Below are 57,671 nucleotides of genomic sequence, written 5' to 3' on the forward strand. Positions count from 1 at the left end.
TCTACCTTGAATAGTAGTTTTACACTGAGAGGTTATATGGTTGGACAGCAAAGTATGAGCAAAAGATATATTTTAAACGGGGCATATAAAAACAGAAGGATCACTTTTGTAAATAGCTCTGCCGAATCCATGTACCGGGCTGTTTATGGTATTGTTGCACAAAAACAGATAGCTTACGAAGTTCCGGAAAAAGAAGTATCGGATTTTGATAATAAACAAAGTTTGTATTGTTTGGATTTGCTGGTCAAAGCCGAAGAAAAAGATAGTTTGTACAACATTTTACAGCAACGATTGCAACAGTTTATGCCAGTAAAGGCCAGGATAGAATATAGGGAAATGCCAGTTTATGCTTTAGTGAATAAAAATTTTAACCAAAAGGAGTCTGCCAAAGAAAACCTGAGCTATGGTTTTAGTGGAAGAGGCTATGACGGTGTGGGAGCAACATTGGCTAACTTTGCCAACGACTATTTAAGTAATGAACTGGGATTGCCCGTTGTTGATGAAACGGGTTTGACCCAAAAGTATGACATTAAAACAAATGTGGAGGTTAGAACTAAAGAAGGTATTGTGAAATCACTGACAGATATTGGATTAGAATTGTTTAAAAAAGAAAAAAAAATGAAGGTTTTGGTTTTTTACAAATAGAAAAGGCACGGATTTATTCGTGCCTTTTCATAATGATTTTAAGGTCAATTTAGCAAAACAACTCCTGTTCATCTCTATTTTCCGTTGGGATTTTTTTAAGGAAATCATCAAATCCAGAACCAATATTATCAGAATAAATACCATAAGCATCTAATATATATCCAATATTTTTATCCTGATCCTCAACCAGGTATAGAACGGAATTATCTGCGGGGTCGGAGTCTCCTTCAAAACGATAAGTTTTTACAATTGTCAAATCCTCTGGTTTATAAATTTTACCCAGTGATTTGCTTTGCATCTTACCGTGGTCGGTCATTTTTAATTCGTTATCTCTTCCTTTCAGCCTCAATTTCTCTAAAATTTGACTCAAAGTGTTCATTGCAATTGGCTGTTCCATAGTTATATGATTTTTAGTACTCATTAAACAAGTGGTAGTGCAAATGGTTTTTAGTATCATCTATTTTAAATCAAACCAAATGATTGTCAATCTGTTTCATACTAAACTAAATTTTAAATGACATGAAAAAATATCTTCTAAGCCTGGCCATTGCTGGCGTTGCACTTGTAAGTGCCTGTTCTAAAACAGATAAAGAAATTGCTCAGGCAACATTGACAGAAACTGCCGATAATTCCAAAACCATTGGCACGGCAAAATTTTACGAATTAAATAACGGTAAGATTAAAATGGATATAGAAATTGATTTTGCTTCGAGAGCTGATAGCACGGTGGCGGTCCATTTTCATGAACATGGAGATTGTGGTAATATGGGCGAAAACACACATGGCCACTGGAATCCTACCAATGAGGCTCATGGTCAGTGGGGTTCTCCGGCATATCACAGTGGTGATATCGGGAATATTGTGTTAGATCCAAACGGTAAAGGGAAAATCTCAGTTACCACAGATCGTTGGAGTGTTAAAGATGGCGAAGTGACTAATATCATTGGAAGAGGAATCATTGTTCATGGAGGAACAGATGATTACAAAACGCAACCAACTGGGAATTCCGGGCCAAGGGTGGGTTGTGGTGTAATTGAAGCAGTTAAATAGTAATCATATCACAATTAAAAAAAGCGATTAAAATTATTTTAATCGCTTTTTTTATGTAATCTGATATCCGTTGTCATCATGATAAAAAAAACTTAAAACTTATGGCAACTCTAAACGAATCTCAAAGCGGCAAGGCCGTAAAAGGAAGAACCAGAAAAACAGCTCCTAGAGTGGATCTCACTGCAATGGTCGATCTTATGTTTTTACTCACCACTTTTTTCATGCTGACCACTTCACTGGGCACATTAAATGCTGCAGATATTGCCAAGCCAGATCAATGTGATCAGTGTGAAATGGATTATCCTGCTTCCAGAACAATGACAGTTTTACTCGGTAAAAACGACGAGACTGTGAGTTATATCGGAACGGCAGAAAATGCAGATATGAAAGTTACTCCGGTTAAAAATATTCAGGATGAAATCAACTCAAACAAATTATTGGTTGCCAAAGCTCATCACAATAACCCCGTAAAGTATATGATTGTGATCATTAAACCTACAAAAACGGCTAAATTTCAAAATTTTGTAGATCTGGTTGATGAAATGAAAATTGCAGATATTAAATCGTATAGTATTGATGATAAAAATATATCAGCTAAAGAAACCGATTTTATGAAAGCGAAAGGATTGTAGAGTATCGTTTGAATAAGAAAGTCAGCAGTAAACCAAGCGTAATGCCTGCAGATCGGGGATTTACTTCGTAGCTGCTTCGCGGTCTTCACTGCGTTCAGAATGACAATTATTTTTTGTTTTCTGCCCATTCCGGATGTGTTCACATAATAACTGAAAATGGGGATCTTATGGCAGTATAGTATCGCTTTAAGATCCCCAATCATTTAGGAATGATGGCCGGCAAGTTTTTTGAGCGGCCTCTTCAAATATTTATGAAAATTAAATTCCGAAAGCAGTTTTAACCTGATCCACGTAATCCAGCTTCTCCCAGGTAAACAATTCAACTGTTACCGTTTTTTCTTCACCATAAGGTGTTTTGAAGGTTTTGCTCACGGTTTCAGGAGTTCTGCCCATGTGGCCATAAGCAGCAGTTTCACTATAAATCGGGTTCCTCAACTTCAAACGTTGTTCTATGAAGTAAGGGCGCATATCAAAAATGGATTCAACTATCTTAGCGATTTCGCCATCAGTTTTGTCCACTTTTCCTGTTCCGTAGGTGTTGATATAAATGCCCATTGGTTTTGCCACGCCGATGGCGTAAGAAACCTGAACTAAAATCTCATCAGCAATGCCAGCGGCCACTAAGTTTTTAGCGATGTGGCGGGTGGCATAAGCAGCACTCCTATCCACTTTGCTCGGATCTTTTCCAGAAAATGCACCACCACCATGAGCGCCTTTACCACCGTAAGTATCCACAATGATTTTTCTACCGGTTAAACCTGTGTCGCCATGCGGACCACCGATAACGAACTTGCCTGTTGGATTGATGTGGTATTCAATTTTATCATTGAACAAGTGTGCGTATTGCGGATTGCTTTTGATGATTCTTGGAATCAGAATGTTGATCAAATCTGTTTTGATTTTAGCCAGCATGGCTGCTTCCTCATCAAAATCATCATGTTGTGTGGAAATCACAATCGCATCAATACGTACTGGTTTATTGTTATCATTGTACTCTAAGGTTACCTGGCTTTTGGCATCAGGGCGTAAATATGTTATTTCGTTGTTCTCACGCCTTAACACAGCAAGTTCCTGCAATAATTTATGAGAAAGGTTTAAAGCCAGTGGCATGTAATCTTCCGTTTCATTGGTGGCGTAACCAAACATCATGCCTTGGTCGCCGGCACCTTGCTCTTCTTTGTTGCTTCTGTCAACCCCCTGGTTAATATCCTGCGACTGTTCATGTATTGCAGATAAAATACCGCAAGAGTTGGCCTCAAACATATACTCGCTTTTGGTATAACCAATTTTTTTGATCACATCACGAGCGATTTGCTGAACATCTAAATAAGTTTTTGACTTAACCTCTCCGGCCAAAATAACCTGGCCGGTAGTTACCAAAGTTTCACAAGCTACTTTGGATTCAGAATCGAATGCTAAAAAGTTATCAATTAAAGCATCCGAGATTTGATCGGCGATTTTATCCGGGTGGCCCTCAGAAACAGATTCTGATGTAAATAAATACGACATCTATTAAAAATTTAATAATAAATAAACAGTTTGTTAAGCGCCAACGACCCCTGGAAACAGGTTGTACATGATTGAAGGAGGTATTAGCACTTTTTTTTAAGTGGTTGCAATCCGGTTCTGCATGACAGAACATAGCAAATCAGTCCACTTTTAACGCGACAAAATTAGCATATTTTCTTTATATCAAAAATTATAGATTATTTTGTGCTCTCATTCTTTACGCTTTGCACACAAAGACCAATATCCTTTTCATTATCAACCCCATCTCAGGAGGGAGGGGGAAGCTACGTATACCAGATTTTATCGATAAATATTTAGATAAGGACAGGTTCAGCGCTAATTTTGTTTTTACTGAATATATTGGCCATGCCAGCGAATTGGCTGATGAGGCTGCGATCAAAAATTTTGATGTGATTGTTGCTGCGGGCGGTGACGGTACTATTAACGAAGTGGCAACCAAAGTTTTAAAGCATAATATAATATTGGGTGTTTTGCCACTCGGTTCAGGAAATGGATTGGCCAGGTTTCTTACTATTCCTAAAAACTTGAGGCAGGCAATTCTTGCAATCAACGCTTTTAAGATTGATAAAATTGATACCGCGGTATTTAACAACAAATGCTTTTTTAATCTGGCAGGAATGGGTTTTGATGCTCATTTAAGTTCTGTATTTTCAGGTGATAAAAAACGAGGATTAACGGGTTATATAAAACTTGGTTTGCAGGAGGTTTTCAGTTATAAAGCAGAGGAGTATCTGATCAATATTGATGGAAAGGATTATAAGAGAAAAGCCTTTGCAATAAGTATTGCCAATTCGTCTCAATATGGAAACGATGTTTATATATCGCCCAATGCATCTGTACAGGATGGTTTACTCGATGTTTGCATTATAAAACCTTTCCCGATTTGGAAATTACCGGTTTTAAGCTACATCATGCTGAAAGGTACAGCAGAAACTTCAGATATGATAGAAATTATCAGGGGCAAAAACATCAAAATTACCCGTAAAAATCCAGGACCTGTTCATGTTGATGGTGAACCGCTGCAAATGGATGCTGAAATTGAAATAAGCATTAACCCGTTATCATTAAAGGTAATCATACCATAAGCTTTTTCAATTTCCATTTTCTATTATACATTTGCTTTATGAACCTTTCATGATCAACAATCTTTAATCACATACCGGAATGATAATTTGATCAGGATAAGCTCCATCTGATCACTAAAACAAAAGATAAAACAGATGAAACCGAAAAAAAATAGCCTAAGCGATCTCGGAGGTATTATGTACTCCACTAATCCAGCGTTCGAATTTCAGGAAGAAGTTGATGATACAGTAACCCCATCAAATAACCAGCAAGATTTACGTGTCATGCTTGATAAGAAAAACAGAGGTGGAAAAGCTGTCACATTAGTAACTGGCTTTAGAGGCAAAACAGAAGATTTGGAGGTATTAGGGAAAATGCTTAAAACAAAATGTGGTGTTGGTGGATCGGTTAAAGATGGGGAAATCATGATTCAGGGCGATGTGCGGGATAAAATAATGGCCATTCTTCAAAAGGATGGTTACAAAGTAAAGAAGGCCGGAGGTTAATACATTTCGCAATCAAAGCCATTGTGCTTATTGTTTATGCTTTTTACAGGTGTCTTAGTGTATTTTTTTAATTTTTTTGACGCCGTAAAAAACTGTCATAATAATCTGTAAATAAGTGTGTTAGGTAATAGTGTATTTGCTACAATATGTAAATATTTACGTTAAAACACTAGTTTTTCTCATAGAGAACTCATTACCTTTGTCTCACTAACTAACTTATTGTTATGAGCAAAAAGAAACTGCAGGCACCAGATTTAGGCTATTTAAATCTGGGAGAAAACATTGCCGTAAAGTACCAATTATCTCCAACGGAATTAATTGATGAAGCGTTACTGAATAAAGAAGGCACATTGGCATCTTCAGGCGCTTTAGCCGTGGATACGGGTAAATTTACAGGACGTTCCCCAAAGGATAGGTTCATCGTAAATGACGAAGTAACCGAGAACATGGTTTGGTGGGGTGATGTAAATATTAAAATTAGTTCTGCGCATTTCGATCAGTTGTTTAATAAAATAACAAGCTATCTTCACGATAAAAAAATTTATGTTCGTGATGCCGTTGCTTGTGCAGATCCGGATTATGCCATTTCCATCAGGGTAATTACAGAAACAGCTTATCAAAATCTTTTTGCCAATAACCTGTTTATTCGTCCGGAGGCGGACAAACTAGATAACACTCCGGAATGGACAATTATTGCAGCGCCAGGTTTTCTGGCAAATCCTCTGGTTGATGGAACGCGACAGGAAAACTTTTCCATCATCAACTTTACCAAAAAAATGATCTTAATTGGTGGAACCGGTTACACGGGAGAAATTAAAAAGGGTATATTCTCTGTTTTAAATTTCATTCTTCCGGTTTACAGGAATACACTTTCCATGCATTGTTCAGCCAACGTTGGTAAAGATGGTGATACTGCCATATTCTTTGGATTATCAGGAACCGGGAAAACGACCTTATCTGCCGATCCGGAAAGAGGATTAATAGGAGACGATGAACATGGTTGGGGAAAGAATTCAGTTTTTAACTTTGAAGGTGGTTGTTATGCTAAATGTGTCGATTTAACTCCGGAGAAAGAACCTCAGATCTATAATGCAATTAAATTCGGATCGTTACTTGAAAATATAAACTTCCATAATAATACTAAGGATGTGGATTATTCAAACATCGAAAAAACGGAAAATACCAGGGTTGCTTACCCGATAGAATATATTGATAATGCCGTTTTACCATCCATTGCATCTGTTCCAAAAAATATTTTCTTTTTAACTGCTGATGCTTTTGGAGTATTGCCTCCTATTTCAAAGTTAAATGTAGAACAGGCCATGTTTCATTTTATGAGTGGTTATACGGCCAAGGTGGCTGGAACGGAGACAGGCGTTACTGAACCACAGTTAACCTTTTCAGCCTGCTTCGGAAAAGCATTCCTTCCACTGCACCCTTCAATATATGCTGAGCTTTTAGGAGAAAAGATGAAAGCGCATAAAGTAAATGTATGGTTAGTTAATACAGGTTGGAGCGGTGGTCCTTACGGTGTAGGCAAAAGAATGAAATTAAGTTATACAAGGGCAATGATTTCTGCTGCCCTGAACGGAGGTCTGGATCATCAGCATTACAAAAAACACCATGTATTTAAATTAATGATTCCTTTACATTGCCCTAACGTACCGGATGAAATTTTAGATCCATCTAAAACATGGGATAACCAGGAAGAGTATTTTATAAAAGCCTATGAGCTGGCCGATGCCTTTACACAAAATTTTAAGCAATTTGAGCAACCAAAAGTGTCAAAAGCACAGCAAGAAGAGTTAAAATTGTGTTAAATGCAGTTTAAAATGCATTTTTTGAGCGAAAAATTTGCAATTAGATTTTTTTTTAGTTTTTATTGTGCAAGAATTGCCTCCGGCTGAGGCAATTTTTTTGTTATACACCCTTTGTGGTTATTATAAACTAAACGTTAAGTAACGATTTAATTGTTTATTGATTTATTAATTTGTAATTTAAAATCAATTTATAAATTTGTTTTTCGCAACAAAATCAGATAACATTCGTTGTGTGTAATACAAAAGAAAAAACAGCTAAAAATTAAAAACAAGAACTAAAACTAAAAATTAAAAAAAAATGGCAAACGCACCAAAACCAACAACTGTTAAAAAAGAGAGCTCTTCAAGTGCATCTAATGTTTTCGCAACATTGGTAATTCCTATTTGTATTGTAATTGGCTTTATCATTTGGAGATATGTATTAGGAGATCCTTCAAACTTTATCGACAACAATAATGAGAATTTACCATTGCCAAACAACTATCCTGGTACAGCTTACAAAGGAGGTCCAATTGTAGCGGTTTTAATCGGATTGCTATTAACAACAATTGTTTTCTCTATTGAGCGTTTAATCGTAATTGGTAAAGCAAGTGGTAAAGCTAGCTTAGATACGTTTATCATTAAAGTAAAAGGTTTATTAAATGCTGGCAACATCGAAGCTGCTAAAGCAGAGTGCGATAAACAACAAGGATCAGTTGCTAACGTAATCAAATCAGGTTTAAAAAAATACAGCGAAGTTGAGGCTGATACTAATCTTGATGTAGAGCAATCAATCGTTGCCATTCAAAAAGAAGTTGAAGAAGCAACAGCTTTAGAAATGCCAATGTTAGAGCAGAACTTAACAATCATTGCTACTTTGGTATCAATCGGTACTTTGATCGGTTTATTGGGTACAGTAACAGGTATGATTCGTGCATTCGCTGGTTTGGCGAACTCTGGTGCTCCAGATCAGGCTGCATTAGCGGTAGGTATCTCTGAGGCCCTGATCAACACGATGACAGGTATCGCGGTTTCTACTTTAGCAATTATTATGTACAACATCCTTACTTCTAAAATTGATAAGTTAACTTATGCAATTGATGAAGCTGGATTTAGCATCGTTCAAACTTACGCTAGTTCGCATAAATAATAAATTTTGAAAAAATTTTTACCGGCTTTATGGAAAACCGGGAAAAAGATCATCATTATTAAAAAGTAACTAATATTATGCCTAGAATTAAAGTTAAAAGAACCAGTACAGTAACAGATATGACCGCCATGTGCGACGTAGCTGCACTGTTGCTTACGTTCTTCATATTAACTGCTACGGCAAGACAACCAGAACCATTAGCGGTATCAACACCTTCATCTACGTATGAATTTAAGGTGCCTGCAGAGAACAATGCAATATTAACCATTGGTCAGGGTAAGGTTTTCTTTGAAGTAGCAGGACAAAAAGTTAGGGCTAGAACCTTAGAGTTAATTGGACAGCAGTATAACATCAGTTTTACGCCTGAGGAAATCAAAAAATTCTCAGTTGTTTCAACTTTTGGTGTTCCAATTTCAGATCTCAAAAAGTTTTTAGCGATGTCTGGTGCAGATCGTATGAAACCTGGTGTTCAAACCGGTATTCCTGCAGATTCTACAGACAATCAGTTAAATTCTTGGGTTTTGCAAGCTCGTACCGCAACCGCTGAAGTTAATCAGCAACCAATGCGTGTGAGTATAAAAGGAGATTCTAAAGAAGAATACCCTACAATTAAAAAAATCATAGATGTATTGCAAAAGCAGAAAGTGAACAAGTTTTTGTTGGTAACTAACGCTGAAGCTAGAAAAAAATAAGAAATGGCAGAATTAAACACAGGTGGGAAGAAAGCCACGCCAAGAGTCGATATGACGCCGATGGTTGATTTGATGTTCCTATTGGTAACATTCTTTATTTTAACTACTTCAATATCTACACCACAAGCAATGGATATTGTTAAGCCAGATAAAGACGATAACAATAAGGATAACAGGTTGGAACTGAAAGCTTCTAAAACCATGACTATTTTATTGGGTAAAAACGATAAAGTAGCCTGGTATATGGGAGAAGCTGGTGCAACAGCTCCAACTTTTGAAAATTTATCTCAAGTTGAAAAGTCGATCATCGAAAACAGAAAAGTTGCAGATGCATCTGGAGTGAAGGGTGAATTCGTGGTGTTGGTTAAGCCAACCAGCGCATCAAACTTCAAAAACTTTGTTGATATAATGGATGAGTTGGAAATATTAAAGGTAAAAGTTCGTCAGATTGATGATGACAATATCCTTGATAATGAAAAAGAAGCCATGAGAGCTCAAGGTATTTTATAATTTGTAAAATCAATAGTCATGTCAAAATTAGATATATTAAGAAAGGAGTGGATTGAAGTAGTTTTTGCTGATAAGAACAAAAGCTATGGAGCCTACCAATTGCGTAAAAGCAATGGTGCCAATACCACCCGGGCATTAATTATTGGTTCAATAGTATTTTTAGCGCTTTTCTTTGCCCCAAAAATCTATGGTCTTATTAAAGGTTCTATAGATGATCAGGAGCAGGTAGAAAAGGCACAAGAAGTAATTATTGCACCTCCGCCACCCGTAAATCCAGAAACCCCACCTCCACCTCCGGTAGAGCCACCCCCACCAAAAGTGGATCAGGTAAAAATGCCACCTCCAATTGTAAAACCGGATAATCTGGTACGCGATGAAGAGCCACCAACCGTAGAAAAGTTGAAAGAGGCAGATCCAGGTCAACGTGATATTAAAGGTGATCCAACTGCAGATATCGTTATTGCTGAGCCAGTAGGCGAAGGCCCGAAAAGAGAAGCTGCCGTTGCAGTTGATGATAATAAAGTTTATGACTTTGTTAGTATCGAGAAACAACCAGAATATCCAGGTGGTATCGCTAAGTTTTATCAGTATTTAGGTAAAGCAATCAAATACCCGCCAATGGCACAGGAAAATAACGTACAGGGTAAAGTGTTTTTATCTTTCGTTGTTGAAAAAGATGGTAAATTAACAGATATCCAGGTTACCCGCGGTTTGGGTAGCGGTACTGATGAAGAAGCTGTCCGTGTATTGAAAGCCAGTCCACGTTGGAACCCAGGTATCCAAAATGGTAAGCCGGTAAGGGTAAAATACAACATCAATGTTAACTTTACATTGAACTAATCGTAAATGTTAAATTTTGATATTTTTAAGCAAAAATCGCCTAAACAGCGGTTTTTGCTCATTTTAGGACTTGCCACGTTTCTTTTATACCTGATAATGGGGCTTGCATTTATCTTTTGGGCACCACTTGCGTTGCGATTTAACTTCATCCCAACCTGGGGCCGTATAGCAATCGGGATTTTTTTAATTTTTTATGCTTTTGTAAGATTGTTAAGTCTAGGGAGGCGAGACTAAATCCAGCCATGAAAAACTTTCTTTATATATTTTTTATACTTGCGTTCGTATCTTGTAAAAGAAAAGATAAGCCCGCAAATGTTAAGGAAACCAGAACAAGTGGTACATTGAAAATCCTGATCGATGAAAGTGTAAGCCCGATTGTTCAGGAACAAATTGACATTTTTAGCCTGGATTATCCTGCTGCAAAATTCGAAACCACCATTAAGCCCGAAGAAAAGATTATTCCCGCTTTTTTAAACGATAGCGTTCGTGTTATTGTAATGCCCAGGTTGCTCACCAAAGAAGAAGAGAAATATTATAACCAGCGTGGCATAAGAATTAATTCTACCCGGTTTGCAGTAGATGGAATCGCATTAATTACAAATAAAGACAATATTGACAGCACAATCACCGTTAAAGAAGTTGTTGATATATTACAGGGGAAAAGTTCAGGTAAGAAATTGGTCTTTGATAACGCTTATTCAAGTACCTTCCAATATTTTAAGCAACTGGCAAATATTAGCCAGTTTCCGGCTCAAGGTGTTTATTCAAAAAATTCCAGCACAGAAGTTATTAAACTTATTGCAAATGATAAAAATTTTATTGGTATTTTAGGCGTGAATTGGATTTTTGACCGAAATACAAAACTAGCTGAATACCTGTCAAAAGTGAAAACACTTGGGGTTAAAAACTTAAAAGGCAGAAAAGGTGATGACCAGTTTTATAAACCAACACAAGATAATCTTATTAACGGAATCTATCCTTTTTTAAGAAACGTAAATATAATAGATTGCGAAGGCAGAGATGGTTTAGGCACAGGATTTGCAACATGGTTAAGGAGCCAGCGAGGACAGTTAATTGTACTTAAATCCGGACTTGGGCCACATAAATTAATGCCTAGAGAAATAAATTTAACGAAAGAATAGTAAATTAAAATTATAAATTGAACCATGGGCGAAAGCCCCATTATTAAAGAACAGAATATCCAATGAAGCCTGGGTGAATGATTAAAAGTAAACACGATTCACACAAACTTCATTACCATTAAAAAAACAATAAAGAACTATGAAAATTTTAAAGAAAGCAATAACCTTAAATGTAGGTTTGGTGTTGATGGGTTCTGCAGTTTTTGCTCAAAATTTAAACGACGCGAAAAAAGCCATTGACGCTGAACAGTATCAGAAAGCATCATCAATGCTTAAATCATTGGTAAGCTCACAAGCTTCAAATGGCGAAAATTATTATAATCTTGGTTTGGTTTATTTAAAAACTGGTTATATTGATTCAGCCCGTGCTGTATTTACCAGAGGTGTAACAGCTGATGCTAAAAATAATTTAAACCTGATTGGTTTAGGAGAAGCTGATATGTTATCTGATAACCCTACTTCAGCTAAAACTAATTTTGATAAGGCGGTAGCTTTAGCACCAAAAGATTATAAAACATATCTGAATATTGGTAAAGCTTATTTAGCACAGGATAAACCAAGCGATGACGTTTCGAAACCAGATTTTACAAATGCTTTGGCAAATATTAACAAAGCTGATGAGCTGGATTCAAAAGACAAGGACGCAGAAGTTTTCTTAGCACAAGGTGATGCATATGCTTTGCAGAAAAAAAATTCTGAGGCATTAGGTCCGTATATGCGTGTTAATGATATCGACCCTAATAACCGTAGAGCCAAAACGCAAATCGGTAAAATGTATAAAGAATCCAGAGCATTTCCGGAAGGTGAAAAAGAATTACAGGATGTAATTGCTGCTGATCCGAATTATGGTCCTGCTTACCGTGAATTAGGCGAGCTTTATTTGCAATGGAGTAGCTTTGGTACCGATCAGGAGAAAGCTAAACAAGGTATTGAGAATTATAAAAAATATATGGATTTGACTGACAAATCTTTAGAATCTCAATTACGTTATGCTCAATTCTTGTTCTATGCTAAAGATTTCCAAACTTTAGAACAAGTTGCTTCAAGTATGCAGGTTCCAGCTAACGATCCTAAAGGCATTGTTGTGGCAAGATTAAAAGGATGGTCAGCTTACGAAAACAAAAACTACCCACAAGCTTTATCTTATTTGACTGATTTCTTTGCAAAAGAAAAAGATAAATCTAAAATTTTGGGTAACGATTACTTGTATTTAGGTAAATCTCAGTTAAAAGCTGGTCAGGATAGTTTAGCTGTTTTAAATATTATTGAGGCTGCTAAAATTGATTCTAACAATGCTGATGCATTAGCTGAAGCTGGTTTGGCTTTGATGAAAGCAAAAAAATATGCTAAATCTGCGGAGATTTATAACTTGGCTATTAAATATAATCCTAATGGTAAAGGTTCATTAACAAACTATTACTATTTAGGTCAAACCAGGTTCTATGAGTCTTATTTCTTGCAAAGAGATAAAAAACCTATTAATACAGCTGGTTTAATTGAAGCAGATTCTGCTTTAAGCCACTTAAATCAGGTTTCTCCTGATTTTGCTTTAGGTTATTTCACGAGAGCGAGAATTGCAAATTTATTGGATGATAAAACCAATCCTAAATATGCTTCAATACCGTTTTTTGAAAAATATATTAGCTTAGTAAAACCAGAAGAACAAGCTAGCAATAAAACTAACTTAGTAGAATCTTATGATTACTTAGGCGCTTATTATGCTGATAAGGATAAAGCAAAAGCAATTGACTTTTTAAATAAAAGTATTGCACTAGATCCTGCAGGTCCGTTTGCTTCAGCAAAATTAAAGGAACTTCAAGCTCCAGCAGCCAAAGGAAAAGGTAAATAACAATTTAATTAAATAATTTAGAAAAGGCAGAGTTTGGTTACTCTGCCTTTTTCTTTTACTTTTGCATCAGAAAATAAAGATTATGCAAGCGCAAAGTACCTCAATAGATTTTTTACCAATTATATTTCAAGTGATTGTTGCCTTAGGTTTCGTAGTAACTACCTTAGTTGCCACTCACTTTTTAGGTCCAAAACGTAAAACAAGTGATAAGCTTGAAACTTTTGAGGCGGGTGTGAAAGTGGTAGGTAATGCCCGTCAGCCTTTCTCTATTAAATATTTTGTGGTAGCTATTCTTTTCGTTTTGTTTGATATTGAGGTTATCTTCATGTATCCATGGGCAGTAAACTTTCGTGCACTTAAAATGGATGGCATGATTGAAATGTTCATTTTCATGGGCACTTTATTACTAGGCTTTATCTATGTAATTAAGAAAAAAGTATTAGACTGGAACTGATTCAGTTTGCGGTTAAAGTTATTGGTTATCCGTTTGCGGTTCACAACTGAAAACTGCCAATTGCCAACTGAAAACTGAATGTGTATGAACTACACTTACTCAAGTTTGTTTTAATTATTTAGAAAGGTTCTAAATCAAGACTGGCTAGTTTAATTGCCTTTAAAATATTGTAAATTTGTTGCTCATTCTGCAAAGGGATGAGCATTTTTTGTTTATAAACATGAGTGAAATTAATATAGTTGATGCGCCGCCGGGAACTGAGGGACCAGGCTATTTTGCCACTTCTCTTGATAAAGTGATCGGTTTGGCTCGCTCCAATTCATTATGGCCATTACCTTTCGCAACATCTTGTTGTGGAATTGAATTTATGGCTACCATGGGTTCTCACTACGATTTAGGTCGTTTTGGTGCAGAACGTTTGAGTTTTTCTCCCCGTCAGGCAGATGTTTTAATGGTAATGGGTACCATCGCTAAAAAAATGGCCCCGGTGTTAAAACAGGTTTATATCCAAATGGCCGAACCACGTTGGGTAATGGCGGTTGGTGCCTGCGCAAGTAGCGGAGGCATTTTTGATACTTATTCCGTTTTGCAGGGTATTGATGAGGTTATTCCGGTGGACGTGTATGTTCCGGGTTGCCCGCCAAGACCAGAAGCGATTTTAGACGGTTTCCAACGTATTCAGGATTTGGTTAAAAACGAATCAGGAAGAAGAAGAAACTCTGATTATTATAAAGAACTTTTAGGTCAATACGGTATTAAATAATGGAAGAAACGACGCTAAATAACGACATCCACGTTAAGCTGACTGAAAAGTTTGGCGAAAAAGTTACAGCCATTTCCGAACCTTATGGCCTATTAACTTTCGTAACATATAAAGATGTTATCGTAAATGTGCTTTCACATCTTAAAAATGAATTAAAATTTAACTTTCTTACTGATATTACTGCCGTTCACTATCCGGGCAAAGACCATGGCATTGCAGTGGTTTATCATCTGCATAATATGGTGGAAAAAGTTAGAATCAGGATTAAGGTTTTTATTTCAGAACAAAATCCAACCATCCCTACAGCAACAACGATCTGGAAGGGTGCAAATTGGATGGAACGTGAAACTTACGATTTGTTCGGGGTTAAATTTGAAGGACACCCCGATTTACGCCGCATTTTAAACATGGATGATTTAGGTGTTTTCCCGATGTTGAAACAATACCCTTTGGAAGACCCGAACAGAGTAGATAAAAAAGACGAATTTTTTGGAAGGTAATATATGAATCACAACCATCCGGTATTTACAGATAACGACCCGCAAAGTGAGCTGGTAACCTTAAACTTAGGGCCAACGCACCCTGCAACCCATGGCGTTTTTCAAAACGTTTTGCAATTAGATGGCGAGCGTATTGTAAGCGGAGTTTCTACAATTGGCTACATTCATCGTGCTTTTGAAAAAATAGCTGAGCATCGCCCGTTTTATCAAATTACACCACTTACCGACCGTTTAAATTATTGTTCATCGCCCATTAACAACATGGGATGGCACATGACGGTGGAGAAGTTGTTGAATATCCAGATGCCAAAGCGTGTAGATTATCTTCGCGTGATCGTGATGGAGCTTTCCCGTATAGCTGATCATATCATCTGCAATACCATTATTGGCCAGGATACTGGTGCAACAACAACTTTCTTATATCTTTTTCAGTTCCGTGAACATATTTACGAAATCTTCGAGGAGGTTTGCGGTGCCCGCTTAACTACCAATATTGGCCGTATAGGCGGTTTCGAAAGAGATTTCAATGATATCGCTTTTGCGAAAATCGACAAATTTTTAAAAGAGTTTCCAAAAGCCTTAAAAGAGTTCGAAAATCTTTTAACACGTAACCGTATTTTCATTGACAGAACAGCCGGCGTTGCGGAGGTTTCACAGGAAAAAGCTTTGGAGTACAGCTGGACTGGTCCACTTTTGCGTGCAACTGGTGTGGATTATGACGTTCGCGTAAGCGACCCGTATTCTTCTTATCAGGATTTCGATTTTGAAGTTCCGGTTGGAACCAGCGGCGATATTTACGATCGGTATCTGGTTCGTAACGAAGAAATGTGGCAAAGTGTCCGCATTATCGAACAAGCTCTTGTAAAGTTAAAAACAGAACCAAAAGGCATTTTTCATGCTGATGTGCCTGAGTTTTATCTTCCTCCTAAACAAGAGGTTTATAATAATATGGAAGCATTAATTTATCACTTTAAAATTGTGATGGGTGAAATTGATGCGCCAAAAGCAGAAGTTTATCACGCCGTAGAAGGCGGAAATGGGGAATTAGGTTTCTATCTGATTAATGATGGCGGCCGTACACCTTATCGTTTACACTTCCGCAGACCAAGTTTTGTAAATTACCAAATGTTTGCACCAATGAGTGAAGGTATGTTATTATCCGATGCCATTATCAACATGAGTAGTATGAACATTATTGCAGGAGAATTAGATGCTTAAAGTAGAAGAACAAACACCTGTAGAATTTTCATCAGAATTGCTTGCCAAATTTGATGAAATAAAAAGCCGTTATCCAGAAGGAAAGCATAAATCAGCTTTGCTGCCATTATTACATTTAGTACAGGCAGAATATCTTTGGGTAAGCACTCCGGCAATGGATAAGGTTGCTGAATATTTAAATATTCAACCCATTGAAGTGTATGAGGTAGCAACATTTTATACCATGTACTTTTTAAAACCACAAGGTAAATATGCTTTGGAGGTTTGCCGTACAGGCCCTTGCTGTTTGGTAGGCGCAGAAAAAATATTAAAACACCTGGAGGAAAAACTAGGTGTTAAAGAAGGCGAAGTTACAGCCGATGGCTTATTCAGCTTTAGAGGAGTTGAATGTTTAGCGGCCTGCGGTTTTGGTCCGGTATTACAAATTAGCCCGGAATATACTTTCTACGAAAACTTAACTACCGAAAGTGTAGATAAACTGATTGAAGATTTAAAGAACAAGTCCTAACTCGGAAGTCTTAAGTCGGGAGTCCGTTTTGACCCAAGACTAAGAACCATAGACTAAGGACTATAGACTAATTAAAATGTCTCGAAAACTGTTACTTGAGCATATAAACGTACCAGGCATCAATACACTTGAAGTCTATCGCCAAAAAGGTGGGTATCGTGCCGTGGAAAAAGCCCTTAAAACTTTAACACCTGAAGAGATTGTTGAAGAAGTTAAGAAATCAGGCTTACGCGGTCGTGGTGGTGCGGGTTTCCCAACGGGGATGAAATGGAGCTTTTTGGCTAAACCAGAAGGTGTTGCACGTTATCTGGTTTGCAATGCTGATGAATCGGAGCCGGGAACTTTCAAAGACCGTTATCTGATGACTCACATTCCTCATGCTTTAATTGAAGGAATGATTGTTTCCAGCTTTGCTTTAGGCGCAAAGGTTTCATACATCTATGTTCGTGGAGAAATGATGCCTCAAATCAGGATTCTGGAAAAAGCAATTGCTGAGGCGAAAGCAGCCGGATGGTTAGGTAAAAATATTTTAGGAACGGGTTACGATTTAGAATTATATGTTCAGCCAGGTGGCGGTGCTTATATCTGTGGTGAAGAAACCGCGTTGTTAGAATCGCTTGAAGGCAAAAGAGGTAATCCAAGAATTAAACCACCATTTCCGGCGATTGCGGGTTTGTATGGTTGTCCAACAGTGGTAAACAACGTAGAATCGATTGCTGCTGTGGTGCCCATTATTAATGATGGTGGCGAAGAATATGCAAAAATAGGTATCGGCAGAAGTACTGGTACAAAATTAATATCAGCATCAGGTAACCTGGTAAAGCCTGGTGTTTATGAAATCGAACTGGGCTTACCTGTAGAGGAGTTTATCTATTCTGATGAATATTGTGGCGGCATTGCCAATGGAAAGCGTTTAAAAGCAACGGTTGCAGGTGGTTCATCTGTACCGGTTTTACCAGCTAATTTAACTTTAAAGTTAGCAAATGGCGAACCTCGTTTAATGAGTTACGAATCTTTATCAGAAGGAGGCTTTGCAACGGGAACAATGTTAGGTTCAGGTGGTTTCATTGCTTTTGATGAAGACCAGTGTATTGTTCGCAATACGTGGAATTTCTCCCGTTTTTATCATCACGAAAGTTGCGGGCAATGTTCGCCTTGCCGTGAAGGTACCGGATGGATGGAAAAAGTATTGCACAAAATAGAGTACGGTCACGGCACTATGGATGATGTGGATTTACTTTGGGATATTCAACGTAAAATTGAAGGAAATACCATTTGTCCACTGGGAGACGCCGCTGCATGGCCGGTTGCAAGTGCGATTCGTCATTTCAGGGATGAATTTGAATGGCATATTAAAGAGCCGGTTAAAAGTCAGCAACAAAATTATGGTATTGCAAATTATGCTGTACCGATTGAAAAGGCTCCGGTAACGGAAGAAAAATAATTTGCACTTCGTTTCGTGGAGACACGAAACGAAAATAAAATGATAGATTGGTTTGTGAAGGCACAAACCAAAGCGAGATAAGGTATCGCAGTTTGTAATGCCAATATCTTAAGGTCGTATTTGCGGCCTTAAGAAGTTTAATTTAACACAACGAATATATGTAAATGAAAGAAGAAATATCGCCAGCAATCATCCCCAATGAAGTAATAGTTAATAAAATATATCTTTTTAGAGGAGTTAAGGTGATGTTAGATTCTGATTTGGCAGAACTCTTTGGTGTTGAGACTAAACATCTTAAACAACAAGTTAGAAGAAATATAGAGCGTTTTCCAGAGCACTTTATGTTCGAACTGACAAAAGAAGAAAATGAAGTTCTAAGGTCACAATTTGTGACCTTAGAACAAGGGAAATATTCAAAGTACCTTCCGTTTGCATTTAGTGAACATGGTATTTTGCAACTGTCGAACGTTTTAAAAAGCAATCGTGCAGTAGAAGTGAGTATTAAGATTATTGATGTATTTGTACAGCTTAGAACAATGGTTTTAAGCAATACAGAAATAAGATTAGAAGTAGAGAAAATAAAAAAGAAAGTAGATAATCAAGATAAAAATATTGAAGTTATATTCAGGTATTTTGATGAATTACTGGAACAGAAAGCACAACCAAGAAAGCAAATTGGTTACAAAATCTCGAAAGAGAAAAAATAATATAGAACTGGTTCGTAGAGAGACACGAACCAGGGCGAGATAAAGAAATAAAAGATTATCATTAACCATGAGTGAAAAAGTTAAGGTTACGATAGATGGAATAACAGTAGAGGTTGATAACGGAACCACTATCCTGAATGCTGCAAGGCAAATTGGAGGTGATATCGTTCCGCCGGCAATGTGCTATTATTCTAAGTTAGAAGGCAGTGGTGGTAAATGCCGTACCTGTATTGTTAAGGTAACAAAAGGTTCGGAAAAAGACCCGCGGCCAATGCCAAAATTGGTTGCATCTTGCCGTACAACAGTAATGGATGGCATGGAAGTGTTAAATATCACTTCGCCGGAAGTTTTAGAAGCACGCGCAGGTGTAGTGGAGATCTTATTGATTAACCACCCATTGGATTGCCCTGTGTGTGACCAGGCCGGAGAATGTGATTTACAGAATCTAGGTTATGAGCACGGTTTGCAAAAAACACGATATGAATTTGAGCGTCGTACTTTCGAACGTATAGATATTGGCGACAAAATCCAGTTGCACATGAACCGTTGTATTTTGTGCTATCGTTGCGTTTTCACTGCCGATCAAATCACAAATAAACGTGTTCATGGGATCTTAAACCGTGGCGATCACTCAGAAATTTCTACTTATATCCAACAGGCAGTTGATAATGATTTCTCAGGAAACGTAATAGATGTTTGTCCGGTTGGTGCCTTAACGGATAAAACTTTCCGTTTTAAAAATCGTGTTTGGTTTACTAAACCAGTAGATGCACATCGCAATTGCGATCATGAAAAGTGTAACGGTAAAGTAACGCTTTGGTATAAGGGCGAGGATGTATTACGTGTTACCGCCCGTAAAGATCAATTTGGTGAAGTGGAAGAATTTATCTGCAATACTTGCCGCTTTGATAAAAAAGCAACTTCAGATTGGACAATTGAGCACCCAACACACATTGATGATACCTCGGTTATTGCATCTAACCACTACGAAACATTAAAGCCACTTCCTGTAATTAAGCCTAATCCGGCATTACAGGCAGCGAATGAAATTGAGTTACATAAAACAGTTAAATACTAATGGATACAGGTTTTATCATAGAAAAATTTATTCTGGTAGCGGTAATTTTCGGTATCAGCCTGGTAATTGCCATGTATTCTACTTATGCAGAGCGTAAGGTTGCGGCCTATCTTCAAGACCGTTTAGGTCCGGACAGAGCAGGACCTTTTGGTATTTTACAGCCTCTGGCAGACGGTATTAAAATGTTTATGAAAGAGGAAATTATTCCTACTACATCAAACAGATGGTTATTCATTGTTGGTCCTGGTTTAGCATTACTTTGTGCTTGTATTGGTACGGCGGTTATTCCATGGGGTAGTCCGATGGAAATAGGGGGCAAAATAGTTCCGCTACAGGTTGCAGATATCAATGTGGGTGTTTTGTATATTTTTGGCGTTGTTTCTTTAGGCGTTTACGGCGTAATGATTGGCGGTTGGGCATCAAACAATAAATATTCTTTATTAAGTGCTATTCGTGCAGCATCGCAAAACATCAGTTATGAAATTGCAATGGGTTTATCCATCATCGCCTTGCTTTTAATGACGAATACATTAAGCTTAAAAGAAATTGTAGATCAGCAGCATGGATGGAGATGGAATGTTTTATATCAGCCGCTGGGATTTTTAATCTTCATGGTATGTTCTTTCGCCGAAACCAACCGTGCGCCTTTTGATTTGCCAGAGTGTGAAACCGAGTTAATTGGTGGTTACCATACAGAGTATTCATCAATGAAATTAGGGTTTTACCTGTTTGCCGAATACATTAATATGTTCGTATCATCAGCAGTAATGGCAACATTATATTTTGGTGGCTATAATTATCCAGGCATGGATTATATGGCAACATTATTAGGGCCAACATGGGCACCATTATTTGGAACAGCTGTATTATTTGCAAAAATATTTTTCTTTATCTTTTTCTTCATGTGGGTACGTTGGACAATCCCCCGTTTCCGTTATGATCAATTGATGAATTTAGGTTGGAAAGGTTTAATACCTTTGGCAATTGCCAATATTATAATAACAGGAGTTGTGATTGCGATTCTTGAGAATTTTTAGCCTCCCGACCCCCTAAAGGGGGAGGGCAAAGCGGAAAAACAAAGTTAAAAACCTTTGAGGTTTATATATAGATTTACACATGCATTTAGAAGCCCCTTTAGGGGTTTGGGGTTATGGAATCATTAAGTAATAAGAAAAAAGTACTGGAGCAAAAGCCGCTAAGCTTTATGGAAAAAATGTACCTTCCGGCAATTGCTAAGGGAATGGGCATAACCATTAGCCACTTATTTAAAAAAGAGGCTACTGTAAGATATCCGGAAGTGGAACGCGAATTCTCCACAAACTTTAGGGGCATGCACTCGCTCAAACGTGATGAAAACGGAAAAGAGCGTTGTACCGCTTGTGGTTTATGTGCATTATCTTGCCCGGCCGAAGCGATTACCATGATTGCGGCAGAACGTAAGCCAGAAGAAAAACATTTATATCGTGAGGAGAAATATGCGGCAACTTATGAAATTAATATGTTGCGCTGTATCTTCTGTGGTTTATGTGAAGAGGCTTGCCCAAAGGAGGCAATTTATTTAGACGGGCCAATCGTACCTGCTGATTATTTGCGTAAAGATTTCATTTACGGGAAAGACAAATTGGTAGAGGCACCATTGGAAATGAAAAAATAAAATATGGTTCGTGAGGACACGAATCATGGCATTAAGCCACAGTTCTTATCCTCGCGAAACGAAACAAATTAATAATTTTACAAGTCCGTCATTGCGGGGAACGAAGCAATCCTAATGCGATAGACGTAAAACCAATAAGATTGCTTCGTGCCTCGCAATGACGAGGAGTATAAAACAACAAATTAATGAGTACACAAGTATTCTATTTCGTAGCCACATTAAGTATCATCTTTTCGCTGATGGTGATTTTTGCAAAAAATCCTATCCACAGCGTTTTGTACCTGATTCTTACTTTTTTCACATTCACGGTACATTATGTGCTTTTGAATGCTCAATTTCTGGCGGTTGTAAACTTCATTGTTTATATGGGCGCCATCATGGTTTTATTCCTGTTTGTACTGATGTTACTTAACCTGAACAAGGAAACCGAGCCTTCAAAATCGCCATTAATTAAAATCGTTGGTGTAATTGCCGGTGGTTGTTTAATTGTAACCTTATTTGGTTCATTAAAAGCAGCAACCATTACCAGTCCGTTGATTTTAAAAAATCCGGGATTAGGTTTGGTAGAAAACTTAGGTAAAGAGCTTTTCGGGCCATTCTTATTACCATTCGAATTATCATCCCTATTGCTATTGGCAGCAATGGTTGGAGCAGTTTTATTATCTAAAAAGGATGAGGTAGAGGCATAATGGAAAATTTAACTACACAAATGGCAGGCGTTCCGCTAAATCACTACATCTATTTATGTGCAATTATTTTCACTATTGGTGTAATTGGCGTATTAACGCGTAGAAATGCAATCGTGATTTTTATGTCGGTTGAGTTGATGTTAAATGCAGTGAATTTGCTTTTAACTGCTTTTTCGGTTCACAGTAACGATCCGTCAGGACAAGTTTTCGTATTCTTCATTATGGCGCTTGCCGCTGCAGAAGTTGCAGTAGGTTTAGCCATTATCGTAATGGTTTACAGAAATACAAAATCGATAGATATTAATGTTTTAAATCGCCTTAAGTGGTAAATATATAGTATAAATGAAAATAGAACAATTGATTTGGTTGGTTCCATTACTTCCTTTTTTAGGATTTGTAATTAACGGACTGGGCAGAAAATCTTTATCTAAAGGACTTGTTGGTATCATCGGGAGTGGAGTGATCCTGGCCTCGTTTATAATCAGCGTGGTTATTTTCTTTAGCTTACAAGGCGATACACAAAAATCTCATGAAGTATTTTTATTTGACTGGATTAGTGCAGGCACATTGCACATTCCTTTATCATTTCTGGTTGATCCGCTAAGCTCAATCATGCTTCTTATTATTACAGGAATAGGTTTCTTGATCCATTTATACTCTACCAGTTACATGCACGATGACGAAGGATTCGGTAAGTTTTTCTCTTACCTCAACCTGTTTGTATTCTTCATGCTTTTATTGGTATTGGGTTCAAACTACATTGTCATGTTTATCGGTTGGGAAGGCGTAGGTTTATGCTCGTACCTGTTAATTGGTTTCTGGTACACCAATAGTGCTTATGCCTCGGCAGCAAAAAAGGCTTTCGTAATGAACCGTATTGGTGATTTGGGATTCTTACTTGGTGTATTCTTAATGTTTAACTTCTTCGGAAGTGTAGAGTTTTCGAAAATATTTCCACAGGCCATGAATATGTTACCAGGAAATAATACGTTGGTTTTAATTACCATCTTATTGTTCATTGGTGCCTGCGGTAAATCAGCACAACTGCCATTATTTACCTGGTTGCCTGATGCCATGGCCGGACCAACACCTGTTTCTGCATTAATTCACGCGGCAACAATGGTAACGGCCGGTATTTATATGATTGCCCGTTCAAGCGTATTATTTGATTTGGCACCGCTAACACAACACATTATTGCAATTGTAGGTATTGCAACTGCGCTGATTGCCGCGATCATCGCTTTAACACAAACCGATATCAAAAAAGTATTGGCTTATTCAACCGTATCTCAATTAGGATATATGTTTTTAGGCTTAGGTGTTGGCGCTTATACAGGCTCATTCTTCCACGTATTAACCCACGCATTCTTCAAAGCATTATTATTTTTGGGCGCTGGTTCGGTTATTCATGCCATGCATCACGAACAGGATATGCGTCATATGGGTGGATTAAGAAAAAAACTTCCGGTAACTTTCTTAACCATGATGATTGGCACTATTGCCATTGCAGGTTTGCCACCATTCTCAGGTTTTTTCTCAAAGGATGAAATTTTAGCAAATGCATATCAATATAGTCCAATTCTTTGGGGTGTGGGCGTTTTAACCGCATTCTTAACCGCGTTCTATATGTTCAGGATGATGTTCCTTACTTTCTCCGGAAAATACAGGGGAACACATCACGAGGAAAATCATGTTCATGAGTCGCCAAAAGCAATGACTATTCCATTAATCATTTTAGCCGTTTTAGCGGCAATAGGTGGAGCAATCAATATTCCTCATGTTTTTGGTGGTAATGAGTGGTTGGCCCATTGGTTATCCGGAGCTGGTGTTGCACAACATGAATTAGATTTAAGTCATTCAACAGAATTTGCATTAATGGGTGTTTCAGTTTTAGCGGCGGTTATTGCTACAATTTATGCTTACGGTAAATATGTAAAAGGAGCTCACGTTCCTGTTGCTGATGAAGCTCCACGTTCTGCGCTGGCAAAACTATCCTACAATAAATTCTATTTGGATGAAATTTATGATTTCATGATCACTAAGCCGCTTGATGCACTTTCTAAATTCTTTTATAGAATTATTGATACTAAACTTATTGATGGAATTGTGAACGGATTGGGATGGAGCACGAATGAAGCAAGTAAAGGCATCCGTTTATTACAAAGTGGAAACGTAGGTTTCTATATATTTATGATGGTATTCGGTATCGTCGCATTGCTGTTATATACATTTTATTATATCTAAAAAGGGTTCAAAATTAAATAATGGAACAACTTTTACTACTTATATTTCTTCCGCTTGCAGGTGCTGTTATTTCAGCATTTGCTGGTAAATCGGCTAAAATAGTTTCTACCGTTATTTCGGTGGTTTCTTTAGGCCTGGCTTTATTTATTGCTTGTAACTTCATTCCGAATGCCAGCACCCAGTTTGAGGCAAATCTGCCTTGGATTGCTGATTTAGGGATTCGTTTCCATGCAGGTATTGATGGCATTAGTATGCTATTGGTGTTACTAACCAATTTGTTGGTGCCACTCATCATATTATCGAGTTATAAACACGATTATAAAAACCCGGCTGCCTTTTATGCATTGATTTTATTTATGCAAAGTGGATTGTTGTTGGTGTTTACAGCAATGGATGCTTTCTTATTCTATATCGGTTGGGAAGCCGCCCTGATTCCTATTTATTTCATTTGTGCATTCTGGGGAGGGAAAGACCGCATTCGTATTAACATGAAGTTTTTTGTTTACACCATTGCCGGTTCATTATTCATGTTGATGGGGATTATTTATTTGTACCTTCAAAATCCGGCTGATAATTTTGATATCCAGGCATTTTATGCTTTAAATTTAGATAGTGCACAACAGGGCTGGATTTTCTGGGCTTTCTTCATTGCCTTCGCGATCAAGATGCCGGTTTTCCCTTTTCATACCTGGCAGCCTGATACCTATACAGCCGCGCCAACTCAAGGAACAATGTTATTATCAGGTATCATGTTAAAAATGGGGATTTATGGTGTAATCAGATGGTTATTGCCGATTGTGCCAACTGGCGTTCAGGATTGGGGGCAACTGGCCATTGTTTTATCCATCATTGGAATTGTTTATGCTTCATTAATTGCTTTTACACAAAAAGATGCAAAACGATTGGTGGCTTACTCTTCCATTGCTCACGTTGGATTAATTTCGGCCGGTCTGTTCACATCGTTTAATCTAGCCAATCTTGGGCTACAGGGCATGCAGGGGGCAATGATTCAAATGTTTAGCCATGGTATTAATGTGGTTGGTCTGTTTTTTGTTTTGGATATTATCTTCTCCCGTGTAAAAACCAATAAAATTGGAGAGCTTGGCGGCATAGCTAAAGTTGCACCTCAATTGGCCATTACTTTCCTGATTATTGTTTTAGGTACAGTGGCTTTACCGGGAACAAACGGATTTATTGGAGAATTCCTATTGTTGATGGGTGTTTACCATTATGATATCTGGGCTGCAGCCATTGCTGGATTAACCATTATTTTCGGAGCGGTTTATATGTTGCGCATGTACCAGAATGTAATGCTTGGAAAAACCAACGAACTAACCATCACTTTCACAGATATTAAAGGAACTGAAAAATTGGTTCTGTATATCATTTGTGCTTTGATAATTGTTTTAGGCGTTTATCCGAAACCATTATTGCACTTAACAGAGGCATCTGTACAACATTTATTAGAACAGGTAAATCAAAAATTAACATCAGTAAAATAAGCAATGAATATTATCATAACCATTAGTATAACAGCTTTTATCGTACTTTATGCAGGTTTGTTTAAAGCAAATAGAGCATTATTGCCGCTTACTGTTGTTGGCTTACTTACTGCATTAGGATTTACTTTCTGCGCATGGAATGGCAATGCTGTTCATTTCGGAATGATGCAAACAGATAATTTTGCTCTGGCATTTTCTGGTGTTTGCATCGTTGGAACACTTCTGATTTTCTTGTTAACACAAAATTATTTTGCTGCTAAAAGCAGCAATATTGCTGAATATTATACCCTCATCCTTTTTGCACTTGCCGGGATGATCATGATGGTATCATATAAAAATATGGCGATGCTATTTGTCGGACTGGAAATCATGTCAGTGAGTTTATATATTCTTGCCGGCATTCGTAAGCAAGATTTTGCGTCAAATGAGGCATCGTTAAAATACTTTTTAATGGGCGCCTTTTCTACAGGCTTCCTGTTATTTGGGATCACTTTAATTTACGGAGCTACAGGTTCATTTGATTTAGATAAAATTCAAGCGTACTTAGTGGATAACAGCAAATCGATTTCTCCAATATTTTATCCCGGAGTAATCCTGATGATGATTGGTTTATGCTTTAAAGTTGGTGCCGCACCATTTCATTTCTGGACACCGGATGTTTACGAAGGCTCACCTTCTTTGATCACCACTTTTATGAGTACAGTCGTTAAAACTGCTGGTTTTGCTGCATTTTTAAGATTGTTTGCAAGTTCATTTGCTCCGCTTCACGATTTTTGGGTAGTACCTTTAACGGTTATTGTTTGCTTAACCTTATTCATCGGAAACGTAACCGCACTATTTCAAAAGAACTTTAAAAGGATGTTGGCCTACTCCAGTATCTCTCATGCCGGTTATCTGTTATTCTCGTTAATTGTTTTAAGCAAAAACTCTGAAAACAATGTTTTGGTTTATGCTGCAGCTTATACTTTTGCATCGATCATTGCTTTTGCAGTTTTAATTTTGGTTAAACAAAAAACAGGAAGCGATAGCTTTGAAAGTTTTAATGGCCTGGGCAAGAAAAATCCTTTAGTGGCATTATCATTAACCGTTGCCATGTTATCATTGGCAGGTATTCCTTTAACGGCTGGCTTTATTGGAAAATATTTAATGTTTTTGAATGTGATGGGAGAGTATAAAACACTACTGGTAGCATTTGCGATTTTAAATGCACTGGTTGGTTTTTACTATTATTTTAAGGTTATTGTGGCCGTATGGTTTAAAGATGGCGCTGAAACAGAACTTTCTACCCCTGGACAATACAAAGTTGTTTTACTGGTTTCGGTAGCAATTACGTTAATTTTAGGTATCTATCCCGCTATCATTTTAAACCTGATATAAGGTATGCACTTCTTTAATAATTATTTGTAGTTTTACGAATAATTGAAATATGCACGATTTTTGGACTAACCTGCAACATCTAATTGACCCCGAAAAATTATTGAGGGAAGGTGGTTTCTATCTGGTCGTGTTTGTTATTTATGCTGAAACTGGTCTGTTTTTTGGATTCTTTCTCCCCGGAGATTATTTGCTGTTTCTGGCTGGAATGTTTGTAGCTACCGGCAAGCTTGATGTTAACATAGCAGTTCTTTTAGCAGGCTTATGTATTGCCGCGATTTCAGGAAACTTTACCGGATATTGGTTCGGACGAAGAACAGGGCCATTATTGTACACTAGAAAAGACAGTTTTTTCTTCAAAAAAAGATATTTAAAAGCCGCGGAGGAATATTATAACAAACAAGGAGCCTTTGCTTTAATAATGGGCAGGTTTGTTCCAATTGTTAGAACTTTTGCACCGATTTTTGCTGGCGTTGTTAAATTAGATTTTAAAAAATTTGCACTGTACAATGTTGTAGGAGGCATCCTATGGATCTGTTCACTAACTTTATTGGGCTATTTTTTAGGAAAAAGATTTGAGAAAGAAATAAACGATTATTTATTATATATTATTATTGGCTTTATCGTTATCACAACTATACCTTTATTGATTACCTTTGTAAAAAGTAAAGTTAAAACTCCGGAAGAGGAAAAGACAGATTTAAATTAAAAATGGCAAAAGACGATCATCACGCATGGCATAGCGTATCTCCAGGAAAAAACGTTCCTGAAATTGTAAACGCAATCATTGAAATTCCAAAAGGCTCAAAAGCCAAATATGAGATAGATAAAGAATCAGGGCTAATTAAATTAGACAGGGTTCTTTTTTCATCAGTAATGTATCCTGCAAATTATGGATTTATTCCGCAAACTTATTGCGATGATAAGGACCCGTTAGATATTTTAGTTCTTTGTTCGGTGGATGTTTATCCAATGACCGTTATTGAAGCTAAGGTAGTTGGGGTAATGCATATGGTTGATAATGGTGAGCAGGATGATAAGATCATCGCGGTAGCTAAAAACGATATGTCGGTAAATTATATCAATGATTTGGATGAATTACCTCCGCATACCATGAAAGAAATTGTTCGTTTCTTTCAAGATTATAAAGCATTAGAAGAAAAAAATGTAACTATTGAACATTTACTCGGCGTTCGTTACGCACACAAGGTAATTAAAGAAAGTATAGAACTTTATAATACAACTTTTAGAGAATTAGCATAATGGATTTACCCACGGTCTGCTTATTTTTAAATTCAGAGTTAAGTGCAATATTGCCTGCTAATCTAATTTTGGTTGCGCTACAGGAACCAGATACGACATCAGTTGGTTGGCGATTGTTTCTAGCATTGTTTTTAGTGCTATTAAACGGATTCTTTGTTGCGGCAGAATTTGCCATTGTAAAGGTTCGTGCATCTCAAATTGAAATTAAAGCAAAATCTGGCAGCCGGGTTGGTAAAATGGCTAAAACCATTATCCATAATCTGGATGGTTATTTAGCCGCCACACAGCTAGGTATAACACTCGCATCACTTGGTTTAGGTTGGGTGGGTGAAGGCGTTATGCATACGATTTTCAAAAATCTTTTTGATAGCCTTGAATGGGGACTAAGCGATGCATTCATTCATTCGGCATCAACTATAGTAGCCTTCTCACTTATTACAGTTATGCATATTGTATTTGGTGAGTTGGCTCCTAAATCTTTTGCTATTCAAAGGCCAGTGGCTACAACATTATTTGTTTCTGTTCCATTACAGGTGTTTTATGTGGTTTTTAAACCATTCATCTGGACTTTGAACAGCCTCGCCGCAATAATCCTCAAACCATTTGGCATTGATACCTCTGCAGGGCATGAGTCGCTTCATAGCACAGAGGAGCTGCAATATCTACTGGATCAAGGGAAAGAAAGTGGTGCATTGGATAATAATGAGCACGAATTAATCAAAAACGTTTTCGATTTTAATGAACGTGTGGTTAAAAATATCATGGTTCCCAGAACGAAGATATCGGGCATTGAATTAACTTCTCCAAAAGAAGAAGTTGTTGATACCATTATTAAAGAAGGTTATTCCCGTTTACCTGTTTACGATGAGATTATGGATAAAATTGTTGGTATTATTCATGCCAAGGATATTTTACCGCTTGTTGCATCGGGTAATCAACACTGGACGCTAAATGACATTATCCGTAAGCCCTACTTTGTTACTGAGACAAAAAAAATAAACGATTTGATGAGCGAATTACAAAGTAACCGCATTCAGATTGCTATTGTTTTGGATGAATTTGGAGGAACCGCCGGGATGGTAACCTTAGAAGATATTGTTGAAGAATTGGTTGGGGAGATTCAGGATGAATATGATGAGGAAAAACCATTGGTTGAAAAAGTATCAGACAATGAATTTATCGTTAATGCTTTTGCAACGGTTTACGATGTTAATGAACATTTGCCTCATGATTTACCGGAAGATGAGGATTTTGACACCATTGGTGGTTTGGTTTCTCACATTTTTGAGCGGATTCCTGAAGTAGGCGAAAGCAATGAATCTTACGGTTATCTGTTTACCATTCTTAAAAAAACAGAACAAAACATTGAAACCATCAAGTTAGAATTGGTAATCAATAAAGAAGATCAGGTTGATAATCGTTAATTTCAACTATGCATATTTTTTATACGCCAGATATAACCCAAAATACTTACACACTTAACGAAGAGGAAAGCAAGCATTGTGTAAGGGTATTGAGGTTGCCAATAGGTTCCCAGGTAAATCTGGTAGATGGAAAAGGAGGTTTTTATACCGCCGAAATTATATCAGATAATCCTAAGAAAGTTAACTTATCCATTCTTCAGGTTCAAAGAGAATTTCACAAAAGAAATCATTACTTACATATTGCGGTTGCGCCAACTAAAAATATCGATCGGATAGAGTGGTTTTTAGAAAAGGCAACAGAGTTGGGCATTGACGAGATAACTCCAATCATTACCGATCGCTCTGAACGAAGGATTGTGAAAGAAGACCGGTTAAATAAAGTCATCACATCAGCAATAAAGCAATCCATAAAAGCCTATCATCCTAAATTAAATGAGGCAATTTCTTATGATGCATTTTTAAAACTTCCGTTTGAAGGAGATAAATTAATTGCGCATTGCATTGATCATGAAGATAAAAAGTATATTTCTGAGCTTGTTGCTCCTCATCAAAAATATCTGATTCTTATCGGCCCCGAAGGAGATTTCACATCCAAAGAAGTTAATTTAGCTTTGAATAAAGGCTATAAACCATTAACTTTAGGAGATAACAGACTGCGCACAGAAACTGCGGCACTTTCTGTTTGTTTTGAAATCAATTACCTTAACCGATAGTTAGTTTGAAGTTTTCAGTGATCACTTTCCTGTTTTCTAAAAGAAAGATGTTGTTATCAGGCTTTGGTCTTTTGGCTTTAGCCTTTAGTCTTTTTGCTTTCAGCGCTGTTCCAACCTATCGTATGGCAAAATTGAAATACAATGGTGGGGGCGACTGGTATGCTGACCGAACAGCCTTGCCGAATCTTATCGCTTACTGTAATGCGAATTTGAAAACAAACTTTTATCCTGAAGAGAGTATTGTTGAAGTGGGTTCAAAAGAATTATTTAATTATCCTTTCGTTTATATGACCGGGCATGGCAATGTGGTTTTCAGTGATCAGGAGGCCAAAAACCTCAGGCAATATTTAACCGGCGGTGGTTTTTTGCATATCGATGATAATTATGGTTTAGATAAATTCATCAGGCCTCAAATGAAAAAGGTTTTCCCCGAGCTTAGCTTTACGGAATTGCCTTCTAATCATGCTATTTATAATCAAAAGTTTAAGTTTCCAAATGGCTTGCCAAAAATTCACGAACATGATAATAAAAGACCACAGGGGTTTGCTTTAATATATAAAGGAAGAGTTGTTTGTTATTATACGTTTGAATGCGATTTAGGTAACGGCTGGGAAGACTTCGGGACTTATCCTGAAGATACTCAGGAAACCAGAACCAAGGCGCTTAAAATGGGCGCAAATTTAGTTCAATATGCTTTAACTCAATAACGATGTACAAAGTAAAAGTAAATGATCAATTTCAATTCGATGTATCCGGTAATGAACCAAAAGTAGTGGTGAATGATGTTGAGGTTAATTTAGATTTAAGCATTTTAAATGCGACAACTTCACATGTTTTATATCAGAACAAATCTTACAATGCAGAAATTGTAGAATTCGATCGGACTGAAAAAAACTGCAAAATAAAAATCAATGGATCTGTTTATGAAATCAGTATTGAAGATCAATACGATCAGCTTTTAAAGCAAATGGGCATGGATAATCTGGCTGCAAATAAAGTATCAGAAATTAAAGCTCCAATGCCTGGATTGGTTTTGGATGTGATGGTCGGGGAAAACGCCGAAGTTAAAAAAGGAGATAATCTTTTAGTACTGGAAGCGATGAAGATGGAGAATATCTTAAAATCATCTGCAGATGGAACAGTGAAAAAGATATTGGTTAATAAAGGCGATAAGGTTGAAAAGAATCAAATACTAATCCAGTTTAAATAATCTGAAAAATTATAACTGTTGGTCTGAAAAAAAAAGTCCCAATTTTTAGTTGGGACTTTTCTTTTTTATCTGCCTCTGCTTACCCTGTAAGGTCTTGGCGGAGGGGTTTTAAAGCTTCTCTTACCTACGGTGCTGATTTCAGGGGCACCTAACATGGTCATGGCACAACGAAAACCAATCTCTGCTGACGATTCATCTTGAGATAAGAAACGTCTCGTTGCTGGATTTAACCAATAAGCCATGTCGTTCCATGAGCCACCTTTGTAAACTCTGGATTTATCATTGATCAGTGTAACACCTTCTTCGTTTAAAAGCAGGTTTTGTCTGTCTCTGTAACCTCTTTGATCCGCCTGATAGGTTGTTGATGTTATTATTTCCGCTTGTGGATCTGTAGATCTTGAAATCGAATCAGAACGTTTTGCCTGTGCTTGTTTCTCTGCCCAGGTTTGTTTTCTTCCAGAATAAGCGTTCTCTTTAATCGGATTACCATATTTATCTAAAGCAATTTTTCCGGTTTGAGCATCGGCTAGTTTTTTGTTCTCGAAATAGTTACCACGATAAGGGTTAAATGCATCAGCATCAGTAAATGTTCCTGTTCTGTAAACATCGTTAACCCATTCGTTAACATTACCCGCCATGTTGTACAAGCCAAAATCATTTGGTGCGTATTGAATAACAGGAACAGTTAAATCTCCTTTATCATTTAATGAACCACCAACTCCCATGTAATCTCCGGGGGCTCTTTTAAAGTTGGCCTGAATCATACCTCTGGTTTTTTTGCTTGCAGAGCTAACCCCTAAACCATTCCAGGGATAAATTTTATTTTGATTAACATTTTCGTATTCTGTGTTGCCAATTAAACCTAAAGCTGCATATTCCCACTCTGCCTCTGTTGGTAAACGATAAGGTTGCATAATTACGCCATCCTCCAGTGTAGCAGTTCTCCTTGGCTGAGCATTTCCACTTCCTCCAGCTGTGGCGCCAGCGGTGGTGGTAGCAGCACCAGCTCTGGTATTATAGTCAATCGGTGCATTTCTGCCCTTATCATCATACTGTCCGTTTAAATAAGCGTCAGTATTAAATGGATTTGTAGGTCTAGGTGTAGCTGCAGTTGTAGCTGCATTATTGTTTCTGCCATTCCCGGCTAAAGTTCTATAGTCTGTCAGGATTCCTTTTTCACGGAGAATAAATTCATTTGCACGAGAAGTTCTCCAGGTACAATAGCGGGATGCCTGTTCCCATGAAACACCCACAACCGGATAATCGCGGTAAGCCGGATGACGTAAATAATTGTCTACGTAAGGTTCGTTATAAGATAAAGCACGGCGCCACACCAATGTGTCAGGAAGTTCGTTATAATAAAATTCCTGGTCTTCAGGAAAATTGTATCTGATCCAGTGTAAATATTCCAGCCAATCGGTATTTGATACCTCAGTTTCATCCATATAGAATGAAGGTACGGTTACCTGTCTTTTATAATTGTAAATATTAGGCTCAACACCTGGTATTTCAATAGCACTTCCACCAACAACCAGAACACCACCTTCTATTGGAATTAAACCTGGTCCGGGAGCCCTTTTATATTTGGTTGCCACTGCAAAAGCTCCCGATTGATTGTTTCTCCTGTCTGCATAAGGAATACCTGTTTTACTGGAACTGTTTCCACCCTTCGAGCTACAAGCTGAAAATAAAGCAGCCAATGATAAACAAGTGAAAGAATATAGTATAAGTTTTTTCATATAGTACTAAGGAATATCGCCCAATGGCGATTCAACTGCTAAAATTAAGCAAATTTAAGTGAATATATAATATTGTGACAATAAATATTGATTATATTTTTATCCCTTAACGTATTATTTTATGACGTATTGTGTCTGTTAAGTTTTTCATTGCTTTTTTTGTTAAATAATTATGAATAAGCGTGATAGATCAGATTCATTTATTGTTAAGTTACAAATCCAAAGTCATTAAATTAAAGATCTGTTGCTATAACCATTCCGGTTCTTTTAAAAAGGAATTGACGAAAATTAAATTTACCATCAGCCAAAAAGTTTTTCAGAAAGAAAATTTAATATTAATAAAAAATGTTTTGGCAGGTAACAGTCTATTTTATTAACAGTTACGATTTTTATGGTTTCATCAAACTGTAAAAATCGTAGGTTTAGTTAGTAAATAACCACATTATTCGTAATTTGGTAAAATATAATTTTGAGTTTTGCGTTAACAACATAATCTCCAGAAATAACTATTCCCGAAGATCTAAAATTACGTACCTTTAAAGGATGAATTTCAAGTACATCAGTAAACTTGCTTTTTCTGCATTCTCTTTGGCCTTGGTATTTGGTAAAACAAATGCCCAGGTAACCATAGGTAATACCCAGTTTAACGGGAGCGAGTCTAATAATATTGTGACTGCAGTGCCATTTTTATTGATCACTCCTGATGCCCGCGCCGGTGCAATGGGTGATGCTGGCGTTGCCGTTGCTGGCGATGTAAATGCTGCGAGCATAAATCCATCAAAACTTGCTTTTCTTGATAAACCTTACGGATTTTCCATATCCTATAGCCCCTGGCTAAAAAGTTTAGTGCCGGATATCAACCTTGCTTATCTGAGCGGATTTTATAAGCTTGATGATCACAATACAATTGGCGCATCATTACGGTATTTTTCTTTGGGTTCAATTCAATTGACTGATATTAATCAGCAAGATTTAGGCATTGCAAACCCCAATGAACTGGCCTTCGATGTTTCTTTTGCCAAAAGTTTTGGCGAAGAGTTTTCTTTAGGATCCTCATTGAGGTATATTTATTCGAACCTGGCATCTGGCCAGCTATCTTCATCAGGACAGGTACATGGAGGTAATGCAGTGGCGGTTGATGTTTCCGGATTGTATAAAACTTCCACAACTATGTTTGGTAAGCAGGCAATCCTTTCTGCCGGGGCAAATATCTCTAATATTGGCACAAAAATGAGTTATTCTGATGGTGGAGAGAATTTTTTCCTGCCAACAAACTTTAAACTCGGTGGTGCTTCAACCATTACGGTTGACGATTATAGTACATTTACATTGGCCCTGGATTTTAATAAATTACTTGTGCCTACGCAACCCATTTATGATTCAAATAATAATATTGTGAGTGGCAAAGACCCTAACAGGTCTGTTCCTGCCGGTATTTTTGGCTCCTTTAGTGATGCTCCGGGTGGATTTAGCGAAGAACTTAAAGAAGTGGGGATATCCACCGGTATAGAATATTGGTACAATCAACAATTTGCTTTAAGAGCAGGTTATAATTACCAAAGTCCAATGAAAGGTGATAGCCGTTATTTTACTTTAGGTTTAGGCTTGAAATACAACGTCTTTAACATAGATTTCTCTTATTTATTGGCAAATGCCCAAACAAGTCCCCTTGCCAATACCTTACGTTTTGGTCTTTTGTTTAACTTTGGTGATAAGAAAATTGTTAAGTAATAGCATTACCGCTTGCATTGGTCGTTTGTAATTTCCAGTTTCCCATTAATCAGTTAGCAATTAAAACTTCATAAAATTTACTATGAAAATTAGAGTAGGCTTTGGCTTTGATGTACACCAATTAAAAGATCAACATCCATTTGTTATAGGTGGAGTAACTTTAGCACATCATAAAGGTGCTTTTGGTCATTCAGATGCTGATGTTTTACTTCATGCCATTTGCGATGCGCTTTTAGGTGCCGCAAATCTGCGCGATATCGGTTTCCATTTTAAAAATACTGATGATAAATGGAAAGGAATAAGCAGTTTAATTCTATTAAAAGAAACGGTCAAATTACTGGCAGATAAGGGTTGGCAAGTAGGAAACATCGATGCCATGCTCTGCCTGGAGGCACCAAAAATTAATCCTCATATTCCAGCCATGCAGGAAAATATTGCAAAGGCCATCGGAATATCAATTGAAGATATTTCTATTAAAGCCACTACTAACGAAACCATGGGCTTTATAGGAAGAGAAGAGGGAGTAACCGCCTACGCCGTTTGTTTAATTGAAAAAAATTAGTGCCTTATGGTGTTTTGCCTTGCCGCCAATAAAGAAATGGGTAAACCAATACAAAGGATCAGGACGATACAGTTGATAACCGCCCTTTCAATATTGAACTTTCCATGAGGAATTGGAGTCAAAGGTACAACCAATAAGTTCATTATTGACCAAACGATGATTCCGTAAACAATACCTGCAATTATCTTTTGCTTTTTTAATAAAACCGAATCTATTGAAACAATCATATAGATATTTACAAAAATAAAAGTGATAAAGTAGTGTAGCAGTAGCCCTGCCAAAACCATTTTCGACCCACCTTCAAAGGCTGTTTTACCGAAAATGGCACTGACTATATATTGAAATGTTGATGCAAATTTCATTTTAGCTAAAAAAATCACAGCTGCAAGTCCATCCAATGTTCCTGCAATAAGAGTGATTACAAAAATATGCTTAACGAATGATGGATTTTGATAAGGATTTTTCATTATCAATAATAATAAAATTATTTGTTTGTTGGAGCGCTGTTCGTTGATTTCAGTACTCTAACTGAAGATAGAGCTTAAGGTACTGCCACGAATTAGCTGCAAGATAGTTGGAGATCCGTGTTGTAAAATAAACTGCAACGCTACCTTGAATGCCTGAGCTTAGTCGAAAGACAGCCTAAAGAAATATATCGTTTCAATCAGGGCTATAGACTTCTGCGAACACAAAAAAGCCGGCAAATTTTATATAAATGCCGGCTCAAAAAAATATAAATTAATTAAACGTGTTTTATTCTTCCAGATAACCAAATCTACCTTGATTATAATCTTCAATAGCCTGGTGTATTTCTGCTTCCGTGTTCATTAAAAAAGGTCCGTATTGAACAATAGGTTCATTAATTGGTTCGCCACTTAGAATTAATACAATACTATTTTCCAGTGCTTCTACTTCAATTTTTTCTCCTTCATTTTTAAAATGAACAAAGCTGTTCACTTCAGCAATTTGATTATGATTGATTTTTATTTTACCCTCAATAACCATGAAGCCGGTGTTGTAATGCTCCGGGAAATTAAAAAATGCTTTTCCGTTTTTATTTAACCTCGCATTGTACAATTCTATTGAAGTGAATGTATTGGCATTGCCTTTTGTTCCCTGATAGTTACCTGCAATGATTTCAATTTTTCCGCCATGATCAGGTAATATAAAGGTTGCCATATCAGCCTGCTTAATTGCCTGATAGTCTGGTTTGCTCATTTTGTTTTTTGCCGGGAGATTAACCCAAAGCTGCACCATTTGGAAAGGGCCGCCATTTAAGCTATAATTTTCTTCATGGTATTCTTTATGGAGTACGCCGCTTCCCGCAGTCATCCATTGAACATCACCAGGGTAAATGACGCCACTGTTACCTGAGCTATCATGATGAGCAACCGCTCCATGATAAGCAATAGTAACGGTTTCAAAACCTCTGTGAGGATGAACGCCAACTCCCCGAGGTTCTTTTCTGGCAGAAAAATCGATTTTCGAGCCATAATCCATCAGGAAAAAGGGATTCATATCAATTTTATATCCCCCTGGGAAAAAATTATGAACTCTAAACCCATCACCTACCATGTGTGGGGCCGGAGCTTTTAATACGCTATTTACTTCTTTTATTTCCATTACCTTTAATTTTTAAGGCATGGGGTTAAGTGCATAGTGATCCATGCACTTAACTCAACGCTTTATGCTTGTTTTACAAACTGTAATTCTCCTAATAAACGAACTTCTTCGCTTACCATAACACCACCGGTTTCTAAAGCAGCATTCCAGGTTAAACCAAAATCAGAACGATTGATTTTTCCACTTAAAGTGAACCCTGCTTTTGTATTTCCCCATGGATCTGTGGCAATACCGCCAAATTCTGCGGTTAATTTTACCGGCTTAGTTTCGCCTTTAATCGTTAAATCGCCTTTAACAATATAATCATCGCCGTCTTTTTCAACTGAAGTGGATTTGAACTCAATGTGTGCAAATTTTTCGGTGTCAAAGAAATCGCCGCTTTTTAAATGATTATCGCGATCTGTATTTCCCGTATCTAATGAATCGATATCGCCTTTAAATGAAATTTCTGCGGTTTCGAATTCATCGCCCTCAGATGTTAATTCTGCTGAGAAAGATTTTAAGCTACCTGTAACGGTAGTGATCATTAAATGTTTTACTTTAAATTGTAATTCGCTGTGGGTTGGATCTAAAATCCATTTTGTAGTTGCCATATCTTTTTGTTTTTGAGATGTTTAATATTTACAACACAAAAGTACAGCACAGGTTTTGACTGGGAATTGATGTATGTTAATTAATGAGTAGGATTTAAAGATGATGGGATTTTCATGATCAAGTTTGATAGAGCTAAAGAATAATAAGATTTAAACAGTGTTTGTTTGAAGAAACGATCTCCTAAACCCTGAAATCAATTAAAATCATGATCTATTTAGGGCCTGAAATGTTTATTGGCCAATTCTTTTCTTACGCGACTTAAAGATTCAGGTGTGATCCCTAAGTAAGATGCAATCATCCACTGTGGAACGCGTAAAGTGAGGTTTGGATAAAGTTTAATGAAATCCAGATAACGTTCTTCGGCAGTTGCACTTAAAAGCATATTAATTCTTCGCTGCATAAAACGAATGGAATTATTGAGCAATCTGATGTGCATGGGTTGTAAACAAGGTACTTTTATTGCTGCCTGTTCTATAAAATCATTAGGCATTAATACCGTTTCGGTTGCCTCAATCGCATCAATAAAAAATATCGATGCTTCATTATTCATGTTATTCCGATCAGAAATTAACCAGTTTTCGGGTGCAAACTGGAGAATATGTTCTTTGCCTTTAGTATCAATAGAGTATGCTCTCAGCAAACCTTTACAAACAAAAAAGCCATGTTTGCTAATGTCGCCGGTATATTGAATGATTTCATTTTTTTCGAATTTCTTTACTTTCAAATCAGCAGAAATGCTGTCGAATTGTTCATCAGTTATCTGTATTTTTTCCTTGAGATAATTTTTGAACTGATCAATCATAAAGAAATTACTTTTTAGCAGGCTTAATATCAGAAAAATCTACGCCACACTTGCAATTGCCACCACAGCCATCTTTCTTAACCTTTAAAGATTTATAAACCATACGGCCAACATATATCAATGCAACCGCAAAAAGTAAAAAGACTAAAATGGTTTGAATATTCATAATACAAATATAAGCTGCTTTTGGATTTTTGATTTCAGTTGAATGTAAAAAGGCAGATTGTCTGCAGATTAAATGATTGCTAAAATAATCAGCGAATCTGAGGCTAAAAACTATTCTTCCATAAAACCAACAGTTCCACCAACCCAATCAAAATTTGCATTATAGCGAACGCCGATCATTTTACCCCTGCTTAATCTTGCAAGGTTAATGCAAAGCTGCGGTTCTCCGCCATCGGGCCATAAATACATGATTCTGATTTCTGCTTTTACACCACCATCAGGAGATTGAACAGCTGGCTCGTAAGTTACTTTTCGTTGTAAAATCCAGTTTTCAGGGTCAGGAATGTTTTTGATATCTGTTTCCGTAACATCAATAATCACACCCATTCCTGCAAAAGAGAAAAGCGGTTTTAAAACGTAATTTTCCAAATCGGCAGGAATGGTTTTTACCTCATTTAGGAAACGGGTTTCAGGAACAAATTCACTTTTTAGAAATGGCATCGTGTATTTACTGATCCGATAGAACCAGTTTGGATGAGTTACCCATTCTATTTCCAGTTCTTCTCTGGGATCGAAACTGTTTTTGAATATTTCCGTGTTGTCTGCAATTTCATCAAATATTAAACGGTTGTAAATTCTTTTTAACTGAATTTGCCGGCCATTTTCTTCATAAAATAATTGCTTTCCAACTTTCTTAATATCTTCCAAAGCGAGAATTTTGATACCTAGCATTTTCTGGGTAACAAAGAAATCGATGGCAGTTTTTTGGCTTGGTGCGTCAACGTCCATTAAAGCCACTTCATGCGGCTGGTGGTTTCCAATGATGACCTCTTTAAAAAGCTTAATATATTTTTCTTCATCAAAACCATTTAAGAAATGATTGGTTGAATTATCGATTTCAAAACATTCACGATAGGTGTTTGCTAAATGAATCTGAAAGCCATAAAGCGATGGAAAGCCTTGCATTTCAATTAACATTGGCGTTAACTCGCCTGCTTCATTTTTACAAATACCGAAATCGAAAGTTAAAAAATGGGGTTGTTCATTCTCGTCAGGTACATTCCAATCTGAAGGGATTGATTTTTGTGTGAGTTCCTTAAAATTCGGTTGTTTAATCAGACTAATGATTTCTTCTCCTGCTGCAATTAATTTTTCTTTCAGCTCTTTAGGAACAAAGATAGGTGTTTCTGCAACCCTGAAAGGTATTTCTGGATAACCAGCCTCCAGCTTCTGCATAAAGTTCTGGTATTTCTCTGCAGTGAATTGCTGATTATATTTTTGACGTTGAGCAGATATCATTTGATTATTATTTTATTTCATAAATACCAATAAGTAACCTTGAAATAGTTTTGTCATTCTGAGCGCAGCGAAGAATCCGCAGCATAGTAGCAGAAAGTAAATCTACCGCAACCGTTAATCCTGTGGTTCTTAGGTTAGGGATTCTTCGCTGCGCTCAGAATGACAATAACACAAACCTTTCTTTAATTATTGGCTTTAGGCCTCTTGCAAATTCCCTATTGCCTTACGCAGGAAATTTGGTAAAATAACACTTTGAGTTAATACAATTCTTGCAGGATCATCCAAACTGTTCAGCATATCCAAATACTTTTGTTCTCCATGCAAATCAATAATAGCCTTTTTCTTTTCTTCTAGTAGGAGATACATTTTCATGCCCACAGGATCTGCCTCCGGGTGGAATTGCGTGCCAATGATTTCATCAGAAAAACGGATGGACATCATGCACCTTTCCAAATTAACATGTTTGCGTTCTTTTTCTATTGCTAAAAGTTTAGCCCCTTTCGCTTCGAAAGCTGCAAAATCTGGTTCAATTACCTGCCAGTCTCTACTATCAACCGAGAAAAAAGGATTGGTAATGCCATCGAAAATTTCATCACTTTCTCCATCTTCTGTTAAGGTAATGGGGAAAATTCCAAAAGCATTTGAACGTCTTTCGGTAACATTTCCCAATGCATATTTTCTACAAGCCAATTGAAAAGAATGGCAAATTAAAAACGCATATTTCTTTTGATCATCATTTGCTGCATTAAAAGCTTCAATTTGATCTAAAAGATTAAAGAAATCATTCTCCCATTTCTCTCCCTTACTTTCAACCGGGCTGCCTGGGCCGCCACTTGAAATGTAAGCATCATATTCAATACCTGGTATTTCGTCTTTCTGCCTTAAATCAAAAATATCAAAAGATAGATCGACATTGTTTTCGTTTCCAAAACGGGATAAAATTTCCTGAATTCCCCGCATACCCTGATTAGGTGCACCGTTATTCATGTCAATAACGGCGACCTTTAAGCTACTTTTATCCATTATAAAATTACTTTGCGCCTATAAGTGTTTGAGTAGTAATGTAATCTACCACCGATTCAAAGTTACCAGTTTGTTGGTAAACTGCCAACTGCCTATCTGCGCCAGTACCATGTTCCAATATTTTATGGACGTAATTGATATCATTTCTACAGCCTAATTCATCAACCACATCATCAACAAAATCCAATAACTCCAAAATAAGGTTACGGCAATTCACTTCCATTTCTTTACCAAAATCAATTAAGTTTCCGTCTATTCCATAACGTGCCGCACGCCATTTGTTTTCGTTAATCAGTGCTCTTGAATAGCTGATAAATTCCATGTTTTGCAAGCGGAGTTTGTAAAGTTTGGCGCATAAAGCCTGGAATAAAGCCGTAAATGCCATGGTTTCATCAATCAACATCGGGCAATCGCAAATGCGAAATTCAACGGTGTCGAAGAATGGATGCACGCGAATATCCCACCAGATCTTTTTCGCATTATCCATGCAATTGGTTTTGATCAGCAACTTTACATAGTTGTCATAATCTTCAATGCTGTTGAAAATATCAGGAATGCCAGTGCGTGGAAACTTATCAAAAATCTTGGTCCTAAAAGATTTATAACCCGTATTTCTCGATTCCCAAAAAGGAGAATTGGTTGACAAAGCAAATACATGGGGTAAGAAATACCGAACCTGATTTGCAATATGTATGGCCAATTCGCGAGATTGAAAACCTACATGTACATGTAAACCAAAAATCAGGTTAGAACGGGCTGCTTCCTGTAGCTCGTTTACAATTTCATTATAACGTGGGTGTTCTGTGATCAGTTGTTTTTCCCAATGTGAAAATGGGTGAGTGCCAGCTGCACCTATTCTTAATCCTTGTTCGCCCGCAAGTTGTGAAACGGTATATCTCAATTGAGAAATTTCTTTACGGGCCTCTTCTGTTGTTCTGCAAATGCCTGTGCCAACCTCCACCACTGCCTGGTGCATTTCTGCTTTAACCTGATCTTTGTGTATTTTCTGTGCAGCTTCAACAATTTTTTGGTCATGCGAGGTAAGCTCCCTGGTAACGGGATCAATTACCATGTATTCTTCCTCTATGCCCAGTGTAAATTCATTCATTTTAGTAATATTTGGTTAAAATCCCTTTTATTTTATTGGCGCTTTTTTAGCAACTGGTTTTGTTTCAGCTTTAGGTTTTGAAGGTGCTTTTGCTGCTTTGGCTTTTGGTGCGGCCGATTTAGTGGCAGCTTTTGCAATAAGTGGCTTACCAGCAACTGATGCTTTAATGTATTCGCCCCAGGTTAAATTATCCTGACCGGGTTTTTGTGCCTTTGCTCTTTCAATGGCATAGTTTGCGGTTGTTTCCACCACCCAATCAAAATTTTCCTGTCCAACACTTTTAATATCGGCATCGGGTGCAGGGTTACAGAAATCGATAGCAATAGGCACGCCATCTCTTACCGCAAATTCAACGGTATTAAAGTCGTAACCTAAATAAGTACACAATTTAATGGTATATTCTTCAATCGTTTTTAACAATTTTTCGCTTGATGGCGCTTGATCAACCGCATACCGTAAATGATGAGGGTTGCGTGGCTCATATTGCATAATACGAACGTGTTTCCCACCGATGCAATAACATCTGAAATATTCATCAAAAATGATTTCTTCCTGCAATAACATAACCAGCTGCTCCGTTCCGCTGTGTTTGTCAAAAAAGTCTTCCTTGTCATGGAGTTTATAAACATCTCTCCATCCTCCGCCATCAAAGGGTTTCATATAAGCAGGAAACCCAACATAATCAAAAATAGCATCCCAGTTTAACGGCATGGTTAAATTTGAAAATGATTCGCCTGTTGTGCCTGTTGGATGTTGTCTGGATGGAATCAATGCGGTTTTCGGAACGGGAACACCGATTTGTTCTGCCAGTGCATTATTAAAGAATTTCTCATCGGCACTCCACCAAAAAGGATTATTGATTACAGCGGTTCCGGTAATGGCTGCATTTTTTAAAGATGCCCGGTAAAATGGTACATCCTGAGAGATACGATCGATAATCACGGCATAATCCAAAGGCGAGTTCTGAAGTATTTTTTCTATTTTAACAGGCTCGGCCGTAATGTCTTTTTCTGCTTTTTGATTAATTCTCTCTACAACGGCTTCAGGAAAAGAACGTTCCTGGCCAAATAAAATCCCTATTTTTTTCATTGGTACTATTGATTTAATTGTTGTAACTGGTTAATCGTTTAATGATTAACTGTTAATTGTGTAAATTGATTATTTGGCAAGTGTTAGCTGGCAACTGCCAATTGTTAACTTTTAATGGTGTAACTGGTTAATCGTTCAATTGTTTTAATGATTACTATATAAATTGATTATTGGGTAATGGTAAGCTGGCAATTGCCAACTTATAATTGTGCTATGTAATTAGGAAACATCTCTCTCCAGATTGGCCAATCATGATCTGCATTTTGACGAATATCCAGCCAGTGATCAATTCCTTTTTGATTTAAAATATGTGACAATCGTTCATTATCCGGCTTACACATATCCCTGTCCGTTGTGCCCAAAACAATTTTCATGTAATGTAACTCGGGATTGCTGTTGTTTAATAAGTAATCTACGGGGTTGTTGAAATAAACATCATCATTATAAAAACCATCCAACTGTCCACTGATATCAAATGCACCACTCATGCTAAACATATGGCTTACCAGCCAGGGATGCCTGAAGGCAAAATTGGCCGCATGATAACCTCCGAAGCTACAGCCGGCGGTAATGATTTTACTATGCCCGGTTTCATTCCTGGCTAAAGGTGCTACTTCCTCCAGAAGATATTTATCGTACCAGATATGATTTTTAACTCTGTCTGCAGGATGTATGCTCTTGTTGTACCAGCTTAATTTATCAATACCATCCGGGCAATAAATCTTAATCTTTCCCTCATTAATAAAACCCTCTACGGAGTCGATCAATTTGAAATCTTTATTTTCGAAATATCGTCCCATGCTTGTTGGGAACAGCAGAATAGGGATACCGCCGTGACCAAAGATGAGCATGTCGATTTCAGCACTTAAATTTGGGCTGTACCACTTTTTATGTTCTTCTTTAACCATATAAAAAATTGAATGTTTTAAGATAGAAATTATATTCAATAAAAAGAATGCAAATGGTTTAAAATAAAAGCATAATGTAAAAATTGATGGCTAATAATTAATAATTTATCAAGATTTGTACCTTTGCCGAAATTCTGAGGCGGTGCCGGGTGATAAGGGGATTGAATATTATGTACACAACAATATTATCAGTAAAAGTTAATACCAGTAATTTTAAGATACCTTCTGCTTTTTTAAAGCGCGAGGTTGAAATAGATATTTATGCGCCTGAAGGCATTTTAGGTAATGAAAAAATAGAACTTCTTTTGTTAAATGATGGTCAGGATGTGGCTAAAATGGATTTTAAGGCCATTCTGGAAAACGCACATCATAATAAAAGAAACCATCGGTTAATTGTTGTTGCCATAAAAGCATCGGCAGATCGTTTAATGGAATATGGCGTTGCAGGCATTCCTGATTTTAAAGGTCGCGGAGCCAAAGCCAACTTGTATTCTGATTTCATCATTAAAGAACTTTTACCTTTTGTGAAAAAGAAAATCGCCATGCCCATTACAGGTAAGGTGGGTTTTGCAGGATTTTCATTAGGGGGATTATCGGCCTTTGATATTGCCTGGAAAAACCCAACGGTTTTTGATGTAATTGGTGTTTTCTCGGGCGCTTTCTGGTGGCGTACAAAAGATTTGACTGATGGTTATACTGATGCAGATCGCATTTTGCATTCATTGATTGATACTACTTCTACCAAATCAGACATGAAATTCTGGTTGATGACCGGGACTGAGGATGAAAAGGCAGATCGTAATCAAAATCTGATCATCGATTCGATTGATGACACGATCGACGTGGTTAAAGCGCTTTTAAACAAAGGTTATAAACGACCAGAACATGTTTTTTACTACGAAAAAGTTGGTGGTAAACATGATGTAGCTACTTGGGAAAGTGTAATTCCATCTTTCTTAAACTGGGCATTCGAAGTTTAGGGGAACTTAAAGTCCGTTTCTACAATTCAATGATCATTTAACAACTTGATTGCTGTCTGGTGTTTTCTAATTAAAAATGAGCTCATTACAGTATCATTATCGCATTAAATAGTGGAGCATATAGTATAAAATCCATTTCAAAACACTATCTTTGCGCCAAATTTGAGGCGCATTTTATGCAAAAGATTAGAAATATAGCTATTATAGCACACGTTGACCACGGTAAAACCACGTTGGTTGATAAGATTTTACACTCTTGTTCTATTTTTCGTGACAACGAAAATACAGGAGATTTAATATTGGACAATAACGATTTAGAGCGTGAGCGTGGCATTACCATTGTATCTAAAAACGTATCTGTTCAATACAAAGATGTAAAAATTAACATTATTGACACTCCTGGTCACGCGGATTTTGGCGGTGAGGTAGAGCGTGTTTTAAAGATGGCAGATGGTGTACTTTTACTTTGCGATGCTTTTGAAGGGGCAATGCCTCAAACACGTTTCGTAACGCAAAAAGCTTTGGCACTTGGTTTAAAACCGATTGTGGTGGTAAACAAGGTAGATAAAGAAAACTGTCGTCCTGAAGAGGTTTATGAGCAAATTTTCGAATTGTTCTTTAACCTGGAAGCTACAGAAGAGCAATTGGATTTCCCGGTAATTTACGGGTCGTCTAAACAAGGATGGATGAGCACTGACTGGCAAAAACCAACTACTGATATTTTCGCTTTATTAGATGCGGTGGTAGCTAACATTCCTCCTGCACCAATTAACGAAGGTACTTTGCAAATGCAAATTACTTCATTAGATTATTCATCTTTCGTTGGTCGTATAGCAATTGGTCGTGTACACCGTGGTATAATCAGAGAAAACCAACCGGTTACTTTAATTAAACGCGATGGCAAAATCGTTAAATCAAGAGTAAAAGAACTTTATACTTTCGAAGGTTTAGGTAAAATTCGTACCACTGAAGTGGCATCGGGTGATATTTGTGCCGTTGTAGGTATTGATGGTTTCGATATTGGTGACACTATCGCTGATTTTGAGGCACCGGAGCAATTACCGGTAATCAGTATTGATGAGCCAACAATGAATATGTTGTTTACGATTAACAACTCTCCGTTTTTTGGTAAAGAAGGTAAATTAGTAACCTCTCAACGTATTAAAGAACGTTTATACAAAGAGATGGAGAAAAACTTAGCTTTGAAAGTTGTTGAAACTGCATCTCCTGATTCATGGTTGGTTTACGGTCGTGGAATTCTCCATTTATCGGTATTAATTGAAACCATGCGCCGCGAAGGTTATGAAATTCAGGTTGGTCAGCCACAGGTTATCGTTAAAGAAATCGATGGTAAAAAACATGAGCCGATTGAAACCCTAATCGTTGATGTTCCTGGCGAAGTTTCCGGTAAAGTAATTGAATTGGTAACACAACGTAAAGGCGAGTTATTGATTATGGAGCCAAAAGGTGATTTACAACACCTTGAATTCGAAATTCCATCACGTGGTATTATTGGTTTGCGTAACAATGTATTAACTGCTACAGCTGGCGAGGCGATTATGGCTCACCGTTTCAAAGCCTATGAGCCTTGGAAAGGAACAATCCCTGGTCGTTTGAATGGTGTATTGGTTTCAATGGAAAAAGGTCAGACTACTGCTTATTCAATTGATAAGTTACAGGATAGAGGTCGTTTCTTTGTTGATCCGGGAACTGATGTTTACGAAGGTCAGATTATGGGCGAACACATCCGTGATAATGATTTAGTGGTAAACGTTGTTAAAGGAAAAGCGTTAACCAACATGCGTGCATCTGGTACTGATGATAACACTCGTATTGCACCTGCAATTAAATTCTCGTTAGAAGAGGCTATGGAGTACATCCAGGCTGATGAGTATATTGAGGTTACACCTGCGAGTATGCGTTTACGTAAAATCTTCTTAACAGAGCAAGAACGTAAAGTTAAAGGAAAGCAATTCGCTTAAATCCTTTAAGTAAATAATATCAAAGCCCCGGTGTAAACCGGGGCTTTTTGCGTTGAGGGTTTTAACCCCGCCCGAGACAGTTAAGAACATCTAAGTTGGATGAATTTTGGCTTCAGTTTGAAACCACTGTTCTCTTCTTCAAGATTAGGGGGCAGTCACTAATTTACCAAAGTAAGAACTTAATAGGAAGAGGTTTTTCCAAGGGGATATCAGGTGGGGATAAAATTTGAAAAGCAGTTGTTGCGTGCTTTTTAATGTCAGTCCTTCTTTCCGCTAAATCTTTTAAAAAACTTCTGCCGTGCTGGCACGAAGTCCTTGTTTCATCGGTTGCAGATGCTTCGTGCCTCAGCATGACAGGTTATTTAAAGTCGCTGCAGTTTTAAAAGGATATCGCTTCAATAAGGTTTACAGAAATTAAGACTGTGCTTATGGGAATAATTTTCTTGCAAAACTTACCAGAAATTATTCACCCGATTAATTTTTTGTCAGCCATTTTTCATAAACCTTTTGGGAATAAAAAACTAACAATTCAATGGCAGTTGATTTTTAATTCCCTATTAGTTTTGTTTAAACAAACAATTATCCCATTTATGATTAGTAAGAGCCTATCCTATTTAGGGATATTTTTATTAAATACACTTTCTCTTTTACCACTGTTTCTACTATATAGATTAGCTGATGCTTTTTATTTATTAATTTTTTACGTTTTTGGATATCGTAGAAAAGTGGTTAAGGAGAATTTATACAATGCCTTTCCCGACAAAAGTTCGTTAGAGCTAAATGCCATAGAAAAGGAATACTACAAATTTTTGTCCTAGCTATTTGTTGAGGTAATTAAAATGAAAAGTATCTCTAAAAAAGAGCTCTCTAAACGTGTAAAATTTAAGAATGTAGATTTAGTTGAGGCTTACCTGCAAAACAACGAAAGCGTGCTTTTTTGCTCATCTCACTACGGTAATTATGAATGGGTTTGTATGGCAATCGGACTAAATTTCTCCGGGAAACATTACCCAATTTATAAACCATTAAGTAGTGAATCTTTTGATCATTGGTTTTTAACCATGAGAAGTAAATTCGGGAATAATATGGTTGCTATGCGCCAAACAATGCGAGCCATTCAAGCCAGCAAAAATACAGCCAGCATGTTTACTTTTGGTAGTGATCAAGCGCCGGCAAAAGAAGAATCTATCTACTGGACAAACTTTTTAAATCAAGAAACCTCGGTTCAACTTGGGATAGAGAAAATTGCAAGGAAAACCAATCGTCCTATTTTCTATTTAAAGATTAACTATTTAAAAAGAGGTTATTACGAAGTGGATTGTGTTCCAATTTGCTTACATCCAAATCAAACCAAGGAATTTGAGATCACAGAAGCACATACTCGTTTTCTGCAAGAAATGATTGAAGAAAAGCCAGCTTACTGGTTGTGGAGCCATCGCAGATGGAAATATAAGCCACAAAATAAATTGATTAATTTTGTAGAAAGTAAGGGAGATGTTTCAGCAAGTTTGGCTTAAGTTGATTTTTTGAAGATCTGAAATAGAACCTAAATCTTTTTAGGATGTTTTGGCGTTTTTAATTTTTTGAAATAAACTAATCTGACATGATTAAAAAGGGGATTTCCCATCTGGGAATATTTTTTTTAGGCGTATTATCTTTACTGCCGTTACCTGTTTTGTACACATTGGCTGATATTGTTTATGTGTTAATCTATCATGTTTTCGGTTACCGTAAAAAAGTAGTTCGGGAAAACCTGTTGAATGCATTGCCAGAAAAAACATTGCCGGAAATTATCGAAATCGAAAAACGCTTTTTTAAATACCTTGCCTCGTTGATTTTTGAAATCGTGAAAATGAACAATATCTCAAGAAAAGAAATTGAGAAACGCTTTGTTTTCAAAAATAAGGAACTTGCTTTAGCCTACCTTAACCGTGGTGAAAGCATTCTCATTTGTTCGGCGCACTATGGCAATTGGGAGTGGGGCACATTAGGAATTGGCTTAAATTTTCCAGGCGATCATTATCCCATTTACAAGCCTTTAAGCAATCCGATTTTTGATCACTGGTTTAAAAAAGTACGTAGCCGCTTCGGAAATAAACTCATCGCCATGCGGCAAACCATGCGGGCCTTAGCAGCAAGTAAAGGTAAGTCAAGTATGTTTAGTTTTGGAAACGATCAGGCCCCATCAAAAGACGAATCGCACTATTGGACTACCTTTTTGCGTCAACAAGCCTCTATTCAACTGGGAATTGAAAAAATCGCTAAAAAAACAAATCAACCTATATTTTATTTCGAGGTTAAAGTTCTGAAACGCGGCTATTATGAAGTGGATTGTGTGCCGCTTTGCTTAAATCCTGCTGAAACTGAAGAATTCGAAATTACAGAAATGCATACCCGTTTTTTAGAGGAAATGATTCGTAAAACACCAGAGTATTGGTTGTGGAGTCACCGAAGATGGAAGTATAAACCGAGAGCAAAATCGGTAACTTTAACGCAAATGGAACATCGTCAACAAGCCTAATCTTTTATATTTGTTGGTATAATCATGACCAATGAAAATTGTAAAAAAAGCACTCTTCTATTTTTTCCTGATCATCATTTTATTCTTCATAGGATTATTTACCTGGAATACTTATTTAGTCAGGGTTTTGTGGTATCGAACGCCCGATGCGCTGACCTACAAAGCCTTTCCACAGGCTATCGTTCATAAAAGTGATGCTGCTTTTCATTTTCATCGTGCTGATAAAATGAGAAATGATTTGGATACGCTCCATGTTTTAGATGGTAATCATCAATCCATTCCTTTTGAAGTCTATTTTAAGAACGGGAGATTAAAAGCTTTTATTGTGATTAGAAACGACAGTGTTTTATATGAGAAATATAGTGCAGGGTATAGTGATACCACTTTGACAACCGTTTTTTCTGGAGCAAAAAGTATGGTTTCCATTCTGGTCGGACAGGCGCTAAACGAGGGGAAAATTAAAAATTTATCAGATAGGGTTATAAAATATATTCCAGAATTGGCTGCGAATCCTGCATTTGCAAATCTTACATTAAAGAACCTGTTGGATATGAAATCCGGATTGGAATTTCAAGATGCATTGGGCGGAATTGTTAAGGCCTTTTTATCAGATGAAGCTAAATACTACTATACTCATGATATGAAAGCCGAGCTGATGAAAGTGAAATTGGCGAACAGACCTGGTACAGTTTGGAAATATAAAAGTATAGATCCGATATTGTTAGGATGGGTAATAGAAAGGGCCACCGGAAAGACACTGGCAAAATATTTTGAAGAACAGGTATGGAAAAAAATCGGAGCTCAATATAATTCCACATGGGGCTTAGATCATGAAGGTGGGTTGGTAAATACGGCTAGCAGGTTTCAGGTTACTGCAATAGATTGGGCTAAAGTAGGCCGTTTATTTCTCAACAATGGAAAGTATAATAATATTCAGGTTTTGCCAGAAGATTGGATAAAACAATCCATCGATATTGGAAATGAAAAACCTGCATCTGCCAAAGGCTGGCAAAAATCGGCGCATCACAATCTTTGGTGGATACCGCAAGCAGAAGAAAAAGGAGATTATGCTGCGGAAGGAATGCTTGGACAAAGGTTATACATAGATCCGAAAACAAGAACAATTATTGTTCAGTTTGCCGATCATGGCGCAGGAGATTATCCCTACCGTAAAATAAGCAGGTATTTGGCAGGTTTGCCATTTAATTATCCAAAACTTTAGTGCCTTTTATCCTAAAGTACGCAAGGCTTCTTTGCAAAGAAAGGATAAGTTTGGCTTCCAGCTTTACGTTCTTTACACCTTACTTTAAATTCTTTGCGGTTAAATTTTTAAAATAGTACATTGCTTATCAATGGAAAATAACGATGTAAAAATTTCTAAAAAGAAACCGATTTTTCCGGTAACGCCTGCATTGCAGAAGTACTTGAGAACTTATCAGCGTGAGGCGAAATTGCCTATTGGTTATCATGATCTGATGCAATTTAATGAGGCTTTTCCTTTAATGGATAAATTTGGGAAAGATTCACTTTGGGAAGGGCCGATTTATGCCCAGGATCTTATTGAACCCTTGCATAATGGCTTAAAAGAAATTTATGCGAACCTCAAAGCGTCAGGAAATCTTCGCATCGTTGAGCATAAATACATTGATAAAATTGAATACTGCACCTTTGGAAACACACATCCGTTTCGCATTAGAATTGTAAACCGTTTGAATGATGTTTATGATTATTTCTATATCAAAAAAGCCGATGCCTCCCGTATTTACGGTTTGGAAATGGAAGAGATTCTTTCTCCTAACCAGGTAAATTATTTAGTGGATGGCGATACCTTAGTGGAGGAACACATTGCAGGGATTCCGGGTGATGTTTTTACAAAAGGACAATTATATACACCAGAATTTAATCCAACACGTATTGCAAAAGAATTTGTAAAGTTTAATGAGCGTTGTTTGATTATGCTTCTGGGCGATATGAGAGCCTATAATTTCGTTGTGCAAATTACTCCGGATTTTGATGATATCCAATTTCGTATCAGGGCTATTGATTTCGACCAACAGTTTTATGAAGGAAATTTAAAGGTTTACTTGCCTCAGTTTTTCAAAGAAAACCTGCCTTATGTAAAAATGAGCATGGAACAGTTAACCGAAAAAACAGTTTTACAATACCAGCAAGAAGAACGTTCATCAATTGTCCATCGGGTTAGAAGTGAACGCCACCGTTTAACAGATCTTCGTGATGTTTCCAGTAAGGAAGAGTTAACCACGCCTGAAAACATTGAGCTGCTCAAACGAAGCATGAGCGATTACTTTAAAGACTCAAACTACCTGAAATGCCAAAACATGACTGATATTATTGAATTGAACATCAAAAATATCATCAGGCAGGTTAAGCTATAAAAAACGAAAACGGCTGGTAAATTACCAACCGCTTTCTGAGTGAATTTAGAAGAGCGTCCAAAACGTTTAGGCGTGCTGCCCCTCGTGTACTCCCTCTGCAAATTCCTCTACAATTTTATCATTAAAAGCAGGCAAATCTTCGGGTGTACGACTTGTTACCAAACCCTGATCTACCACCACTTCTTCGTCAGACCAGATTGCTCCGGCATTAATCAAATCCTGTGAAATGTTTTTGACAGACGTAAGCTTTCTTCCCTGAACCACATCTGCGTTAATTAAAGTTTGAGGCCCGTGGCAGATAGCAGCAACAGGCTTTCCATCTTCAAAGAATGCTTTTACAAAAGCAATCGCCTCTTCATTAACCCGTAACTGATCCGGATTAATCACACCTCCTGGTAATACTAATCCATTATAATCTTCAGCTTTTACTTCACTGATTGTTTTATCAACATCTACTTCTATTGACCAATGGTCGTGATTCCAGGCTTTAATTTTTCCACTTTTCGAAGAGATAATGTGAACGGTGGCACCCTCTTCTTTTAACCTTTTTACTGGCTCGGTTAATTCAACTTCTTCAAATCCGCTTTCTGAAAGAACAGCAATAGTGCGGTTACTTAATTGTCCCATAATCTTTTAGTTTTTAATAAGTAATATATTTAAAGACAGTATTAAAGGAAATTTTGTTTTTAGAAATTTGAGATTGGGATGTTTTGAGTATTGTAAATAAGTAGTAAGACGAAAAAGGAAGCGTCATTGCGAACCAAAGGGTAGGGTTGTGTATTGGGGTGAAGCAATCTAAAAATAAATTAATAATAAACCCGGGTTAATATTAATTAGAGCACGAGAAATTTATTTAATCATTCGTTCTGCGGTGTTTTATAAAGTACCACACCAGGTTACAAGCAATAATGAGATGATTAAAAATATTTGGGATTAATCCGTAGTATTTTGTGAATATTTTAAACCGCTCTTTTAAGCTTTCACGATGTTTCTTTTTGCTCATTCCACCAACCAGATATTTGGCAACATAACGATGAACATTTACAATATTCGATGCTTTTTTGGCTGCTTTGATTATCCAATCAATATCAGCGCTGTATTTGTAAGTTAAATCGTAAGGTGTAGTAATGCTTTTTCGAATGTAAATAGCCTGATGGCTGATGCTCATGCCATATTTAAAGCTTTTCCAATCAAACTCTTCAGGAGCCTCGTGTCTTCTTCTGCCTAAACTTTCCCAATTATCATTATACATTTCCGTTTCGCCATAATAAATATCGGCACCAGGGGCAGAATCAAAAACATTCTGAACAGTTTGTTCATCGTAAATTTCATCTCCTGAATTCATGAATAAAACATAATCTCCCGTGGCCAATGCCAATCCTTTATTCATCGCATCATAAATTCCCTGATCAGGTTCTGATACAATTTTAGAAATGCTGCTTTTATATTTTTCAATAATGTTTAAAGTGCCATCGGTAGATTTTCCATCAATAATGATGTACTCGATTTTTTTATACGTTTGATTCAATACAGAGTTAATCGTTCGCTCAATATCCCGAACGTTATTGTACACAATGGTGATGATCGTTAGTTTAGGCATACTAATCCATATTTTGTGCTTTGTAGAATTTTTATGTGATGTGTGAAACTTACATTTGAAAAACTTTTTTTCAATTGGGCCGACAGTGTCGGACTAATTAGTGAATGCTCGTTCCAAGACTCAAAAAAGAGCCTCATCCTTTTCATGTTAGTTGCTGAAAAACCTCTTAAACCAGGTAGTTCAGGTTGTAAATCAGCAGAAAGATTTTCTATAACTTTCGCGCCCCATTTTTCCTCTTTAATTTGGTTTGAAATAAATTTACCAACAGCAAAATACAGCGTTAAAAGCGCTTTGTTAACTAATGAGGCTGCCCGATAAGGACTTTGTAAAATTGCTGATTTCAGCGCCTTAATGTTATCAAGATGGTTTTTAGATAATTTCATAGTTATAATTATTTAGGCTGTAAATCAATCAGGGTTTCATACAAATGAATGTGCTCAGCGGCAATTACTTCTTCCGAGAAATCAGTTAAAATGCTTAATCTGGCTGCTTTCTGTACTTCTTCTTTATTCGGGCGATGATATAACCACTCAATGCCATTGGCCAAATCATCAGCATTTTGATATTCGGCCAAATATCCATTTTGCATGTGCTTAACCATGTCCGGAATCCCTCCGGTGGTAAAAGCAATAACGGGAGTAGCACAAGCCAGACTTTCCATTACAGTGTTGGGTAAATTATCTTCCAGTGATGGTGTGATAAAAGCATCAGCTGCTGAATAACATTTAGCCAAATGATCATCTTTGTTTATTGTGCCCAGAAAGGTAGTTTTAAATGGAAACTCAGGCATTTCAGTATTTGCCTTATTGCCGAAAATAACCAATTCAATATTTTCTTTTTTTATGCCAGCTCGGCGGGAAAGAATTTCCAAAGCTTCAATTAAATAGGGCGTTCCTTTATGCTTATCATTTTTTGAAGGCATAAAACCGCTCATTAAAACAAACCGATCAGGATTGATTTTCAAAATCTTCTTTGCCTCGGCTTTAACATAAGGTTTGAAAATTTTTGTTTCTATGGTGTTGGGGATTACTGATGTTTTCCTTGTGCCAAGTAAACTGCTAAACTTTACCGATTTAGCCATCCAGTTACTTGGAGCCACAATATGAAAGTTAAGTTCGGTATATGCTTTTTGCTTACGCAGCCATGTTTTATGTGAGAAATCGTTTTTGCCGCTAATTTTTAAAATAGGGCAATTGCCACATTGCTGATGAAAATTTTCGCAGCCATAACGAACATGGCAACCACCCGTAAAAGCATTGCTATCGTGAAAAGTCCAAACAATTGGTTTCTCCAACTCATCCAACTCTGCCAAAAATTTAGGAGTAAGAAAACCGTGATTAATCCAGTGCAAATGAATCACGTCAGCACTTTTAACTTCCGGATGGTTTTTGATTGAACGCCCAAACCATTGTAAACTGAAAGGTGTTTTAACCGATTTGCTTAACCATTTGGCATAATATCTTTCTGATAAAATATTATAAACCGCTTGAGCCTTTTGCATGGCCGATTTACTAAAAGTATCAATCTGCGGATTCTGCCCGAATTTATAATACACCAAAACCTTCGAATCAATGCCGCTTGCGCTCAACGCATCGCTCAGGCGTAAACAGGCTCGTCCTGCTCCGCCATTTCCATCATAGGTATTTAAGTGAACTACTTTCAAATCAATCAAAAATACATTTTATTGTTTACGAATATAAAATCTGTTGTGTAATTTCAACCATCCGAACCCAAACAAATAAAAATCATGATCAAAACCCTACTAAACTCGCTTACAGCAATAGCGTTTTTGTTGCCATTTCATTCATTTGCACAAAACCAGACTTATTTTGCATCGTACCCAGCTTTAACGCCTGATGCGCAAACCATAGTATTTAGCTATGATGGCGATATCTGGAAAGTTCCGGTAAAAGGTGGCGTTGCATCGCGAATTACAGCTATGCAGGGAGAAGAGATCAATCCAAAAGTTTCTCCGGATGGTAAATGGCTGGCTTTTTCATCTAACCAGTTTGGTAATCATGATGTTTATGTAATGCCAATAAACGGTGGCGACATTAAGCAATTAACTTTTAACGATGCATCGGATGAAGTGGATAACTGGAGTTGGGACTCAAAAACAATTTATTTCACTTCCGGGCGATATAATTCTTTTTCCAGTTACAAAGTAAGTATTGATGGAGGAACAGCTGTTCGTTTGTTCGATAACTATTTTAACACCACGCACCACATCGCTGAATCTCCAAATGGAGAATTGTTCTTTAACGACACCTGGGAAAGTTATCGTTTTACCAACCGTAAACATTATAAAGGTGCTTATAATCCCGATATTCAATCTTACAACCCTAAAACTAAAACTTATAAGCGCTATACAGATTACATTGGAAAAGATTTCTGGACAAGCGTTGATCAAAAAGGAAATGTGTTTTTCGTTTCAGATGAGGGAAATGACGAATACAATCTCTACACTTTCATCGATGGAAAGAAAACCGGTTTAACCAATTTCGAAACGTCTATTAAACGTCCGTTTGTTGCTGCAAATGGAGCCACTGTGGTTTTTGAAAAAGATTACCAGTTGTATACTTACGATGTAGCTTCAAAGAAAACCGAAAAAGTAAATATCAGCACTTCAAGAAATCAGGTTTTGAGTAAAGAGCAGGAATATGATGTTCGTGCTAATATTTCTGCCTTTGATGCTTCAACTGATGGAAAGAAAATTGCTTTTATATCAAGAGGAGAGGTGTTTGTTAGTGATGCCGATGGGAAATTCATCCGTAAAATTACCAATAGCGGCGAACGTGCAATGGAATGCAAATGGCTTGCTGATAATAAAACAATACTATTTAGTCAAACTGCAAATGGCTACCAAAATTGGTTTACCATTACGGGCGATGGAAAAGGAACTGTTAAGCAGCTTACAAAAGATAAAGCAAACAATCGTGATATTACACTGAATAAAAGCAAAACCATGGCCGTTTATTTAAGTGGCAGAAATGAATTGAAGTTGATGGATCTGAAAACTTTCGAGAGTAAAACTTTGATAACTGATGAGTTCTGGGCATTTCAAAATTCAGCCCCAAGCTTTTCTCCTAATGATGAGTACGTTCTGTTTACTGTTTACAGAAACTTTGAACAGGATCTTGTAGTGCACAACATCAAGGGGAATAAAACCATCAATTTAACCAATACAGGCGTAACTGAAACCGGACCGGCATGGTCGCCAGATGGTAAATACATTTTCTTTACGAGCGCACGTACCAAACCATCTTATCCAACCGGAATGGCTAACGCACACATTTACCGCATGGCTTTAAATAATTATGATGAGCCTTATCGTTCTGATAAATTCGATGATTTGTTTAAGGAAACCAAACCTGCAGAAGTAAAACCAGTTGTT

Annotated in this window: 60 protein-coding genes (2 of these 60 running past the window's edge); 43 read left to right on the forward strand and 17 right to left on the reverse strand. The window is 37.2% G+C overall.

Annotated elements, in window-relative coordinates; all coding sequences use genetic code 11:
* Positions 1-645, forward strand: partial view of a redoxin domain-containing protein gene (locus DU508_RS07255; RefSeq protein ID WP_115402170.1) — the 3' portion only. Its footprint begins 561 nt before the window's first position; only the last 645 of its 1,206 coding nucleotides appear in the window; its start codon lies off the left edge, out of view; its stop codon occupies positions 643-645.
* Positions 646-694: 49 nt separating this feature from the next.
* Here DU508_RS07255 and DU508_RS07260 read toward each other — a convergent pair whose 3' ends face one another.
* On the reverse strand, positions 695-1,042 hold the full coding sequence (locus DU508_RS07260; protein WP_115402715.1) for a hypothetical protein: 348 nt from the start codon (positions 1,040-1,042) through the stop codon (positions 695-697).
* Between the two features lie 122 nt (positions 1,043-1,164).
* On the opposite strand from DU508_RS07260, the gene DU508_RS07265 reads away from it, so the two are divergent.
* Both DU508_RS07265 and DU508_RS07270 read left to right on the forward strand, forming a co-directional pair.
* Positions 1,165-1,695 carry a superoxide dismutase family protein gene (locus DU508_RS07265; RefSeq protein ID WP_115402171.1) on the forward strand — a complete coding sequence of 177 codons (531 nt, stop codon included), beginning with the start codon at positions 1,165-1,167 and terminating at the stop codon, positions 1,693-1,695.
* A 101-nt stretch (positions 1,696-1,796) separates the two neighbouring features.
* Entirely contained in the window at positions 1,797-2,327 is a 531-nt protein-coding gene (locus DU508_RS07270) for an ExbD/TolR family protein (protein WP_115402172.1), read from the forward strand.
* Positions 2,328-2,585: 258 nt separating this feature from the next.
* On the opposite strand, the gene metK is transcribed toward DU508_RS07270, so the two are convergent.
* Complete coding sequence (gene metK / locus DU508_RS07275; protein WP_115402173.1) at positions 2,586-3,836, reverse strand: methionine adenosyltransferase; 1,251 nt, start codon at positions 3,834-3,836, stop codon at positions 2,586-2,588.
* A 224-nt stretch (positions 3,837-4,060) separates the two neighbouring features.
* On the opposite strand from metK, the gene DU508_RS07280 reads away from it, so the two are divergent.
* The 30 genes from DU508_RS07280 (at position 4,061) to DU508_RS07430 (ending at position 32,155) form a co-directional block, all read left to right on the forward strand.
* Positions 4,061-4,942, forward strand: a complete 882-nt coding sequence (locus DU508_RS07280; protein ID WP_199562667.1) for a diacylglycerol/lipid kinase family protein — start codon at positions 4,061-4,063, stop codon at positions 4,940-4,942.
* 135 nt (positions 4,943-5,077) lie between these two features.
* Positions 5,078-5,428: a translation initiation factor gene (locus DU508_RS07285; RefSeq protein ID WP_115402175.1), complete on the forward strand. Its 351-nt coding sequence runs from the start codon at positions 5,078-5,080 to the stop codon at positions 5,426-5,428.
* 224 nt (positions 5,429-5,652) lie between these two features.
* Complete coding sequence (gene pckA / locus DU508_RS07290) at positions 5,653-7,248, forward strand: phosphoenolpyruvate carboxykinase (ATP) (protein ID WP_115402176.1); 1,596 nt, start codon at positions 5,653-5,655, stop codon at positions 7,246-7,248.
* 298 nt (positions 7,249-7,546) lie between these two features.
* Complete coding sequence (locus tag DU508_RS07295; protein ID WP_115402177.1) at positions 7,547-8,377, forward strand: MotA/TolQ/ExbB proton channel family protein; 831 nt, start codon at positions 7,547-7,549, stop codon at positions 8,375-8,377.
* A gap of 77 nt (positions 8,378-8,454) precedes the next feature.
* Positions 8,455-9,069, forward strand: coding sequence for a biopolymer transporter ExbD (locus DU508_RS07300; protein ID WP_115402178.1), 615 nt, complete (start codon positions 8,455-8,457; stop codon positions 9,067-9,069).
* Positions 9,070-9,072: 3 nt separating this feature from the next.
* Positions 9,073-9,579: an ExbD/TolR family protein gene (locus DU508_RS07305; protein ID WP_115402179.1), complete on the forward strand. Its 507-nt coding sequence runs from the start codon at positions 9,073-9,075 to the stop codon at positions 9,577-9,579.
* A gap of 18 nt (positions 9,580-9,597) precedes the next feature.
* Entirely contained in the window at positions 9,598-10,419 is an 822-nt protein-coding gene (locus tag DU508_RS07310; RefSeq protein ID WP_115402180.1) for an energy transducer TonB, read from the forward strand.
* A 242-nt stretch (positions 10,420-10,661) separates the two neighbouring features.
* Positions 10,662-11,561 carry a PstS family phosphate ABC transporter substrate-binding protein gene (locus DU508_RS07320; RefSeq protein WP_115402182.1) on the forward strand — a complete coding sequence of 300 codons (900 nt, stop codon included), beginning with the start codon at positions 10,662-10,664 and terminating at the stop codon, positions 11,559-11,561.
* Positions 11,562-11,700: 139 nt separating this feature from the next.
* Entirely contained in the window at positions 11,701-13,410 is a 1,710-nt protein-coding gene (locus DU508_RS07325) for a tetratricopeptide repeat protein (protein WP_115402183.1), read from the forward strand.
* An 82-nt stretch (positions 13,411-13,492) separates the two neighbouring features.
* Positions 13,493-13,864, forward strand: coding sequence for an NADH-quinone oxidoreductase subunit A (locus DU508_RS07330; RefSeq protein ID WP_115402184.1), 372 nt, complete (start codon positions 13,493-13,495; stop codon positions 13,862-13,864).
* 220 nt (positions 13,865-14,084) lie between these two features.
* Entirely contained in the window at positions 14,085-14,627 is a 543-nt protein-coding gene (locus tag DU508_RS07335) for an NADH-quinone oxidoreductase subunit B (RefSeq protein ID WP_039472971.1), read from the forward strand.
* Positions 14,627-15,127, forward strand: coding sequence for an NADH-quinone oxidoreductase subunit C (locus DU508_RS07340; protein ID WP_115402185.1), 501 nt, complete (start codon positions 14,627-14,629; stop codon positions 15,125-15,127). Before DU508_RS07335 ends, DU508_RS07340 begins: the two co-directional genes overlap by 1 nt.
* Positions 15,128-15,130: 3 nt before the next feature.
* Positions 15,131-16,345 carry an NADH-quinone oxidoreductase subunit D gene (locus tag DU508_RS07345; RefSeq protein ID WP_115402186.1) on the forward strand — a complete coding sequence of 405 codons (1,215 nt, stop codon included), beginning with the start codon at positions 15,131-15,133 and terminating at the stop codon, positions 16,343-16,345.
* Positions 16,338-16,853, forward strand: a complete 516-nt coding sequence (locus tag DU508_RS07350) for an NADH-quinone oxidoreductase subunit NuoE family protein (protein WP_115402187.1) — start codon at positions 16,338-16,340, stop codon at positions 16,851-16,853. The genes DU508_RS07345 and DU508_RS07350 overlap by 8 nt, the downstream gene beginning before the upstream one ends.
* A 76-nt stretch (positions 16,854-16,929) precedes the next feature.
* On the forward strand, positions 16,930-18,297 hold the full coding sequence (nuoF, locus tag DU508_RS07355) for an NADH-quinone oxidoreductase subunit NuoF (RefSeq protein ID WP_115402188.1): 1,368 nt from the start codon (positions 16,930-16,932) through the stop codon (positions 18,295-18,297).
* Between the two features lie 164 nt (positions 18,298-18,461).
* A complete protein-coding gene (locus tag DU508_RS07360; protein WP_115402189.1) occupies positions 18,462-19,004 on the forward strand; it encodes an ORF6N domain-containing protein in 543 nt (180 codons plus the stop codon).
* Between the two features lie 67 nt (positions 19,005-19,071).
* Positions 19,072-20,082 carry a 2Fe-2S iron-sulfur cluster-binding protein gene (locus DU508_RS07365; protein WP_115402190.1) on the forward strand — a complete coding sequence of 337 codons (1,011 nt, stop codon included), beginning with the start codon at positions 19,072-19,074 and terminating at the stop codon, positions 20,080-20,082.
* Entirely contained in the window at positions 20,082-21,119 is a 1,038-nt protein-coding gene (nuoH, locus tag DU508_RS07370) for an NADH-quinone oxidoreductase subunit NuoH (RefSeq protein WP_115402191.1), read from the forward strand. The genes DU508_RS07365 and nuoH overlap by 1 nt, the downstream gene beginning before the upstream one ends.
* 113 nt (positions 21,120-21,232) lie before the next feature.
* On the forward strand, positions 21,233-21,736 hold the full coding sequence (locus DU508_RS07375) for a NuoI/complex I 23 kDa subunit family protein (protein WP_115402192.1): 504 nt from the start codon (positions 21,233-21,235) through the stop codon (positions 21,734-21,736).
* A gap of 185 nt (positions 21,737-21,921) precedes the next feature.
* The gene (locus DU508_RS07380) at positions 21,922-22,425 is read left to right on the forward strand and encodes an NADH-quinone oxidoreductase subunit J family protein (RefSeq protein ID WP_115402193.1); all 504 of its coding nucleotides are present in this window, start codon (positions 21,922-21,924) and stop codon (positions 22,423-22,425) included.
* Complete coding sequence (gene nuoK / locus DU508_RS07385) at positions 22,425-22,754, forward strand: NADH-quinone oxidoreductase subunit NuoK (protein WP_010601897.1); 330 nt, start codon at positions 22,425-22,427, stop codon at positions 22,752-22,754. The genes DU508_RS07380 and nuoK overlap by 1 nt, the downstream gene beginning before the upstream one ends.
* 13 nt (positions 22,755-22,767) lie before the next feature.
* Entirely contained in the window at positions 22,768-24,669 is a 1,902-nt protein-coding gene (gene nuoL, locus DU508_RS07390) for an NADH-quinone oxidoreductase subunit L (protein ID WP_394341367.1), read from the forward strand.
* A 20-nt stretch (positions 24,670-24,689) separates the two neighbouring features.
* Entirely contained in the window at positions 24,690-26,171 is a 1,482-nt protein-coding gene (locus tag DU508_RS07395; RefSeq protein WP_115402194.1) for a complex I subunit 4 family protein, read from the forward strand.
* A gap of 3 nt (positions 26,172-26,174) precedes the next feature.
* Positions 26,175-27,548 (forward strand): NADH-quinone oxidoreductase subunit N, encoded by a 1,374-nt coding sequence (locus tag DU508_RS07400; protein WP_115402195.1) that lies wholly within the window; start codon positions 26,175-26,177, stop codon positions 27,546-27,548.
* 49 nt (positions 27,549-27,597) lie between these two features.
* Positions 27,598-28,254: a DedA family protein gene (locus DU508_RS07405; protein WP_115402196.1), complete on the forward strand. Its 657-nt coding sequence runs from the start codon at positions 27,598-27,600 to the stop codon at positions 28,252-28,254.
* Between the two features lie 2 nt (positions 28,255-28,256).
* The gene (locus DU508_RS07410; RefSeq protein ID WP_115402197.1) at positions 28,257-28,808 is read left to right on the forward strand and encodes an inorganic diphosphatase; all 552 of its coding nucleotides are present in this window, start codon (positions 28,257-28,259) and stop codon (positions 28,806-28,808) included.
* Entirely contained in the window at positions 28,808-30,232 is a 1,425-nt protein-coding gene (locus DU508_RS07415; RefSeq protein WP_115402198.1) for a hemolysin family protein, read from the forward strand. Before DU508_RS07410 ends, DU508_RS07415 begins: the two co-directional genes overlap by 1 nt.
* Positions 30,233-30,240: 8 nt before the next feature.
* The gene (locus DU508_RS07420; RefSeq protein WP_115402199.1) at positions 30,241-30,945 is read left to right on the forward strand and encodes a 16S rRNA (uracil(1498)-N(3))-methyltransferase; all 705 of its coding nucleotides are present in this window, start codon (positions 30,241-30,243) and stop codon (positions 30,943-30,945) included.
* A 47-nt stretch (positions 30,946-30,992) separates the two neighbouring features.
* Positions 30,993-31,652 carry a DUF4159 domain-containing protein gene (locus tag DU508_RS07425; RefSeq protein ID WP_115402200.1) on the forward strand — a complete coding sequence of 220 codons (660 nt, stop codon included), beginning with the start codon at positions 30,993-30,995 and terminating at the stop codon, positions 31,650-31,652.
* Between the two features lie 2 nt (positions 31,653-31,654).
* The gene (locus DU508_RS07430) at positions 31,655-32,155 is read left to right on the forward strand and encodes an acetyl-CoA carboxylase biotin carboxyl carrier protein subunit (RefSeq protein ID WP_115402201.1); all 501 of its coding nucleotides are present in this window, start codon (positions 31,655-31,657) and stop codon (positions 32,153-32,155) included.
* Positions 32,156-32,220: 65 nt separating this feature from the next.
* Here DU508_RS07430 and DU508_RS07435 read toward each other — a convergent pair whose 3' ends face one another.
* Complete coding sequence (locus tag DU508_RS07435; RefSeq protein ID WP_115402202.1) at positions 32,221-33,894, reverse strand: SUMF1/EgtB/PvdO family nonheme iron enzyme; 1,674 nt, start codon at positions 33,892-33,894, stop codon at positions 32,221-32,223.
* Positions 33,895-34,437: 543 nt separating this feature from the next.
* On the opposite strand from DU508_RS07435, the gene porV reads away from it, so the two are divergent.
* Together porV and ispF are read left to right on the forward strand one after the other, a co-directional pair.
* Complete coding sequence (gene porV / locus DU508_RS07445; protein WP_115402204.1) at positions 34,438-35,625, forward strand: type IX secretion system outer membrane channel protein PorV; 1,188 nt, start codon at positions 34,438-34,440, stop codon at positions 35,623-35,625.
* A gap of 82 nt (positions 35,626-35,707) precedes the next feature.
* Positions 35,708-36,187 (forward strand): 2-C-methyl-D-erythritol 2,4-cyclodiphosphate synthase, encoded by a 480-nt coding sequence (ispF, locus tag DU508_RS07450; protein ID WP_115402205.1) that lies wholly within the window; start codon positions 35,708-35,710, stop codon positions 36,185-36,187.
* On the opposite strand, the gene DU508_RS07455 is transcribed toward ispF, so the two are convergent.
* The 10 genes from DU508_RS07455 to DU508_RS07500 form a co-directional block, all read right to left on the reverse strand.
* On the reverse strand, positions 36,184-36,654 hold the full coding sequence (locus DU508_RS07455) for a DUF1440 domain-containing protein (protein ID WP_115402206.1): 471 nt from the start codon (positions 36,652-36,654) through the stop codon (positions 36,184-36,186). The genes ispF and DU508_RS07455 overlap by 4 nt on opposite strands.
* Before the next feature lie 286 nt (positions 36,655-36,940).
* On the reverse strand, positions 36,941-37,810 hold the full coding sequence (locus DU508_RS07460) for a pirin family protein (RefSeq protein ID WP_115402207.1): 870 nt from the start codon (positions 37,808-37,810) through the stop codon (positions 36,941-36,943).
* A gap of 62 nt (positions 37,811-37,872) precedes the next feature.
* Complete coding sequence (locus DU508_RS07465; RefSeq protein ID WP_115402208.1) at positions 37,873-38,403, reverse strand: YceI family protein; 531 nt, start codon at positions 38,401-38,403, stop codon at positions 37,873-37,875.
* 215 nt (positions 38,404-38,618) lie between these two features.
* The gene (locus DU508_RS07470) at positions 38,619-39,206 is read right to left on the reverse strand and encodes a Crp/Fnr family transcriptional regulator (protein WP_115402209.1); all 588 of its coding nucleotides are present in this window, start codon (positions 39,204-39,206) and stop codon (positions 38,619-38,621) included.
* A gap of 7 nt (positions 39,207-39,213) precedes the next feature.
* The gene (locus tag DU508_RS07475) at positions 39,214-39,372 is read right to left on the reverse strand and encodes a FeoB-associated Cys-rich membrane protein (RefSeq protein WP_115402210.1); all 159 of its coding nucleotides are present in this window, start codon (positions 39,370-39,372) and stop codon (positions 39,214-39,216) included.
* A 110-nt stretch (positions 39,373-39,482) separates the two neighbouring features.
* Positions 39,483-40,670, reverse strand: a complete 1,188-nt coding sequence (locus DU508_RS07480; protein WP_115402211.1) for an ATP-grasp domain-containing protein — start codon at positions 40,668-40,670, stop codon at positions 39,483-39,485.
* Positions 40,671-40,865: 195 nt separating this feature from the next.
* The gene (locus tag DU508_RS07485; RefSeq protein WP_115402212.1) at positions 40,866-41,693 is read right to left on the reverse strand and encodes a type 1 glutamine amidotransferase; all 828 of its coding nucleotides are present in this window, start codon (positions 41,691-41,693) and stop codon (positions 40,866-40,868) included.
* Positions 41,694-41,700: 7 nt separating this feature from the next.
* The gene (locus tag DU508_RS07490) at positions 41,701-42,801 is read right to left on the reverse strand and encodes a carboxylate-amine ligase (protein WP_115402213.1); all 1,101 of its coding nucleotides are present in this window, start codon (positions 42,799-42,801) and stop codon (positions 41,701-41,703) included.
* A gap of 27 nt (positions 42,802-42,828) precedes the next feature.
* A complete protein-coding gene (locus tag DU508_RS07495) occupies positions 42,829-43,890 on the reverse strand; it encodes an ATP-grasp domain-containing protein (RefSeq protein WP_115402214.1) in 1,062 nt (353 codons plus the stop codon).
* A gap of 200 nt (positions 43,891-44,090) precedes the next feature.
* Positions 44,091-44,798, reverse strand: coding sequence for an esterase family protein (locus DU508_RS07500; RefSeq protein WP_115402215.1), 708 nt, complete (start codon positions 44,796-44,798; stop codon positions 44,091-44,093).
* A 170-nt stretch (positions 44,799-44,968) separates the two neighbouring features.
* Here DU508_RS07500 and DU508_RS07505 point away from each other — a divergent pair, with 170 nt between their 5' ends.
* From DU508_RS07505 to DU508_RS07535, 7 genes are all read left to right on the forward strand, one after another.
* A complete protein-coding gene (locus tag DU508_RS07505) occupies positions 44,969-45,778 on the forward strand; it encodes an alpha/beta hydrolase (protein WP_233509407.1) in 810 nt (269 codons plus the stop codon).
* A 176-nt stretch (positions 45,779-45,954) separates the two neighbouring features.
* Positions 45,955-47,760 (forward strand): translational GTPase TypA, encoded by a 1,806-nt coding sequence (gene typA / locus DU508_RS07510; protein ID WP_115402216.1) that lies wholly within the window; start codon positions 45,955-45,957, stop codon positions 47,758-47,760.
* A gap of 428 nt (positions 47,761-48,188) precedes the next feature.
* On the forward strand, positions 48,189-48,578 hold the full coding sequence (locus tag DU508_RS24300) for an LpxL/LpxP family acyltransferase (RefSeq protein ID WP_394341368.1): 390 nt from the start codon (positions 48,189-48,191) through the stop codon (positions 48,576-48,578).
* Positions 48,579-48,593: 15 nt separating this feature from the next.
* A complete protein-coding gene (locus tag DU508_RS07520) occupies positions 48,594-49,277 on the forward strand; it encodes a lysophospholipid acyltransferase family protein (RefSeq protein WP_394341369.1) in 684 nt (227 codons plus the stop codon).
* An 86-nt stretch (positions 49,278-49,363) separates the two neighbouring features.
* Positions 49,364-50,281, forward strand: a complete 918-nt coding sequence (locus DU508_RS07525) for a lysophospholipid acyltransferase family protein (RefSeq protein ID WP_115402218.1) — start codon at positions 49,364-49,366, stop codon at positions 50,279-50,281.
* Positions 50,282-50,312: 31 nt separating this feature from the next.
* Complete coding sequence (locus tag DU508_RS07530) at positions 50,313-51,503, forward strand: serine hydrolase domain-containing protein (RefSeq protein ID WP_115402219.1); 1,191 nt, start codon at positions 50,313-50,315, stop codon at positions 51,501-51,503.
* Between the two features lie 130 nt (positions 51,504-51,633).
* Positions 51,634-52,677: a hypothetical protein gene (locus DU508_RS07535; RefSeq protein ID WP_115402220.1), complete on the forward strand. Its 1,044-nt coding sequence runs from the start codon at positions 51,634-51,636 to the stop codon at positions 52,675-52,677.
* 66 nt (positions 52,678-52,743) lie between these two features.
* On the opposite strand, the gene DU508_RS07540 is transcribed toward DU508_RS07535, so the two are convergent.
* From DU508_RS07540 to DU508_RS07555, 4 genes are all read right to left on the reverse strand, one after another.
* Positions 52,744-53,304, reverse strand: coding sequence for a type 1 glutamine amidotransferase domain-containing protein (locus tag DU508_RS07540; protein WP_115402221.1), 561 nt, complete (start codon positions 53,302-53,304; stop codon positions 52,744-52,746).
* 226 nt (positions 53,305-53,530) lie between these two features.
* Positions 53,531-54,277: a glycosyltransferase family 2 protein gene (locus DU508_RS07545; protein ID WP_115402222.1), complete on the reverse strand. Its 747-nt coding sequence runs from the start codon at positions 54,275-54,277 to the stop codon at positions 53,531-53,533.
* A complete protein-coding gene (locus DU508_RS07550; protein WP_115402223.1) occupies positions 54,265-54,660 on the reverse strand; it encodes a DUF1016 N-terminal domain-containing protein in 396 nt (131 codons plus the stop codon). The genes DU508_RS07545 and DU508_RS07550 overlap by 13 nt, the downstream gene beginning before the upstream one ends.
* An 8-nt stretch (positions 54,661-54,668) precedes the next feature.
* A complete protein-coding gene (locus DU508_RS07555; protein ID WP_115402224.1) occupies positions 54,669-55,949 on the reverse strand; it encodes a glycosyltransferase in 1,281 nt (426 codons plus the stop codon).
* Between the two features lie 75 nt (positions 55,950-56,024).
* On the opposite strand from DU508_RS07555, the gene DU508_RS07560 reads away from it, so the two are divergent.
* Positions 56,025-57,671 carry the 5' portion of a S41 family peptidase gene (locus DU508_RS07560; RefSeq protein WP_115402225.1) on the forward strand. It continues 1,536 nt past the right edge of the window, so 1,647 of the gene's 3,183 nt are visible here — the first part of the coding sequence; it begins with the start codon at positions 56,025-56,027; its stop codon lies off the right edge, out of view.

The sequence above is a fragment of the Pedobacter chinensis genome (assembly GCF_003339865.1).
GTDB lineage: Bacteria > Bacteroidota > Bacteroidia > Sphingobacteriales > Sphingobacteriaceae > Pedobacter > Pedobacter chinensis.

Bases quoted from the DNA above. Each gene is read 5' to 3' on its own strand.
- DU508_RS07260 (WP_115402715.1), bottom strand. From the start codon at position 1,042: ATGGAACAGCCAATTGCAATGAACACTTTGAGTCAAATTTTAGAGAAA.
- DU508_RS07265 (WP_115402171.1), top strand. From the start codon at position 1,165: ATGAAAAAATATCTTCTAAGCCTGGCCATTGCTGGCGTTGCACTTGTA.
- DU508_RS07270 (WP_115402172.1), top strand. From the start codon at position 1,797: ATGGCAACTCTAAACGAATCTCAAAGCGGCAAGGCCGTAAAAGGAAGA.
- metK (WP_115402173.1), bottom strand. From the start codon at position 3,836: ATGTCGTATTTATTTACATCAGAATCTGTTTCTGAGGGCCACCCGGAT.
- DU508_RS07285 (WP_115402175.1), top strand. From the start codon at position 5,078: ATGAAACCGAAAAAAAATAGCCTAAGCGATCTCGGAGGTATTATGTAC.
- pckA (WP_115402176.1), top strand. From the start codon at position 5,653: ATGAGCAAAAAGAAACTGCAGGCACCAGATTTAGGCTATTTAAATCTG.
- DU508_RS07295 (WP_115402177.1), top strand. From the start codon at position 7,547: ATGGCAAACGCACCAAAACCAACAACTGTTAAAAAAGAGAGCTCTTCA.
- DU508_RS07300 (WP_115402178.1), top strand. From the start codon at position 8,455: ATGCCTAGAATTAAAGTTAAAAGAACCAGTACAGTAACAGATATGACC.
- DU508_RS07305 (WP_115402179.1), top strand. From the start codon at position 9,073: ATGGCAGAATTAAACACAGGTGGGAAGAAAGCCACGCCAAGAGTCGAT.
- DU508_RS07310 (WP_115402180.1), top strand. From the start codon at position 9,598: ATGTCAAAATTAGATATATTAAGAAAGGAGTGGATTGAAGTAGTTTTT.
- DU508_RS07320 (WP_115402182.1), top strand. From the start codon at position 10,662: ATGAAAAACTTTCTTTATATATTTTTTATACTTGCGTTCGTATCTTGT.
- DU508_RS07325 (WP_115402183.1), top strand. From the start codon at position 11,701: ATGAAAATTTTAAAGAAAGCAATAACCTTAAATGTAGGTTTGGTGTTG.
- DU508_RS07330 (WP_115402184.1), top strand. From the start codon at position 13,493: ATGCAAGCGCAAAGTACCTCAATAGATTTTTTACCAATTATATTTCAA.
- DU508_RS07335 (WP_039472971.1), top strand. From the start codon at position 14,085: ATGAGTGAAATTAATATAGTTGATGCGCCGCCGGGAACTGAGGGACCA.
- DU508_RS07340 (WP_115402185.1), top strand. From the start codon at position 14,627: ATGGAAGAAACGACGCTAAATAACGACATCCACGTTAAGCTGACTGAA.
- DU508_RS07345 (WP_115402186.1), top strand. From the start codon at position 15,131: ATGAATCACAACCATCCGGTATTTACAGATAACGACCCGCAAAGTGAG.
- DU508_RS07350 (WP_115402187.1), top strand. From the start codon at position 16,338: ATGCTTAAAGTAGAAGAACAAACACCTGTAGAATTTTCATCAGAATTG.
- nuoF (WP_115402188.1), top strand. From the start codon at position 16,930: ATGTCTCGAAAACTGTTACTTGAGCATATAAACGTACCAGGCATCAAT.
- DU508_RS07360 (WP_115402189.1), top strand. From the start codon at position 18,462: ATGAAAGAAGAAATATCGCCAGCAATCATCCCCAATGAAGTAATAGTT.
- DU508_RS07365 (WP_115402190.1), top strand. From the start codon at position 19,072: ATGAGTGAAAAAGTTAAGGTTACGATAGATGGAATAACAGTAGAGGTT.
- nuoH (WP_115402191.1), top strand. From the start codon at position 20,082: ATGGATACAGGTTTTATCATAGAAAAATTTATTCTGGTAGCGGTAATT.
- DU508_RS07375 (WP_115402192.1), top strand. From the start codon at position 21,233: ATGGAATCATTAAGTAATAAGAAAAAAGTACTGGAGCAAAAGCCGCTA.
- DU508_RS07380 (WP_115402193.1), top strand. From the start codon at position 21,922: ATGAGTACACAAGTATTCTATTTCGTAGCCACATTAAGTATCATCTTT.
- nuoK (WP_010601897.1), top strand. From the start codon at position 22,425: ATGGAAAATTTAACTACACAAATGGCAGGCGTTCCGCTAAATCACTAC.
- nuoL (WP_394341367.1), top strand. From the start codon at position 22,768: ATGAAAATAGAACAATTGATTTGGTTGGTTCCATTACTTCCTTTTTTA.
- DU508_RS07395 (WP_115402194.1), top strand. From the start codon at position 24,690: ATGGAACAACTTTTACTACTTATATTTCTTCCGCTTGCAGGTGCTGTT.
- DU508_RS07400 (WP_115402195.1), top strand. From the start codon at position 26,175: ATGAATATTATCATAACCATTAGTATAACAGCTTTTATCGTACTTTAT.
- DU508_RS07405 (WP_115402196.1), top strand. From the start codon at position 27,598: ATGCACGATTTTTGGACTAACCTGCAACATCTAATTGACCCCGAAAAA.
- DU508_RS07410 (WP_115402197.1), top strand. From the start codon at position 28,257: ATGGCAAAAGACGATCATCACGCATGGCATAGCGTATCTCCAGGAAAA.
- DU508_RS07415 (WP_115402198.1), top strand. From the start codon at position 28,808: ATGGATTTACCCACGGTCTGCTTATTTTTAAATTCAGAGTTAAGTGCA.
- DU508_RS07420 (WP_115402199.1), top strand. From the start codon at position 30,241: ATGCATATTTTTTATACGCCAGATATAACCCAAAATACTTACACACTT.
- DU508_RS07425 (WP_115402200.1), top strand. From the start codon at position 30,993: ATGTTGTTATCAGGCTTTGGTCTTTTGGCTTTAGCCTTTAGTCTTTTT.
- DU508_RS07430 (WP_115402201.1), top strand. From the start codon at position 31,655: ATGTACAAAGTAAAAGTAAATGATCAATTTCAATTCGATGTATCCGGT.
- DU508_RS07435 (WP_115402202.1), bottom strand. From the start codon at position 33,894: ATGAAAAAACTTATACTATATTCTTTCACTTGTTTATCATTGGCTGCT.
- porV (WP_115402204.1), top strand. From the start codon at position 34,438: ATGAATTTCAAGTACATCAGTAAACTTGCTTTTTCTGCATTCTCTTTG.
- ispF (WP_115402205.1), top strand. From the start codon at position 35,708: ATGAAAATTAGAGTAGGCTTTGGCTTTGATGTACACCAATTAAAAGAT.
- DU508_RS07455 (WP_115402206.1), bottom strand. From the start codon at position 36,654: ATGAAAAATCCTTATCAAAATCCATCATTCGTTAAGCATATTTTTGTA.
- DU508_RS07460 (WP_115402207.1), bottom strand. From the start codon at position 37,810: ATGGAAATAAAAGAAGTAAATAGCGTATTAAAAGCTCCGGCCCCACAC.
- DU508_RS07465 (WP_115402208.1), bottom strand. From the start codon at position 38,403: ATGGCAACTACAAAATGGATTTTAGATCCAACCCACAGCGAATTACAA.
- DU508_RS07470 (WP_115402209.1), bottom strand. From the start codon at position 39,206: ATGATTGATCAGTTCAAAAATTATCTCAAGGAAAAAATACAGATAACT.
- DU508_RS07475 (WP_115402210.1), bottom strand. From the start codon at position 39,372: ATGAATATTCAAACCATTTTAGTCTTTTTACTTTTTGCGGTTGCATTG.
- DU508_RS07480 (WP_115402211.1), bottom strand. From the start codon at position 40,670: ATGATATCTGCTCAACGTCAAAAATATAATCAGCAATTCACTGCAGAG.
- DU508_RS07485 (WP_115402212.1), bottom strand. From the start codon at position 41,693: ATGGATAAAAGTAGCTTAAAGGTCGCCGTTATTGACATGAATAACGGT.
- DU508_RS07490 (WP_115402213.1), bottom strand. From the start codon at position 42,801: ATGAATGAATTTACACTGGGCATAGAGGAAGAATACATGGTAATTGAT.
- DU508_RS07495 (WP_115402214.1), bottom strand. From the start codon at position 43,890: ATGAAAAAAATAGGGATTTTATTTGGCCAGGAACGTTCTTTTCCTGAA.
- DU508_RS07500 (WP_115402215.1), bottom strand. From the start codon at position 44,798: ATGGTTAAAGAAGAACATAAAAAGTGGTACAGCCCAAATTTAAGTGCT.
- DU508_RS07505 (WP_233509407.1), top strand. From the start codon at position 44,969: ATGTACACAACAATATTATCAGTAAAAGTTAATACCAGTAATTTTAAG.
- typA (WP_115402216.1), top strand. From the start codon at position 45,955: ATGCAAAAGATTAGAAATATAGCTATTATAGCACACGTTGACCACGGT.
- DU508_RS24300 (WP_394341368.1), top strand. From the start codon at position 48,189: ATGGGAATAATTTTCTTGCAAAACTTACCAGAAATTATTCACCCGATT.
- DU508_RS07525 (WP_115402218.1), top strand. From the start codon at position 49,364: ATGATTAAAAAGGGGATTTCCCATCTGGGAATATTTTTTTTAGGCGTA.
- DU508_RS07530 (WP_115402219.1), top strand. From the start codon at position 50,313: ATGAAAATTGTAAAAAAAGCACTCTTCTATTTTTTCCTGATCATCATT.
- DU508_RS07535 (WP_115402220.1), top strand. From the start codon at position 51,634: ATGGAAAATAACGATGTAAAAATTTCTAAAAAGAAACCGATTTTTCCG.
- DU508_RS07540 (WP_115402221.1), bottom strand. From the start codon at position 53,304: ATGGGACAATTAAGTAACCGCACTATTGCTGTTCTTTCAGAAAGCGGA.
- DU508_RS07545 (WP_115402222.1), bottom strand. From the start codon at position 54,277: ATGCCTAAACTAACGATCATCACCATTGTGTACAATAACGTTCGGGAT.
- DU508_RS07550 (WP_115402223.1), bottom strand. From the start codon at position 54,660: ATGAAATTATCTAAAAACCATCTTGATAACATTAAGGCGCTGAAATCA.